58 protein-coding genes and 3 pseudogenes are annotated in these 54,123 nt (G+C 72.7%); 41 read left to right on the top strand and 20 right to left on the bottom strand.

Annotation, left to right across the window (positions count from 1 at the left end; genetic code table 11):
• From ABD353_RS19260 to ABD353_RS19195, 14 genes and pseudogenes are all read left to right on the top strand, one after another.
• A pseudogene (locus ABD353_RS19260) lies at positions 1 to 412 on the top strand (hypothetical protein); the annotation flags it as partial.
• Between the two features lie 54 nt (positions 413 to 466).
• Complete coding sequence (locus ABD353_RS19255; protein ID WP_344624871.1) at positions 467 to 2,254, top strand: thiamine pyrophosphate-requiring protein; 1,788 nt, start codon at positions 467 to 469, stop codon at positions 2,252 to 2,254.
• Between the two features lie 5 nt (positions 2,255 to 2,259).
• On the top strand, positions 2,260 to 2,712 hold the full coding sequence (locus ABD353_RS19250; protein ID WP_344624870.1) for a hypothetical protein: 453 nt from the start codon (positions 2,260 to 2,262) through the stop codon (positions 2,710 to 2,712).
• Between the two features lie 3 nt (positions 2,713 to 2,715).
• On the top strand, positions 2,716 to 3,396 hold the full coding sequence (locus tag ABD353_RS19245; protein ID WP_344624869.1) for a gluconate 2-dehydrogenase subunit 3 family protein: 681 nt from the start codon (positions 2,716 to 2,718) through the stop codon (positions 3,394 to 3,396).
• Positions 3,393 to 5,114 (top strand): GMC family oxidoreductase, encoded by a 1,722-nt coding sequence (locus ABD353_RS19240; protein WP_344624868.1) that lies wholly within the window; start codon positions 3,393 to 3,395, stop codon positions 5,112 to 5,114. Before ABD353_RS19245 ends, ABD353_RS19240 begins: the two co-directional genes overlap by 4 nt.
• Positions 5,111 to 6,214 carry an enolase C-terminal domain-like protein gene (locus ABD353_RS19235; RefSeq protein WP_344624867.1) on the top strand — a complete coding sequence of 368 codons (1,104 nt, stop codon included), beginning with the start codon at positions 5,111 to 5,113 and terminating at the stop codon, positions 6,212 to 6,214. The genes ABD353_RS19240 and ABD353_RS19235 overlap by 4 nt, the downstream gene beginning before the upstream one ends.
• A gap of 17 nt (positions 6,215 to 6,231) precedes the next feature.
• Positions 6,232 to 7,989, top strand: coding sequence for a glycoside hydrolase family 15 protein (locus ABD353_RS19230; RefSeq protein ID WP_344624866.1), 1,758 nt, complete (start codon positions 6,232 to 6,234; stop codon positions 7,987 to 7,989).
• Positions 7,990 to 8,104: 115 nt separating this feature from the next.
• Positions 8,105 to 8,500, top strand: coding sequence for an SsgA family sporulation/cell division regulator (locus ABD353_RS19225; RefSeq protein ID WP_344624865.1), 396 nt, complete (start codon positions 8,105 to 8,107; stop codon positions 8,498 to 8,500).
• A 91-nt stretch (positions 8,501 to 8,591) separates the two neighbouring features.
• The gene (locus ABD353_RS19220) at positions 8,592 to 9,548 is read left to right on the top strand and encodes a TIGR03557 family F420-dependent LLM class oxidoreductase (protein ID WP_344624864.1); all 957 of its coding nucleotides are present in this window, start codon (positions 8,592 to 8,594) and stop codon (positions 9,546 to 9,548) included.
• A gap of 55 nt (positions 9,549 to 9,603) precedes the next feature.
• Positions 9,604 to 10,659: an SDR family oxidoreductase gene (locus ABD353_RS19215; RefSeq protein WP_344624863.1), complete on the top strand. Its 1,056-nt coding sequence runs from the start codon at positions 9,604 to 9,606 to the stop codon at positions 10,657 to 10,659.
• 56 nt (positions 10,660 to 10,715) lie between these two features.
• The gene (locus ABD353_RS19210; protein ID WP_344624862.1) at positions 10,716 to 10,886 is read left to right on the top strand and encodes a hypothetical protein; all 171 of its coding nucleotides are present in this window, start codon (positions 10,716 to 10,718) and stop codon (positions 10,884 to 10,886) included.
• A 67-nt stretch (positions 10,887 to 10,953) separates the two neighbouring features.
• Positions 10,954 to 11,409: a hypothetical protein gene (locus ABD353_RS19205; RefSeq protein ID WP_344624861.1), complete on the top strand. Its 456-nt coding sequence runs from the start codon at positions 10,954 to 10,956 to the stop codon at positions 11,407 to 11,409.
• Positions 11,406 to 11,705 (top strand): MrpF/PhaF family protein, encoded by a 300-nt coding sequence (locus ABD353_RS19200; RefSeq protein ID WP_344624860.1) that lies wholly within the window; start codon positions 11,406 to 11,408, stop codon positions 11,703 to 11,705. The genes ABD353_RS19205 and ABD353_RS19200 overlap by 4 nt, the downstream gene beginning before the upstream one ends.
• A complete protein-coding gene (locus ABD353_RS19195; RefSeq protein WP_344624859.1) occupies positions 11,702 to 11,998 on the top strand; it encodes a monovalent cation/H(+) antiporter subunit G in 297 nt (98 codons plus the stop codon). The genes ABD353_RS19200 and ABD353_RS19195 overlap by 4 nt, the downstream gene beginning before the upstream one ends.
• Positions 11,999 to 12,066: 68 nt before the next feature.
• Here the strand turns inward: ABD353_RS19195 and ABD353_RS19190 are convergent, their stop codons facing one another.
• Together ABD353_RS19190 and ABD353_RS19185 are read right to left on the bottom strand one after the other, a co-directional pair.
• Positions 12,067 to 12,621, bottom strand: a complete 555-nt coding sequence (locus ABD353_RS19190) for a hypothetical protein (RefSeq protein WP_344624858.1) — start codon at positions 12,619 to 12,621, stop codon at positions 12,067 to 12,069.
• A 32-nt stretch (positions 12,622 to 12,653) separates the two neighbouring features.
• Entirely contained in the window at positions 12,654 to 13,805 is a 1,152-nt protein-coding gene (locus ABD353_RS19185; protein WP_344624857.1) for a glutathione-independent formaldehyde dehydrogenase, read from the bottom strand.
• 174 nt (positions 13,806 to 13,979) lie between these two features.
• On the opposite strand from ABD353_RS19185, the gene ABD353_RS19180 reads away from it, so the two are divergent.
• From ABD353_RS19180 to ABD353_RS19155, 6 genes are all read left to right on the top strand, one after another.
• A complete protein-coding gene (locus ABD353_RS19180; protein ID WP_344624856.1) occupies positions 13,980 to 14,939 on the top strand; it encodes an SDR family NAD(P)-dependent oxidoreductase in 960 nt (319 codons plus the stop codon).
• Positions 14,940 to 15,046: 107 nt separating this feature from the next.
• Positions 15,047 to 15,802: a hypothetical protein gene (locus ABD353_RS19175; RefSeq protein ID WP_344624855.1), complete on the top strand. Its 756-nt coding sequence runs from the start codon at positions 15,047 to 15,049 to the stop codon at positions 15,800 to 15,802.
• A 70-nt stretch (positions 15,803 to 15,872) separates the two neighbouring features.
• A complete protein-coding gene (locus ABD353_RS19170; protein ID WP_344624854.1) occupies positions 15,873 to 16,058 on the top strand; it encodes a hypothetical protein in 186 nt (61 codons plus the stop codon).
• Between the two features lie 72 nt (positions 16,059 to 16,130).
• Entirely contained in the window at positions 16,131 to 16,577 is a 447-nt protein-coding gene (locus tag ABD353_RS19165; protein WP_344624853.1) for a hypothetical protein, read from the top strand.
• 597 nt (positions 16,578 to 17,174) lie between these two features.
• On the top strand, positions 17,175 to 17,525 hold the full coding sequence (locus tag ABD353_RS19160) for an acyl-CoA thioester hydrolase/BAAT C-terminal domain-containing protein (protein ID WP_344624852.1): 351 nt from the start codon (positions 17,175 to 17,177) through the stop codon (positions 17,523 to 17,525).
• 1,600 nt (positions 17,526 to 19,125) lie between these two features.
• Positions 19,126 to 20,076 (top strand): RNA-binding protein, encoded by a 951-nt coding sequence (locus ABD353_RS19155; protein WP_344624851.1) that lies wholly within the window; start codon positions 19,126 to 19,128, stop codon positions 20,074 to 20,076.
• 473 nt (positions 20,077 to 20,549) lie between these two features.
• Here the strand turns inward: ABD353_RS19155 and ABD353_RS19150 are convergent, their stop codons facing one another.
• Positions 20,550 to 21,278 carry a class I SAM-dependent methyltransferase gene (locus tag ABD353_RS19150; protein WP_344624850.1) on the bottom strand — a complete coding sequence of 243 codons (729 nt, stop codon included), beginning with the start codon at positions 21,276 to 21,278 and terminating at the stop codon, positions 20,550 to 20,552.
• Positions 21,279 to 21,734: 456 nt separating this feature from the next.
• On the opposite strand from ABD353_RS19150, the gene ABD353_RS19145 reads away from it, so the two are divergent.
• From ABD353_RS19145 to ABD353_RS19130, 4 genes are all read left to right on the top strand, one after another.
• Positions 21,735 to 22,160: a hypothetical protein gene (locus ABD353_RS19145; RefSeq protein ID WP_344624849.1), complete on the top strand. Its 426-nt coding sequence runs from the start codon at positions 21,735 to 21,737 to the stop codon at positions 22,158 to 22,160.
• Positions 22,161 to 22,225: 65 nt separating this feature from the next.
• Entirely contained in the window at positions 22,226 to 22,738 is a 513-nt protein-coding gene (locus ABD353_RS19140; RefSeq protein ID WP_344624848.1) for a hypothetical protein, read from the top strand.
• 615 nt (positions 22,739 to 23,353) lie between these two features.
• Complete coding sequence (locus ABD353_RS19135) at positions 23,354 to 23,797, top strand: ATP-binding protein (protein ID WP_344624847.1); 444 nt, start codon at positions 23,354 to 23,356, stop codon at positions 23,795 to 23,797.
• A gap of 140 nt (positions 23,798 to 23,937) precedes the next feature.
• Entirely contained in the window at positions 23,938 to 24,615 is a 678-nt protein-coding gene (locus ABD353_RS19130; RefSeq protein WP_344624846.1) for a helix-turn-helix domain-containing protein, read from the top strand.
• A gap of 529 nt (positions 24,616 to 25,144) precedes the next feature.
• On the opposite strand, the gene ABD353_RS19125 is transcribed toward ABD353_RS19130, so the two are convergent.
• Positions 25,145 to 26,068 (bottom strand): quinone oxidoreductase family protein, encoded by a 924-nt coding sequence (locus ABD353_RS19125; protein WP_344624845.1) that lies wholly within the window; start codon positions 26,066 to 26,068, stop codon positions 25,145 to 25,147.
• An 89-nt stretch (positions 26,069 to 26,157) separates the two neighbouring features.
• Between ABD353_RS19125 and ABD353_RS19120 the strand changes: the two genes are divergently transcribed.
• Positions 26,158 to 26,601: a MarR family winged helix-turn-helix transcriptional regulator gene (locus ABD353_RS19120; RefSeq protein ID WP_344624844.1), complete on the top strand. Its 444-nt coding sequence runs from the start codon at positions 26,158 to 26,160 to the stop codon at positions 26,599 to 26,601.
• Between the two features lie 538 nt (positions 26,602 to 27,139).
• A complete protein-coding gene (locus tag ABD353_RS19115; protein ID WP_344624843.1) occupies positions 27,140 to 27,364 on the top strand; it encodes a hypothetical protein in 225 nt (74 codons plus the stop codon).
• 535 nt (positions 27,365 to 27,899) lie between these two features.
• Here the strand turns inward: ABD353_RS19115 and ABD353_RS19110 are convergent.
• Both ABD353_RS19110 and ABD353_RS19105 read right to left on the bottom strand, forming a co-directional pair.
• Positions 27,900 to 30,203, bottom strand: a complete 2,304-nt coding sequence (locus tag ABD353_RS19110; protein WP_425555199.1) for a HelD family protein — start codon at positions 30,201 to 30,203, stop codon at positions 27,900 to 27,902.
• Between the two features lie 467 nt (positions 30,204 to 30,670).
• Positions 30,671 to 31,240 (bottom strand): TetR/AcrR family transcriptional regulator, encoded by a 570-nt coding sequence (locus ABD353_RS19105; protein ID WP_344624842.1) that lies wholly within the window; start codon positions 31,238 to 31,240, stop codon positions 30,671 to 30,673.
• Between the two features lie 68 nt (positions 31,241 to 31,308).
• Between ABD353_RS19105 and ABD353_RS19100 the strand changes: the two genes are divergently transcribed.
• The 3 genes from ABD353_RS19100 (at position 31,309) to ABD353_RS19090 (ending at position 33,720) form a co-directional block, all read left to right on the top strand.
• Complete coding sequence (locus ABD353_RS19100) at positions 31,309 to 32,481, top strand: FAD-dependent monooxygenase (RefSeq protein ID WP_344624841.1); 1,173 nt, start codon at positions 31,309 to 31,311, stop codon at positions 32,479 to 32,481.
• A gap of 853 nt (positions 32,482 to 33,334) precedes the next feature.
• Positions 33,335 to 33,499: a hypothetical protein gene (locus ABD353_RS19095; RefSeq protein ID WP_344624840.1), complete on the top strand. Its 165-nt coding sequence runs from the start codon at positions 33,335 to 33,337 to the stop codon at positions 33,497 to 33,499.
• The gene (locus ABD353_RS19090; protein ID WP_344624839.1) at positions 33,496 to 33,720 is read left to right on the top strand and encodes a hypothetical protein; all 225 of its coding nucleotides are present in this window, start codon (positions 33,496 to 33,498) and stop codon (positions 33,718 to 33,720) included. The genes ABD353_RS19095 and ABD353_RS19090 overlap by 4 nt, the downstream gene beginning before the upstream one ends.
• A 71-nt stretch (positions 33,721 to 33,791) precedes the next feature.
• Here the strand turns inward: ABD353_RS19090 and ABD353_RS19085 are convergent, their stop codons facing one another.
• The 3 genes from ABD353_RS19085 to ABD353_RS19075 all read right to left on the bottom strand — a co-directional run bounded on the left by ABD353_RS19085 (position 33,792) and on the right by ABD353_RS19075 (position 36,219).
• Positions 33,792 to 35,132 (bottom strand): MFS transporter, encoded by a 1,341-nt coding sequence (locus tag ABD353_RS19085; protein WP_344624838.1) that lies wholly within the window; start codon positions 35,130 to 35,132, stop codon positions 33,792 to 33,794.
• Complete coding sequence (locus ABD353_RS19080) at positions 35,129 to 35,782, bottom strand: ArsR/SmtB family transcription factor (protein WP_344624897.1); 654 nt, start codon at positions 35,780 to 35,782, stop codon at positions 35,129 to 35,131. Before ABD353_RS19080 ends, ABD353_RS19085 begins: the two co-directional genes overlap by 4 nt.
• A gap of 206 nt (positions 35,783 to 35,988) precedes the next feature.
• Positions 35,989 to 36,219: a helix-turn-helix domain-containing protein gene (locus tag ABD353_RS19075; RefSeq protein WP_344624837.1), complete on the bottom strand. Its 231-nt coding sequence runs from the start codon at positions 36,217 to 36,219 to the stop codon at positions 35,989 to 35,991.
• A 338-nt stretch (positions 36,220 to 36,557) separates the two neighbouring features.
• Here ABD353_RS19075 and ABD353_RS40470 point away from each other — a divergent pair.
• Positions 36,558 to 36,839 (top strand): annotated as a pseudogene (locus ABD353_RS40470) (hypothetical protein); the annotation flags it as partial.
• 93 nt (positions 36,840 to 36,932) lie between these two features.
• On the opposite strand, the gene ABD353_RS19070 reads toward ABD353_RS40470, so the two are convergent.
• Positions 36,933 to 37,328: a cupin domain-containing protein gene (locus tag ABD353_RS19070; protein WP_344624836.1), complete on the bottom strand. Its 396-nt coding sequence runs from the start codon at positions 37,326 to 37,328 to the stop codon at positions 36,933 to 36,935.
• A gap of 52 nt (positions 37,329 to 37,380) precedes the next feature.
• Here ABD353_RS19070 and ABD353_RS19065 point away from each other — a divergent pair, with 52 nt between their 5' ends.
• On the top strand, positions 37,381 to 38,373 hold the full coding sequence (locus ABD353_RS19065; protein WP_344624835.1) for a GlxA family transcriptional regulator: 993 nt from the start codon (positions 37,381 to 37,383) through the stop codon (positions 38,371 to 38,373).
• A gap of 624 nt (positions 38,374 to 38,997) precedes the next feature.
• Here ABD353_RS19065 and ABD353_RS19060 read toward each other — a convergent pair.
• On the bottom strand, positions 38,998 to 39,192 hold the full coding sequence (locus ABD353_RS19060; RefSeq protein WP_344624834.1) for a hypothetical protein: 195 nt from the start codon (positions 39,190 to 39,192) through the stop codon (positions 38,998 to 39,000).
• A gap of 670 nt (positions 39,193 to 39,862) precedes the next feature.
• Between ABD353_RS19060 and ABD353_RS19055 the strand changes: the two genes are divergently transcribed.
• Positions 39,863 to 40,210: a MerR family transcriptional regulator gene (locus ABD353_RS19055; RefSeq protein WP_425555198.1), complete on the top strand. Its 348-nt coding sequence runs from the start codon at positions 39,863 to 39,865 to the stop codon at positions 40,208 to 40,210.
• Positions 40,211 to 40,614: 404 nt separating this feature from the next.
• Here the strand turns inward: ABD353_RS19055 and ABD353_RS19050 are convergent, their stop codons facing one another.
• Positions 40,615 to 40,845, bottom strand: a complete 231-nt coding sequence (locus ABD353_RS19050) for a DUF6296 family protein (RefSeq protein ID WP_344624833.1) — start codon at positions 40,843 to 40,845, stop codon at positions 40,615 to 40,617.
• Positions 40,846 to 41,445: 600 nt separating this feature from the next.
• Between ABD353_RS19050 and ABD353_RS19045 the strand changes: the two genes are divergently transcribed.
• The gene (locus tag ABD353_RS19045) at positions 41,446 to 42,723 is read left to right on the top strand and encodes a hypothetical protein (RefSeq protein WP_344624832.1); all 1,278 of its coding nucleotides are present in this window, start codon (positions 41,446 to 41,448) and stop codon (positions 42,721 to 42,723) included.
• A 17-nt stretch (positions 42,724 to 42,740) separates the two neighbouring features.
• Here ABD353_RS19045 and ABD353_RS19040 read toward each other — a convergent pair whose 3' ends face one another.
• From ABD353_RS19040 to ABD353_RS19005, 8 genes are all read right to left on the bottom strand, one after another.
• Positions 42,741 to 43,175 carry an ATP-binding protein gene (locus ABD353_RS19040; protein WP_344624831.1) on the bottom strand — a complete coding sequence of 145 codons (435 nt, stop codon included), beginning with the start codon at positions 43,173 to 43,175 and terminating at the stop codon, positions 42,741 to 42,743.
• Between the two features lie 134 nt (positions 43,176 to 43,309).
• The gene (locus ABD353_RS19035; RefSeq protein ID WP_344624830.1) at positions 43,310 to 44,104 is read right to left on the bottom strand and encodes an STAS domain-containing protein; all 795 of its coding nucleotides are present in this window, start codon (positions 44,102 to 44,104) and stop codon (positions 43,310 to 43,312) included.
• 148 nt (positions 44,105 to 44,252) lie between these two features.
• Positions 44,253 to 44,438 (bottom strand): hypothetical protein, encoded by a 186-nt coding sequence (locus tag ABD353_RS19030; RefSeq protein WP_344624829.1) that lies wholly within the window; start codon positions 44,436 to 44,438, stop codon positions 44,253 to 44,255.
• A 47-nt stretch (positions 44,439 to 44,485) separates the two neighbouring features.
• The gene (locus tag ABD353_RS19025) at positions 44,486 to 44,854 is read right to left on the bottom strand and encodes a helix-turn-helix transcriptional regulator (RefSeq protein WP_344624828.1); all 369 of its coding nucleotides are present in this window, start codon (positions 44,852 to 44,854) and stop codon (positions 44,486 to 44,488) included.
• A 163-nt stretch (positions 44,855 to 45,017) separates the two neighbouring features.
• Positions 45,018 to 45,971, bottom strand: a complete 954-nt coding sequence (locus ABD353_RS19020) for an NmrA/HSCARG family protein (protein ID WP_344624827.1) — start codon at positions 45,969 to 45,971, stop codon at positions 45,018 to 45,020.
• A 653-nt stretch (positions 45,972 to 46,624) separates the two neighbouring features.
• Positions 46,625 to 46,879: a hypothetical protein gene (locus ABD353_RS19015; RefSeq protein WP_344624826.1), complete on the bottom strand. Its 255-nt coding sequence runs from the start codon at positions 46,877 to 46,879 to the stop codon at positions 46,625 to 46,627.
• Between the two features lie 39 nt (positions 46,880 to 46,918).
• Positions 46,919 to 47,188: a heme oxygenase-like domain-containing protein gene (locus ABD353_RS19010; protein WP_344624825.1), complete on the bottom strand. Its 270-nt coding sequence runs from the start codon at positions 47,186 to 47,188 to the stop codon at positions 46,919 to 46,921.
• Positions 47,163 to 47,861 (bottom strand): HSP18 transcriptional regulator, encoded by a 699-nt coding sequence (locus ABD353_RS19005; RefSeq protein ID WP_344624824.1) that lies wholly within the window; start codon positions 47,859 to 47,861, stop codon positions 47,163 to 47,165. Before ABD353_RS19005 ends, ABD353_RS19010 begins: the two co-directional genes overlap by 26 nt.
• A 109-nt stretch (positions 47,862 to 47,970) precedes the next feature.
• Between ABD353_RS19005 and ABD353_RS19000 the strand changes: the two genes are divergently transcribed.
• The 8 genes and pseudogenes from ABD353_RS19000 to ABD353_RS18965 form a co-directional block, all read left to right on the top strand.
• Positions 47,971 to 48,405 (top strand): Hsp20/alpha crystallin family protein, encoded by a 435-nt coding sequence (locus ABD353_RS19000; RefSeq protein WP_344624823.1) that lies wholly within the window; start codon positions 47,971 to 47,973, stop codon positions 48,403 to 48,405.
• A 240-nt stretch (positions 48,406 to 48,645) separates the two neighbouring features.
• The gene (locus tag ABD353_RS40465) at positions 48,646 to 48,918 is read left to right on the top strand and encodes an STAS domain-containing protein (RefSeq protein ID WP_425555197.1); all 273 of its coding nucleotides are present in this window, start codon (positions 48,646 to 48,648) and stop codon (positions 48,916 to 48,918) included.
• Positions 48,866 to 49,273, top strand: a complete 408-nt coding sequence (locus tag ABD353_RS18990; RefSeq protein WP_425555196.1) for a DUF2267 domain-containing protein — start codon at positions 48,866 to 48,868, stop codon at positions 49,271 to 49,273. Before ABD353_RS40465 ends, ABD353_RS18990 begins: the two co-directional genes overlap by 53 nt.
• Before the next feature lie 60 nt (positions 49,274 to 49,333).
• Positions 49,334 to 49,732 carry a DUF2267 domain-containing protein gene (locus ABD353_RS18985; protein WP_344624821.1) on the top strand — a complete coding sequence of 133 codons (399 nt, stop codon included), beginning with the start codon at positions 49,334 to 49,336 and terminating at the stop codon, positions 49,730 to 49,732.
• Entirely contained in the window at positions 49,729 to 49,869 is a 141-nt protein-coding gene (locus tag ABD353_RS18980) for a hypothetical protein (protein WP_344624820.1), read from the top strand. The genes ABD353_RS18985 and ABD353_RS18980 overlap by 4 nt, the downstream gene beginning before the upstream one ends.
• A gap of 196 nt (positions 49,870 to 50,065) precedes the next feature.
• Entirely contained in the window at positions 50,066 to 52,342 is a 2,277-nt protein-coding gene (locus tag ABD353_RS18975; RefSeq protein ID WP_344624819.1) for a catalase, read from the top strand.
• A gap of 211 nt (positions 52,343 to 52,553) precedes the next feature.
• Positions 52,554 to 53,738: an alcohol dehydrogenase catalytic domain-containing protein gene (locus ABD353_RS18970; RefSeq protein ID WP_344624818.1), complete on the top strand. Its 1,185-nt coding sequence runs from the start codon at positions 52,554 to 52,556 to the stop codon at positions 53,736 to 53,738.
• A 165-nt stretch (positions 53,739 to 53,903) separates the two neighbouring features.
• Positions 53,904 to 54,123 (top strand): annotated as a pseudogene (locus ABD353_RS18965) (hypothetical protein); the annotation flags it as partial.

The raw sequence follows: 54,123 nt of genomic DNA, 5'->3' as shown, positions 1-54,123 counted from the left end.
CGCCGACCAGATGCGCCTGGCCGCCGCGGCCGCCCGCACCGCGCTGGTCGAGCCGCCGCTGCTCCGCGGCCGCGCCTTCCCGGCGGCCCTGGCCACCTCGACGCTGTTCTTCGCCACCATGAACGGCCTCATGATCACCGTGGTGCTGCACCCGGAACTCGGCCTGCCCCGCGGCCCGCTCGCCACCGGGCTGACCCTGCTGCCCCGGTCCGTCGGGCTCGCCGCCGCCTCCCGGGCCGCGGGTGCCCGCCTCGTCCCCCGGGACGGCACCCGGGTGCTGCACGCGGGCCTCGCCACCATCGCCGCCGGGCCGGCGGCCGCGGTGCTCGCCCGCCGCGCCGCACCCGCCGCACCCGCGCCGTGCGGCGGCCGGCGGCGACCGTACGGGTTTTGCCGCCGTCACAGCGGTTAGCCGCCCTCAGAGGGGTGCACCGCTCCTCGCCCGAGCCAGAGGAGGAGCCGGCCGATGAAGGTCTCCGACTACGTACTGCAACGCCTCCGGGAATGGGAGGTGGAGTACGTCTTCGCCTACCCCGGCGACGGAATCAACGGGATCCTCGCCGCCTGGGGCCGGGCCGAGGACCGTCCGCGGTTCGTCCAGGCCCGGCACGAGGAGATGGCCGCCTTCGAGGCCGTCGGCTACGCGAAGTTCTCCGGCCGGACGGGCGTGTGCGCGGCCACCTCCGGGCCCGGCGCCATCCACCTGCTGAACGGCCTGTACGACGCCCGGCTCGACCACGTCCCGGTGGTGGCGATCGTCGGCCAGACCGACCGCAGCGCGATGGGCGGCTCCTACCAGCAGGAGGTCGACCTGCTGAGCCTCTACAAGGACGTGGCCTCCGAGTTCTGCGAGATGGTCACCGTCCCCGGGCAACTGCCGAACGTGCTGGACCGGGCGATGCGGGTGGCAACGGCGCGGCGCACCGTCACCGCCGTGATCATCCCGGCGGACGTGCAGGAGCTGGACTGGGAACCGCCCGCGCACGCCTTCAAGCAGGTGCCCTCCAGCCTCGGTGTCGGCCGCTGGGCGCCGATCCCCGCCGAGGAGGACCTCGCCCGGGCGGCGGAGATCCTCAACGCCGGCGAGAAGGTCGCGATGCTGGTCGGGCAGGGTGCCCGGCACGCCCGCGCCGAGGTCGAGGAGACCGCCGAACTGCTCGGCGCCGGCGTCGCCAAGGCCCTGCTCGGCAAGGACGTGCTGCCGGACACCCTGGTGTACGTCACCGGCTCGATCGGCCTGCTCGGCACCCGCCCGTCCTACGAGCTGATGCGGGACTGCGACACCCTGCTGGTGGTCGGCTCCAGCTTCCCGTACACCCAGTTCCTGCCGGAGTTCGACCAGGCCAGGGCGGTGCAGATCGAAATCGACCCGTCGATGGTCGGCCTGCGCTACCCCTTCGAGGCCAACCTGGTCGGCGACGCCGCCGAGACCCTGCGCCGGCTGATCCCCATGCTGGAGCGCAAGGAGGACCGCAGCTGGCGCAAGACCGTCGAGGAGAACACCGCCCGCTGGTGGGAGGTGATGCAGCGCCGGGCCGAGGTGTCCGCCCACCCGCTCAACCCGGAGCACGTGGTGCACGCCCTCGACGCCCTGCTGCCCGAGGACGCGATCGTCACCGCCGACTCCGGCTCCGCCGCCAACTGGTACGCCCGGCACCTGCGGATGCGCGGCACCATGCGCGGCTCGCTCTCCGGCACCCTCGCCACCATGGGGCCCGGTGTGCCGTACGCGATCGGCGCGAAGTTCGCCCACCCCGACCGGCCGGCGATCGCGATCGTCGGCGACGGCGCCATGCAGATGAACGGCCTCGCCGAGCTGATCACCGCCGCCAAGTACTACCAGGAGTGGTCGGACCCGCGGCTGGTCGTCGCCGTCCTCAACAACCACGACCTCAACCAGGTCACGTGGGAGATGCGCGCCATGCAGGGCGCCCCCCAGTTCGAGGCCTCGCAGAGCATCCCGGACGTCCGCTACGCCGACATCGCGGTGCTGCTCGGCCTGCACGGCGTGCGCGTCGAGCAGCCCGAGGACGTGGAACCGGTGTGGCGTCAGGCCCTCGCCGCCGACCGGCCGTTCGTCATCGACTTCCGCACCGACCCCGCCGTCCCGCCGATCCCGCCGCACGCCAGCTGGGACCAGATCACGTCCGCCGCCTCCGCCGTGCTGCACGGCGACAGCGACCGCGCCGCGGTGGTGAAGCAGGGCGTCAAGGCCAAGATCCAGGAGTTCCTGCCCGGCCGGGGGAAGGGGTGAATCCGGTGCGCACCCGCCGAACGGACCCGCCGTCCGCCCTGGCGCGGCTGGTGGCGAACGTGCGGCACGGCCGCTTCGAACGGTCGCTGTCGCTGCTGACCTCCGCGGGCGCGCTGATCACCGCTGCGGAGATCTACCTGGAGCACGACCGGGCCGGCTTCGGCAACCGGATGATGTGGTGGCCCGTCGCGCTGGGCCCGCTCGGCGCCGCGGCCGGCATCGCCGGCTTCCGCAGCGAACGCGCCGCGCACACCGTGCTGCCGGTGGTCTCCGCGGCCGTCGTCGCCAACGGGCTGCAGGGCACCTGGCTGCACGTCCGCGGCATCGCGCAGAAGCCCGGCGGCTGGTCGATGGCCCGCTTCAACATCGAGACCGGGCCGCCGCTGTTCGCCCCGCTGCTGGTCACCGTGGTCGGCGGCATGGGCCTGCTCGCCTCCGTGCTGCGCCGGGAGAGGTGAGCCGTGGGAGGACAGCACCTGCCGACCGGCCGCCGCGTCCCGTCGGGGGAGAGCGGCCGCCGCTTCCCGGACTTCGACGTCCTCGACCGGGTCCCCGACTGGGACCCGGCCACCGCCGCCACCGTCGTCGGCCGCCTCGCCCGCCAGCCGGACCTGCGGTTCTTCACCCCCGCCGAGGAGGCCGCTGCCGGCGCCCTGTTCGACCGGCTGCTCGCCCAGGACGGCCCGCCCGGCGCCCCGAAGGTGCCCGTGCTGCAGATGGTCGACGCCCGGCTCGCCGAGGCGCAGACCGACGGCTGGCGCTACACCGACATGCCCGAGGACGGCGACGCCTGGCGGGCCACCCTCGCCGCCCTCGACGAGGACGCCGCGGAGCGGCACGGCGCCGCCTCCTTCGCCGACCTCGACACCGGGCAGCAGAAGGAGCTGGTCCAGGCCGTCCAGGACCTGCACGGCAAACCCTGGCACGGCCTGCCCGCCCAGCACGTGTGGAGCCTGTGGACCCGCTACGCCTGCACCGCCTTCTACTCCCACCCCTGGGCCTGGAACGAGATCGGCTTCCCCGGCCCGGCCTACCCGCGCGGCTACCAGCGCCTCGGCATCGGCCTGCGCGAGCCCTTCGAGGCGGCGGACGCGGACCCCGTCGACCCGGCGGACCCTCGTGACGGCAGGAGGACCGGATGAGCGGCGCCGTACGCAGCCGGCTCCGCGAGGCCGCCGGCACCCTGCGCCTCACGGCCTCCTCGCAGAAGGCGATCCGCGAACGCAACGCCTCCGCCTGGCTGCTGCCCGAGGACGGCACCCGCTTCGACCACCGGCTGGTCGAGCACATGCGGCGCTTCGACGACACCGAGGAGGTCGACCTCGTGGTGGTCGGCTGCGGCGCGGGCGGCGCCACCCTCACCCAGCGGATGGCGCACGCCGGCTGGTCCGTGGTCTGCCTGGAGGCCGGGCCGTTCTGGGACCCGGACACCCACTGGGTCAGCGACGAGGCCGGCTCCCACCACCTGTACTGGACCGAACCGCGGGTCATCTCCGGCACCGACCCCGTCCCGATGGGCTCCAACAACTCCGGCCGCGGCGTGGGCGGTTCGACCGTGCACTTCGCCGGCTTCGTGCCGCGCTTCCACCCCTCCGACTTCTCCACCCGCAGCGACGACGGCGTCGGCGCCGACTGGCCGATCCGCTACGAGGACCTGCGGCCCTCCTACGAACGGATCGAGCAGGAGCTGCCGGTCGCCGGCCAGTACTGGCCCTGGGGCGACCCGCACCCCTACCCGCACGCCCCGCACCCGGTCGGCGGCAACGGCGAGATCCTGCTGCGCGGCGCCGACGCCCTCGGGCTGAACGCCCGGGTCGGCCCGGTCGCCATCACCAACGGCCGCTTCGGCAACCGCCCGCACTGCATCTACCGCGGCTTCTGCCTGCAGGGCTGCAAGGTCAACGCCAAGGCCTCCACCCTCATCACCCACGTGCCCGACGCGCTCGCGCACGGCGCCGAGATCCGCACCGAGGCGATGGCCGTCGCCGTCGAGACCGACCCGCAGGGACGCCGCGCCATCGGCGTGCGCTACCTGCGCAACGGCCGCGAACACCTGCAGCGGGCCCGCACGGTGGCGGTGGCCGGCTACTCGGTCGAGACCTCCCGGCTGCTGCTCAACTCCGCCAGCCGCCGCTTCCCCGACGGCCTGTGCAACGACCACGACCAGGTCGGCCGCTACCTGATGGTCCAGGGCGCCCCGCAGAGCGCCGGACGCTTCACCGAGGAGATCCGCTCGTACAAGGCACCCCCGCCGGAGGTCTCCTGCGAGGACTTCTACGAGACCGACCCCGCCGCCGACTTCAAGCGCGGCTACGCGATCCAGACCATCTCGCCCCTGCCGATCACCTGGGCCGAGCACGTCGCCGCCCAGGGCCACTGGGGGCACGACCTGCGCCGCTACATGCAGGACTACATCCACTGGGGCACCCTCGGCGCGCTCTGCGAACTGCTGCCGCTGCCCGGCAACCGGGTCACCCTCTCCGGGGAGAAGGACCGCCACGGCCTGCCGGTCGCCGACTTCGCCTACAGCCAGTGCGACAACGACCGGGCCGTCATCAGGGCCGCCCGCGCCACCATGGAGCGGATCCTGAAGGCGGCCGGCGCCACCGAGGTCATCACCATCGAGCGCTACGCCCACCTGGTCGGCGGCTGCCGGATGGCCGCCCGCCCCGAGGACGGCGTCGTCGACCGCGACCTGCGCAGCTTCGCCGTCCCCAACCTGATGATCACCGACGGCAGCGTGCTGCCCACCCAGGGCTCCGCCAACCCGGCGCTGACCATCATGGCGCTGGTCGACCGCGCCGCGCAGCGGCTGGCCGCCGGGGCGCGCGGCGGCCCGGCGGAGCGGAGCCGGCCGTGAACGGCGGCGGACCGGCGCTGGACGGCCTCGACGTCCAGGTGCTGGAGATCCCGACCGACGGCCCCGAGGCCGACGGCACCCTCGCCTGGGACAGCACCACCATGGTCCTCGTGACGGCCCGGGCGGGGGAGGCCACCGGCCTCGGCTGGACGTACGGCGCCCCCGCCACCGCGCAGGCCGTCACCGGGCTGCTCGCCCCCGCCGTCACCGGCCGCCCGGCGTTGGACGTGCCCGCCGCCAACGAGGCGATGGCCCGGGCCGTCCGCAACGCCGGCCGTCCCGGCCTGGTCGCGGGCGCCGTCTCCGCCGTCGACGTCGCCCTGTGGGACCTCAAGGCCCGGCTGCTCGACCTCCCGCTGGCGCGCCTGCTCGGCGCCGCCCGCGACGAGGTGCCCGTCTACGGCAGCGGCGGCTTCACCACCTACTCCGACCACCGGCTCGCCGAACAGCTCACCGGCTGGTCCCGGCAGGGCCTCACCCGATTCAAGATCAAGATCGGGGAGGGGTGGGGCGGCGACGAGCAACGCGACCTGCGGCGCACCGAACGGGCCCGCACCCTGATCGGCGAGGACGCCGAACTGTACGTCGACGCCAACGGCGCCTACACCCGCAAACAGGCCGTCCGGATCGGCCGCACCCTCGCCGGACCCGGCGTCACCTGGTTCGAGGAACCCGTCTCCTCCGACGACCTCACCGGCCTCGCCCTCGTCCGCGACGCCGTCACCGCCGACGTCGCCGCCGGCGAATACGGCTACGACCTGCCGTACTTCGCCCGGATGGCGCCGACCGTCGACTGCCTGCAGGCCGACGCCACCCGCTGCGGCGGCCTCACCGTCTGGCTGCGCGCCGCCGCCCTCGCCGAGGCGCACGGCCTCCACCTGTCCGGGCACTGCGCGCCGCACGTGCACGCCCACGCCGCCGCCGCGATCCCCAACCTCCGCCACCTGGAGTGGTTCCACGACCACGTCCGGATCGAGCACCTCCTCTTCGACGGCGCCCTCGACCCCGCCGGCGGCGGCATCCACCCCGGCGACGACGGCGCCCCCGGCCTCGGACTGACCCTCAGACCGCAGGAGGCCGAACGCTTCCGCACCCACTGACCCCGCAGAGAGGACCCATGGCCCCGAGCGGCAACGCCCCCGCCCCGCACGCCCTGCGCGACTACGCCCTGCTCGCCGACGGCGAACGCGGCGCCCTCGTCGGCCCGCGCGGCGACGTCGTCTGGATGTGCGCACCCGGCTGGGACAGCGACGCCGTCCTCACCGCCCTGATCGGCGGCACCGGCCACTACACCGTCACCCCCGCCGAACCCTTCGTCTGGGGCGGCTACTACGAGGACGGCGGCCTGATCTGGCGCAGCCGCTGGACGACCACCACCGGCATCGTCGAATGCCGCGAGGCCCTCGCCCACCCCGGCGACCCGCACCGAGCCGTGCTGCTGCGCCGGATCCTCGCCGTCGACGGGGCCGCCCGCGTCGACGTCCACCTGGAGCCGGCGGCCGGCTTCGGCGTCCACCCGATGCACGGCCTGCGCCGCGACGACGCCGGCCGCTGGACGGCCCGGACCGGCGACCTGCACCTGCGCTGGACCGGCGCCCCCGGTGCCCGGCCCGCCGGCCCGGACGGCACCGCCCTCACCGCCGCGGTACGCCTGGACGCCGGCGCCCACCACGACCTGGTGCTGGAGGTCTCCGACCGGCCGCTGCCGCCGCCGGACCCGGCCGACGTGCTCTGGCGCGGCACCGAGGAGTCCTGGGCCGACTGCGTCCCCGACCTGCCGCACGTCCTCGGACGCCGCGACGCCCGGCACGCCGTCGCCGTGCTGCGCGGCCTCACCGGCGCCGGCGGAGGCACCGTCGCCGCCGCCACCACCAGCCTCCCCGAACGGGCCGAACAGGGCCGCAACTACGACTACCGGTACGTCTGGATCCGCGACCAGTGCTACATCGGCCAGGCCGCCGCGGCCGCAGAAACGCACCCGCTGCTCGACGGCTCCGTCCGCTTCGTCACCGCCCGGCTGCTGGCCGACGGGCCGGCCCTCGCCCCCGCCTACACCCCCGCCGGGACGGCCGTCCCCGGCCAGCGCACCCTCGACCTGCCCGGCTACCCCGGCGGCTCCGACGTCGTCGGCAACCACGTCAACCGGCAGTTCCAGCTGGACGCGCTCGGCGAGAGCCTGCTCCTGCTCGCCGCCGCCGCCCGGCACGACCGGCTCGACGCCGACGGCCGGCGGGCCGCCCTGATCGCGGCCGAGGCCGTCGAGGCCCGCCACGGCGAACCGGACGCCGGGATCTGGGAACTCCACGACGACCGCTGGGCGCACAGCCGGCTGATCTGCGCCGCCGGACTGCGCGCCGCCGCGGCCGCCCCCGTCGCCGACACCGGCCGCGCCGCCCACTGGGAGGCGCTGCCCGACCGGATCACCGCCGACACCGCGGCCGACAGCCTGCACCCCACCGGCCGCTGGCAGCGCACCCCCACCGACCCCGCGGTGGACGCCGCGCTGCTGCTGCCCGCCGTCCGCGGCGCCCTGCCCGCCGACGACCCGCGCACCACGGCCACCCTGCGGGCCGTCCGCGCCGACCTCGTCCAGGACCACTACCTCTACCGGTTCCGCCACGACCGCCGCCCGCTGGAGGAGGCGGAGGGCGCCTTCCTGCTGTGCGGCTTCGTGCTCGCCCTCGCCGAGCACCAGCAGGGCGACGCGGTGGAGGCCGTGCGCTGGTTCGAACGCAACCGCGCCGCCTGCGGGCCCGCCGGGCTGTACGCCGAGGAGTTCGACGTCGCCCAGCGCCAGCTGCGCGGCAACCTGCCGCAGGCCTTCGTCCACGCGCTGCTGCTGGAGGCCTCCGTCCGTCTCGCACAACCCGTCTGACGGCGCATCATTCACCGGATCCGCACATCCCGGGCCGTGTGGCCGGCCGGCCTGCGGGCAGACGCGGGGCCCACCACGGTGCGCTGCGCCGGCCCGGCGAAGGGAGTTGCCACAGATGGAAGGCGTCACCGCCCGCATGCCCATGCGGCTGATCACCGGAGCCGACTCGGTCCACGACCTGAGCGTCGTCTGCCACTACCGCACCGACGACCCCTACGCCGTCCACCTGGACTTCCACGGCTTCGACCCCGAGGCCACCTGGGTCGTCGCCCGCGACCTGCTGCTCGCCGGGCTCCGCGGGCCGGCCGGCGGCGGCGACGTCCGCGTCGAACCCTGCTGCGACACCGACGTGTTCATCGCACTGGGCCGGCAGGCCGACGTGGCCCTGCTGCACACCCCGGTGGGCCACCTGACCCGCTTCCTCGCCGTCACCACCGAACTGGTGCCGGTCGGCTCGGAGGCCGCCCGGATCGACTGGGACGGCTGCATCACGGCGCTGCTCTCCGCCTGAGTCCGCAGGGACGGCGGAGGAGGTGTTCCCGGCGCCGCCCCGGGTAGCCGCCGCACCGGAGGGGGGCCGCCACGGAGAGGATCGGCACGCCATGACCGAGTACGGCTACTTCCTGTCCTGCGAGGAGTTCACGCCCGCCGAACTGATCGACCAGGCCCGGCGCGCGCAGCGGGCCGGATTCACCCGGCTGGCGATCTCCGACCACTTCCACCCGTGGAACGACGCCCAGGGCAACAGCCCGTTCGTCTGGTCGATGATCGGCGCACTGTCGCAGGCCGTGGACCTGCCGGTCACCACCCTGGTGACCTGCCCGACCGTCCGGCTGCACCCGGCCGTCACCGCGCAGGCCGCGGCCACCTCCAGCGTGCTGCTGGGCGGACGGTTCACCCTCGGCGTCGGCACCGGCGAGGCGCTGAACGAGCACGTCCTCGGTGACCGCTGGCCGTCCTTCGACGACCGGGCCGCCATGCTGGAGGAGGCCGTCGAGGTGATGCGCGCGCTCTTCACCGGCCGCCAGGTCAGCCACCGCGGCCGCCACTACACGGTCGACAACGCCCGGCTCTACACCGCACCCGACGGACCGCTGCCGGTGTACGTCTCCGGCTTCGGGCCGAACGCCGCCGAACTGGCCGGCCGGATCGGCGACGGCTTCGTCACCATGACCCCGGACGCCGACCTGGTCGCCGCCTTCCGCGAGGGCGGCGGCGCGGGAAAACCCGTCGTCGGCGGGGTGAAGGTCTGCTGGAGCAGCAACCGCGAGAAGGCCGTCGACACCGTCCACCGGCTCTGGCCCACCGAGCTGCTGCCCGGCGAACTCGCCCAGCTGCTGCCCACCCCCGCGCACTTCGAGCAGGCCGGTGAACTCGTCACCCGCGACATGATCGACGACGCGGTGACCTGCGGCGACGATGCCCAGCAGCACATCGACACGGTGCGCGGCTACGCCCGCGCCGGCTTCGACGAGGTGTACGTCGGCCAGGTGGGCCCCGACCAGGAGGTCTTCTTCGACGCCTACCGCGAACTCGTGCTGCCCGCCCTGCGCTCCTGACCGCAGCCCGCGGCCGCCCCCGTTTGTCCCGCCGCCGACCGGGGAGCCGCACGGTATGACAGAGCACCGACCCGCCCCACGGACCGTGGTGATCACCGGCGCGAGCGGAGGCATCGGCCGCGCCTGCGCGGCCGCCTTCGCCGCCCGCGGCGACCGGCTCGCGCTGATCGCCCGCGGCCGCGCCGGCCTCGACGGGGCCGTGCACCAGGCCGAACGGGCCGGCGCCGCGAAGGCGATCGCGATCGAGGCCGACGTCGCCGACCCCGACGCCGTCGAGGCCGCCGCCCGGCGTGCCGAGGAGGAACTCGGACCGATCGACGTCTGGGTCAACGACGCCTTCTCCTCCGTCTTCGCCCCCTTCACCGAGATCACCCCCGAGGAGTTCCGCCGCGTCACCGAGGTCTCCTACCTCGGCTACGTCTACGCCACCGGCGCCGCACTGCGCCGGATGCTGCCCCGCGGCCGCGGCACCGTCGTCCAGGTCGGCTCCGCGATCGCCTACCGCGGCATCCCGCTGCAGACCGCCTACAGCGGCGCCAAGCACGCCATCCAGGGCTGGCACGAGGCACTGCGCTGCGAACTCCTCGCCTCCGGCACCGCCGTGCGGACCACCATGGTGCAGATGCCCGCGGTCAACACCCCGCAGTTCGACTGGGTGCGCTCCCGGCTGCCCCGACGGGCGCAGCCCGTACCCCCGATCTACCAGCCCGAGATCGCCGCCCGCGCGGTGCTGTACGCCGCCGACCACCCCGCCCGCCGCGAGTACTGGGTCGGCGCCAGCACCGTCGCCACCCTGATCGCCAACGCCGTGGCACCCGGCCTGCTGGACCGCTACCTCGCCCGGACGGGCTTCGACTCCCAGCAGACCCACGAACCGCGGCCCGCCGACGGGCCGGACAACCTGTTCGAGCCCGCCGACCGCGACACGGACTTCGGCGCGCACGGCCGCTTCGACCGGAAGGCCCGCGCCCGCAGCCGCCAGCAGCAGGCCGCGCACGCCCTCGGCAGCCTCGACACCGCCGCCGCGCACACCGCCGGACGGGTGATCCCCGGCCTGCGGCCGGCGCTGCCCGGCCCGCACACCGCCGCCGAGCTGGCGGCCGGCGCATGACGGCCGGAACCCGGCCGCGGCGCGCCTCCGACCGCCGTACGACAGGAGTGACCACCATGGGATCCGTCCCGACGCCCCCCGACCCGGACGTCACCCCGGTGCCGCCCGACCCGCCCCCGCCGCCCGGCTCGCCGACCCCGCCGCCCGAGCCGCCCCGCCCGGGGCCGCCCGGCGAGGAGCCGGACACCGAACCCGATCCGGACGAGCCCGTCGAGCCGCCGGACTGACCGCCGCCCAGGCTGCCGCCCGGAGAGCCGCCCCACGGAGGACCCCATCGACGGAAGGACGACGCGGGTGGTCGCGGGCGCGGCCGAGATCGCCGTGCGGTCGGGCGCGCTCACGGGCCTGACGGTGCTGCTGATCAGCACCGTGTCGCCGGACGAACTGCTGGTCGCCGCCACCGCCGCACTCGGCGCCGCCTGTGCCGCCCGAGCCATGCGCCGTGCCGCGGGCGTCCGGTGGCGCGGCGCCCGCGGTGCCGGACGGGCGGTGCTGCTGCTGCCCTGGGCGGTGCTGCGCGGCTGCGGCACGCTACTGGCCGCCGCGGTGCGCCGTCCCGAGGACGCCGTGCTGCGCCGGACGGCCGTCCGGCAGGGCGCCGACCCCGGCTGGGCGGGCATCGTGCTGGCCGCCTCGCCGGACACCTGCGTCCTCGACATGCCGCACGAGGACGACCCCCTGCTGCACACCCTCGACCGGCGCCCGGGACCGGTGGAGAAGACCGTCACCGACCCGGGGGAGCGGCGGTGAGCGCCTGGACGGCCGCGGCCCTGGTGCTGCTGGCCGTCGACGTACCCGCCTGCGTGTGGGCGCTCTCCAGGGGCGGCACCGTGGGCCGGCTGATCGGGTTCTGCCTGCTGTCGAGCGTGGTCGGGGCGGTGTTCCTGCTGCTGCCCCCGGCCTACGACCGGCCGTCCTACCAGGACCTCGCGCTGGTGCTGTCCGTCCTCGCCCCCGCGGGGACGCTGGTCTTCACCCGCTTCGTCGCCGGCCGCAGCGGCGAACCCGACGAGGACGGCCCCGAAACGGACGGAGGATCACCATGACGGCCGGTCATGTCACCGCCCTGGTGCTGCTGTGGACGGGAGTCGCCTTCGTCCTGCTGTCGGCCCTCGCCCTCGTCCGGCTGCGCGGCACCCCGATGCGGCTGCACGCGCTCGCCCCCGCCTCCTGCGCCGGACTGCCGCTGATCGCCGCCGCGGTCGCCGTCGACCAGGGCGCCGGCCGGGCGGCCGCCAAGACGCTCTTCACCGGCCTGCTGTTCACCGCCGGCGGCACCGCCACCACGATCGCCGTCGGCCGGGCCGTCCGGCAGACCGAGGACGGGGAGGACGGGTGAACCACTGGCTGATCGGCCTCGCCCTGCTCTGCACGGCCGTCGCCGCGCAGAGCTGACGGCGGACGCGGTCAGGCGTGCTGCGGCATGCTGTCGTGCACCCGGTCCGGGGGCTTCGCCGCCTGCCACTTCCGGCCGAGGGCGTGCTGCAGCAGTTCGGCGGCCTCGGCCTGCCGGGCGTCGAGAATCTCCGCCTGCCGGTCGGCCCGTGCCGACAGCCGCTGGAGCCGGGCGGTGAGCAGGTCGTCGGAGCACGCCGCCCGCAGCGCCCGCCAGAGCGCGATCTTGCCCTGGACGCCGGAGCGCATCGCCTCCGTCTCCAGCAGGTCGCTCAGCGGCGAGCGGCGCAGCACCCGCCCGTTGAGCTTCAGCCGGCCGGCCAGCTCGGCACCCGCGCCGAGCAGCATCCGGTGCCGCCGGGGCCGGACACCGAGCGCCCGCATCAGGGCGACGAGTTCGTCCCGGTCCTCGGCGATCTCCCGGGCCATGGTCCGCAGATCGGGGGCGTCCGGGCCGGCAGGGTGCGTGCGGGCGATCCGGCGGGCGAGCGCCGTACCGCCGTACGAGCCGGCCAGGTGGTCGTTGAGGTAGATGGCGAGCAGCCGCTCGCCGTCGCGGTCGGTCATGGTGGCACTCCTTGCACGGTGCGGGTCCGCCGTCAGGCGGCGAGGGCCGTCGGCCGCAGCAGGACCTTCGTCCAGCCGTCGTCCCGGTGGTCGAAGCAGCGGTAGCCGCGCGGCGCCTCGGTGAGGGGAAGCTCGTGGGAGACCAGGAAGGACGGCTCGGCCCGTCCGGCGGTGATCAGGTCGCGCAGCCGGGCGTTGTACCGCTTCACCGGGCACTGGCCGGTGCCCATCCGCTGGCCCTTGGTGAAGAAGGTGCCGTAGTCGAAGCCGATCCGGCCCTCCTCGGCGCCGTCGGTGGCGGCCTCCGGGTCCTCGGGGACGTAGACGCCGACCACGCCGATGCCGCCGGCCGTCCGGACGGCCCTGACCAGCTGGTCCAGGACGAGCTCGGGGTGCTCCCGGCCGGTCGGGTCGTGCGCCTGGTAGCCGACCGCCTCGACGCCGCAGTCCGCGCCGGCGCCGTGGGTGGCGTCGGTGATCTGCTCGACCGGGTCGGCCGCGGAGAAGTCGACCGGCTCGGCGCCGATCCGCTCGGCGAGCGCCAGCCGGTCCGGCTCCTCGTCGACGACGAAGACCCGGGCGGCGCCGCGGATCACCGCACTGTGCGCGGCCAGCAGGCCGACCGGGCCCGCGCCGAACACCGCCACGGTGTCGCCCGGCCGCATGCCGGCCAGCTCGGTGCCGTGCCAGCCGGTCGGGAAGATGTCCGACAGCATGGTGAAGTCGTTCTCGTGCTCGGTGCCCGCCGGGAGCTCCAGCAGGTTGAAGTCCGCGTGCGGCACCCGCAGGTACTCGGCCTGCCCGCCGCGGTACGGGCCCATGTTGGCGTAGCCGTACGCCGCGCCGTCGACGCCCTCGGTCGGGTTCGTCCGCAGGCAGAACGCCGTCAGCCCCTCCACGCAGTTGCGGCAGCTGCCGCAGGCGATGTTGAACGGCACGGACACCCGGTCGCCCGGCTCGATCCGGGTGACGCCCGGGCCGGTCTCCTCGACGATGCCCATGTTCTCGTGACCGAGGACCTTGCCCTCCTCCACCGAGGTGCGGCCCTCGTACATGTGCAGGTCGGAACCGCAGATGTTGGTCGTGGTGATACGCACGACCGCGTCCCCCGGGGCCTCCAGCCGCGGATCGGGCACCTCCTCGACCGACACCTCGAACGGCCCCTTGAACACCACTGCCTTCACGTCGACCACCCTCTCCGCGCATCACGTCGTCCGGTGGTCGCGGCTGCCCGTCGCGGGATGGCGGAAACCGCCGAGGCCGGCCGTTTGCCCGGCCGGGGCACGGACAGGCGCCGACGGGGGAGTTCCCGCACGGGCACCGCCCGTGCGGGCCCGACACCGGAGACGGAGAAGCCCATGCACCACCACGACGACCGCTTCCACGGCGCCACCGCACTGGTCACCGGCGGATCCCGCGGGCTGGGCCTGCTGATCGCCGGCGAACTCGCCGACCGCGGCGCCCGGGTGATGATCTGCGCCCGCGATCCGCAGGAACTCGCCACCGCCGAACGCGAGCTGAGCAGCCGCGGCACCGTCGCCTCCACCGTCTGCGACCTCGCGGAACCGGACGCCCCCGAACGGCTGGTCGCCGCCACCGTCGAGCGGTTCGGCCGGCTCGACGTGCTGGTGAACAACGCCGGACTGATCCAGGTCGGCCCGCTGGAGGCCTTCACCGCCGAGGACTTCGACCGTGCACTGGACGTCATGGTGCGGGCGCCCGTCCGGCTGGTGCTCGCCGCCCTGCCCGGCATGCGCGAGCGCCGCAGCGGCACCGTCGTCACCGTCTCCTCGATCGGCGGCCGCATCCCGGCCCCGCACCTGCTGCCCTACGTCACCGCCAAGTTCGCGCTCGCCGGGCTGTCCGCGGGCCTGCGCGCCGAACTCGCCGCCGACGGCATCAGCGTCACCACCGTGCTGCCGGGCCTGATGCGCACCGGCTCGCACCGGGCCGCCGCCTTCGCCGGCCGGCCCGAGCGCGAGTACGCCTGGTTCGGGCCCGCCGCGAGCCTGCCGCTGCTCTCCATGGACGCGTCCCGCGCCGCCCGGGCGATCGTCCGGGCCGCCGAACGGGGCCGCCCCGAGCTGGTGCTCACCCCCGCGGCCAAGCTCGGCAGCCGCGTCTACGGCCTGGCGCCCGCCACCACCACCCGCGCCCTCACCCTGGCGGCCCGGCTGCTGCCCTCCGCCGGCGCCCGGCCGAGCCGCCCGGTCGCGGGCACCGACGCCGCAGCCGAAGCCGAGCGCAGGTACCCGCCGGTCGGTGCACTGACCGGCCTCGGCGACCGCGCGGGACGCGGCACCAACGAGCCGCAATGACCGGCGGCCCGTAGTCGCAGCGGACAGCGCCAGAGCCGTGCGGGGGAGTGGACTGCGCTCACGGGGGAAGCCGCCGGTCAGCCGCACCGATCCGGAGGACCGCCGCGATGAGCACGGACAGCCGAACGTCGAACGCCCGCCGGTCACCGAACCCCCGCCGCACGCGGATGCAGCAGCGCCACCCCCGGCACGAGCGCCGAGGCGAGGCCCGGCTGCCCGCGATGGCGGCCACCCTGGTGGCGATCATGCTCTACCTCGCCCTGCCGGAGCCGCTGCTCGTCGCCCCTCGCTACGTCCTGCCGGCTCTGGAGGTGCTGCTCCTGATCCCGCTGGTCGCGGTGAACCCGCACCGGATGACCCGCGAGAACCGCCTGTCCAGAACCCTGTCACTGGCCCTGGTCGGCCTGATCGGCGTGAGCAACTTGGTGGCGCTGGGCCTGCTCGTCCACGCGTTGGTGGCGGCGGACGTCGAGGACGGCGGATCGCTGCTGGTCGCCGCCCTCCAGGTCTGGGCCACCGACGTCATCGTCTTCGGACTCGCGTTCTGGGAACTCGACCGCGGCGGACCTGTCACGCGCACCCAGGTGCCGCGCACGGACCTCCCCCTCGCGGACTTCCGTTTCTCCCAGGACGAGAACCACGACGCGGTGGAGGAGGTCGCCGACGGTTCCAGCCGCTCCTGCGACTGGGCGCCCACTCTGATCGACTACCTCTACGTCTCGGTGACCAACTCCACCGCTTTCAGCCCGACCGACACCATGCCGCTCTCCGCCCGCGCCAAGATCCTCATGGGCGTCGAGAGCATCGCCGCGCTCATCACCTCCCTCCTCGTCATCGCCCGCGCGGTCAGCGTCCTGCACTGACCCGCCCTCGGCCCGGGGGAGATCCACGTCCGCGGTCGCGGTGGGCCCCGTGCTGCCGTAGACCGGGGGTATGGACGAGGAGAAGACGTCGTGGCATCCCGGTGAGATCGTGCCCGCGAGCGGGATCTACGAGTGCGACTGCGGGGCCGGGCACCACTGGAGCACGGATGTGAAGGGGCACCGGTTCCCGCCGCTTCCGGCCGGCTGTCCGGGCGGGTCGTGGTCGCTGAAGACGGAGGCGCATCCGGGCACGTGACGACGCGCGGGCGCGCCGAACGAGGTCTGGCGCGTGGTGCCCGGACCGTTTCGTTGATCTGGGGTGACGGCGGTGGGTGAGGGTCCGGTGCTGTGGGCGCTGGTGGTGCGGGAGACGGGCGACGGTACCGCGCTGGCCGAGGTCGTCGTCGAGGTCGACGCCGGCCATTGGGGCGGCTTGGCGACGGACGCGTGGGAGAGCGGGTTCGTGGCTGCGGGCGGCGTGCCGGTGTCGACGGGGACGGTGCAGGTCCGATCGGGCCGGTTCGAGCGGCTGGTGCTGGTCGGCGGCCGTGAGGTGTGGGAGCCGACGCCGGTGATGGAGGCGCCGCGGGAGTGGTTGTCGGCCGCGGCGGGGGCCGGCGGCGTTGTGGTGACCGTGGTGGCGCCCGGCACGTGGCCGCCCGATCTCGCCGACGTTGCGGCCGGCCGCCAGGCGCAGGTCTTCGCGGACTGGCTGGACGAGGTGCGGGCGAGCGGGGCGGTGCTGCAGGGCGTGGCGGACCTCGACGCCGGGTGAGCCCTGCGGGGCGTCCGGGCAACCGGAGCATGCGCGAGGTCACGGTCGTCGCCGACGGTGTCGTGGTCGGCCCCGTGGAGGGCGGGCCGGCCGCCGGGGACCTGCTGTGCCTGGGCGATGGCGTCGAGGGCGTGTTCCGCCGGGGAGACGAGTGCGGTGCGGCGGGCCCCGCCGTGTGCCCACCGGGTCAGCCGGACACGGCGTAGCGTCGATGGCGGGGGCCACCGGGCGCCGGGGCGGAACAGCTGCATCGGGTTCGAGCGATCGGAGACCCGTCATGGCCGACACGTCCCACCGGCAGGTGGTGTTCGAGACGGCGGATCCCGATGCCGCTCGGGAGTCGCTGGAGGGCCTGTACGACGGGTCTGCTCGCTCTGGCCATGCGCTGGCACGGCGGACCCGGCCGGTCGGCGGGGATCTGCGAGGTACCGCTGGAGACGTTCGTCGCGGCCGTCGACCTGCTGCGCTCTCGTGGAGCGGAGCGCGTCGGCTTCCCCGGCCGGTCCAAGGGTGCCGAGGCTACGCTGCTCACCGCGGTCCACGAGCCGCGCGTCGACGCGGACCCACGCCCGACGTCCGGACGCAGCCGCGATCCCGGTGGAGAAGGCGTCCGCCGACATCCTGCTCGTCGCCGGCGGCGACGACGCGATGCGGCCCTCCCCGCGGTACGCCGAGCAGCTGGCCGCGCGGCGCCGCGCAGCCGCCGCCCCGGTCCACCTGGTGACCCGCGACGACGCCGGACACCGGCCGCGCTTCCCGGGTGAAGGCCCCGCCGCACCCTCGAAGACCTTTGCCTACGGAGGGACGGCCCGCAGCGACGCCCTGCTCGGCGAAGCAGCCTGGGCATCCATCCTCGGCCTGCTCCATCCGGGGCATACCAACGCCACCGGGACCCTGCAGTGGCGCCATGAGCGCCGCGCGGCTGCGTCGCGCACGTCGATCGATTGAGGACCTGTGTCTGCTCCGCTGCCGAGCAGAATCGACCGTAGGGGGCACCGTGAGCGTGATGCAGCGGTAATGACCGCCGATCTGAGGGCGTGGTCAGATGTTCCACACTGTGCGTGCCGACAGGACGGGAGAGTGGAGAGTCTTCGTGGTCGCCGCAGAGGACGTTGAACGATGCTTCGGCCTGCCCCGGGGCTACTCGGACGTGGAGGCGTGGGGAGCCATCGAGGAGGTGGCCGGGGAACTGCCCACGGAGTACAAGCAGTTCGTCGCCGCGTACGGCCCCGGCGTGGTCGGCGACTTCCTGTCGGTGTTCCACCCGAAGAGCGCCGGGTACACCATGCTGGATCTGATGAACACGACGGGACCGCTGTACCAGGCGCTGGTGCCGCGCAGGATTCCGTACGACCTCCATCCCCGTGAGCGTGGGATGGTGCTGTGGGCCAACACCCAGGAGGGCGACGCCTGCTTCCTGATCCCCCGTGCGGACGGCTCCTGGGGGATCGGCGTCCGGTTCCCGCCAGTGGGGCGCCTGGGAGGAGTACGACCAGGACGTCCCCAGCTGGTTGGTCAGCCAGGTCGACGGGGACCTGCAGATCCCCGGTCTGCCGCTCCGGGTACGTGGAGGCTTCGCTCCAGAGACCTGAGCAGTGGTTCGGGGGGACGGTCCCGGTAGTGGTCACCGGGGTGACCGCAAGGTGATCAGTCCCGTTGGGCTTCGCGGGACGCCGCAGGGCCGGCCCGGCGGGTACATGCGCTTGGCGCAACACGGAGTGGAGCCGCCTGCTGCCGCTGGAGCGGTGTTGCCGCGCGACCCTCTACGGCGCGATGTCACCCTCCCAGCACATCCGCCCCGGATGTGCTGGCGACCAGCGGTACACGGAGAGGCCGCCCGGGTGAGTGCAGCGCTCGCCCGAGTCGAGTGCTACGCCGCCGGTGATTTCCGTGAGGGTGAGCGGGAGGACATCCAGATAGGAACCATCGAGGGGCCCGGCGAACAGTTCCATACGGCCTGCTCCCGGTTCGCTCCACAGTCCGGTGCCCGGTCCTCGTTCCGGCCCGTGCGGCTCGCTCCCGACCGGATCGGGCCACGCAGGCTTCATCGGCTCTCCGCCTTCCGCTCCAGCTGACACCGAGCGTCCTCCCCGTGTGTGCCCGTTGCGCCCGGAGCCGGTGTCCGGCTTCGGCGTCCTGTACAGGTCAAGCGCTGCGGACTTCTGAAGTGTCACGGGGTGGGTGGGTCCGGGCGTAGGTGCAGCGTGGTCAGGACGCGAAGGAGCGGGCGCTGGTGGACGGCGGCACTGCCCGCGCGGACCCGGCCGGGCTGATGCCGCGGCCGGGTGTCTTCGAAGACGCGAGGGCCGTGCGTCCCGAGCCGCACCTGAACAGCGCGACCCGGTGAATCTGGTTCAGCTGCTCGTCGCCGCCCCCGGCAGGGCTGTGAGGACGGCGGCTCCACCGGTACGCGCACCACTCTTCGGCCCAGGGCTCGGCACCGACCCGTCGGTGCCGGGCCGGTGTCGTTTCAGGACCGCGCGCTTCGGGACCAGAACTACGCTGGCACTCCTTTCACCCGTCCGATTTCACCCGTCCGAGGAGCAGCGTGCCGCCGTCCTTCGTGCACCGGATCACCAAATACGACCCCGCTGACCGTGACGAGCACGGCCACTACTGCGGCGCCGAGGACGCGGTCAGCGACCACGGACCTGTTGAAGCGGCCTACCTGGCGGCCGTCGCCGCCTTCGCGGAGGCGTCGGGCGTCGTCCGGTTGCAGATCCGTGAGCCGGGGGTCACCGGCGTCGTCCACTTCGGCGCGGAGCCGCCGGTTGACGGGCACGGCCTCGGCAGGCTCTTCCCGCCCGACCTCACCGGCTACCACGACGGGGCGGAGGTTTCCCTTCCGGTCGCCCTGGAACTGGTCCGGGCCATGCTCCGCGACCAGGGTGCCTGGTGCCGCCTGGAGGCCGGGGACGCCTTCACCGTGCACGTGGGGTGGGACCAGTACGTGTACGTCGGCAGCGCCCTGCCCTGCGCGGACGCCGTGGCCCGTGCCCGGGAGCTCGGCCTCTTTCCGGAACCGCTGACGGCTTCTCCCTACGCCGCCGAGTCCGACGAGGCGGAAGTGGCGGAGCCGGCCGACGAACCCTTCTGGACGCGCGTGCGCACGGCGCTGGCCTCGAGGCGGACGCTGCTCCTCGAGGAGACCTTCGTCCGTAACGCCTCACGCTGGCACCGCCTGACGCCGGAGAACCTCGACGAGGTGCGCACCGGGCTGGGCCCGCGCGCCCTGCTGACCGTTTGGCCCGGCCTGACTCCGGACGTCGGCGCGGTCCTTGCCGCGCTGCCCGAGGAGGGGTCGGTGGAGTTCGTCTGGCAGGCGCAGGACGGGACGATCACCCATGCGATCGTCGACGACAGCGAGTACCGGGAGCTCGCCGCCCACGTGGCCGATGCACGAGCGGCTTCCGCCCTGCCCCTGCACCTCGACGCACGCCACCCGCTGCTGTGTGCTGTCCTGCCGGACAGCGACGGTGTGGTGCGCGCCCGCTGGTGACCCGGTTGCTCCAGGCACCGCTGCTGCAGGTGGATCGCGTCGATCGCGGGCCGGTGGGCGGTGCTGTTGAACGGACCAGGCGGTCCCGCCGTGGCGGCGGACCGTCTTCCAGTCGGCCGAGTCCTGGCCTGCGTGCCCGCCGGAGCAGTTGACCCGCTGGTCGGAGCCGGACGAACCGCACCCCGCCGTGGCCGGCGGGAACCCACCAGAGGCGACCCGGAGACCGCGGGAGTGGGACACCGGCCCATGGCCGTCCAGCGGGCTGTGAGAACGGCCGCCCCCGTGCACCACGCTCCGGCCCGGGGCCCTTCACCGACCCAACGGCGCCCTGCCCTTTGTCGTTTCAGGGCCGCACGCCTTCCGGGCGCTGCACTGCCCTCGCCGTTCGGACATGCCCGAGTTCGGCCGCAGTGTTCTCCACCGGGAGCAACGGATGCAACTGCCATGAGCGTGCCGGGGGCTCTGGCCGGGAATCAGGCCCGCCGCATCCGGTAGACGCAGGTCCGGTAGGGCATCTCGACGCTGTCGCGGCCGGCCAGGGCCGGGTCGGTGGCGGCCAACTCGCCGATCTCCCGGTCCAAGCGGGCCTGCTCGGCGGCGTCGGCGGTCAGGTAGGAGGAGCGGGACCGGACCAGGTCGATCAGCCGGTCCGTCGGGACGGTCACGGTGTGCTCGATCAGGCCGCGTTCGGGTTCGGTGAACCACGGCGTCACCGGCCCGTACTGCCAGGCGCTCTCCAGACCGTACCCCTCGCTGCCGGCGATGCCGGAAAGCGCGGCCACCCACGGGGTCCGGTCGTCACGGATGTTCCACAGCGCGGCGAAGACGCCGCCCTCGCGCAGCACCCGGTGGATCTGCGGCAGCGCGTCCTGCGGGGTGAACCAGTGGTAGGCCTGCCCGACCACGACGGCGTCGACGGACCCGTCCGGCAACGGGATGTCCTCGGCGCTGCCGGCGAGCACCCGCGTGCCCGGGTGGCGTTCGGCGGCCACGGCGCGCATCCGCTCGTCGGGCTCGACCGCGACCACCTCGTGGCCGGCGGCGCGCAACGCGCCGGCCAGTAGCCCCGTGCCCGCCCCCAGATCCAGGACACGCATCGGCGCGGCGCCGACGGCCCAGGCGACCGCCCGCACCGGGTAGGTGGGCCGGATCGAGTCGTAGAGATGGGCAGCGGAACCGAAGGACAGGGCAGAGGCGGACATGCCGGTGTACGTACCCGGATCCGGTCGGCAGCACCCGCGCGGCGCCAGTCCGAGCACGCGCCGATGGCTGCGGGCCGCGTGCCCCGTCACCCGAGCGGTTGGCGTTGGAGTACCGGCACAACCTGCACCCGCCCGGAACGACCCCTCACCCCGACTTCGCCGAAGCCCCGAGCCCCGGGTGGACTGCTTCGCCGGGCAGCTTCGAACAGCGGCGACTTCTTTCTCCGGAACACGAACCCCGCGGGACCACAGGAGTGGACGGTCACCGTCGCATCACGGAGCTCCGTTCGGTGGCACTGCACCGGCGGGGCAATCCAGTTCCTGGCCGACCTGGCCGACCTGGTCACCGGTGCGGTGGAGCCGTGGGCCCTGCCGTCGGTCGGCACCGACGTGGTGACATGGTGAACCACTCGGGTGGCAGCCCCGACTATCGGCGCAGATGTACAGGACGACCTCGTGAGCCTGCGCTTCGAGATGGTCTTCTCCTGCTTTCTGCGGGATGACACGCCGGAGCCAGTCCTGGACATCCTCCGCTGGCACATGGGCCTGTGCACCGACCGCGACCGCACGCCAGCCGGTGAGGCCGGTGAGGCCGATGAGCATCCCCATCCTCTGCTGACGCCGGGCTCGGACGACCACACATATCTGGCCGGCGGCGAGTTCGCCCGCATGCTGCGCCAGTCCCGCGGCTCCCGGCATGCCCGGGGGCTGTTCGTCCTGGTGGTCTGGCTGGACGACCTGGACGACATGCTGGAGGGGCTCGCACCCATCCTCGAACTTCTGGCGCCGCACGTCGACGAGCCGGGTTATGGCGGCTACTTCCGCGAGGAATTCGACGTCATGCCCTCCAGCTTCATGTTCCACGGCGGGTGGGACGTATGACGTGACCGGGCCGGATCGGATACCGACATGAGCTCCGATAGCCTTTGCCCGTGGCTGGTGCTTCGTTGCGATTCCTGATCGATGCCGATCACGGGCAGTTCTACGTCCAAGACCTTGAGCCGTACGACGCCTGGATGGACGAGCACGCCACGGATCCGGACCTGCCGCCGGCAGGCTGGACTCGCGAGGCAGTCCACATCCATCGCATCGGGGTCGAACCCCACTCGATCTCCGTCGGAACAGCCCGCGACGACCTCGTCGAGTCACTGATCACCCTTCACATGTCCGCGCCCGCGGTGGAGTCGACGGCGGAACACGTCGTCGAGGCCGACCTCCACGTATTGTCGGGCGTCCTCACGGTGTCCAGCCCGGGAGTTGACCCGGCCGACGGACCGAGCCTGGCCGTGCCGACCGGGCTACTACGCGCCCGGGTCTCCTACGTCCCGTCCCGGCCGCCGGTCGTCGACACCAACGGCGGCCCCGGTGACCACTTCCTCTACCGGATCGACCTCTGGCCGACAGACCGGGCCTCCGACCTTCTCGTCATGAGGCAGGGGCCCAGTCCATGGGCAGGGTAGGTCTTCTGCTGCCATCCGGACGCCCGTCGTTCCCGTGACAAGACGCGCACACTGCGGGTGCCCTCGGCGAGCATCCGGCGAGGCTGTTCGTCCTGGATTCGTGAGTGGTGCAGGGCGCCGGCGAGAGCCTCGTTGCTTTCCTCGGCTGCCTGATCTCTTTCGCATCACCGCCCCAGCCCCGGTGGCCGTTGCCGGTGGACCGGCGGCGTATGCGGCGGCCCCTCGCTCTGTCTCGCCCTCCGCTGCCGGATGGATGGAGCAACCGCCGATTTGCGGAGGGAGTGGACGTTCCACACATTGTGCCCGCTGCTCGCCGTGCCTGGAGGCCTTTATGTGCGAGGTGCAGCAGGTAGTGGACGAAGGATTCCGAAGCATCCGTAGGCCTCACGCGGGGATGCCAAGGATTCACCGCGAACCGCAACCGTGGTCCGGCGCCGTACGTCCTTCGCGGTACAGCGATATGCGTGACCAGTGCCAGCCACTCCCCGGCCGTTGAGGCGTCGGGCCCGACCGGCCCGCCGATTCTCCGGACATCCGAGCCGGCCCCTGACGGGAAGCGGTTGTCCCTGCCTCACCTCGCGGAACACCGACTCGTGCGTTCACCGCGAACGGGAGATGGCCGACATGACTTCCACACGATCAACCGCGGCTGTAACCCGTAGCGGTCAGGCGAGCGCAATCGGCGAAAAGGCGGTCTGCACGCTGGCCGCTTCCGCGGAGGCCGCGCCGAAGTTCCGCAGCTTCGTCCGGGCAGCGGGCACCCGCTGGAACCTCCCCGGAGAGGCCGAGGACGCACTGATGGTCATCGCCAGCGAACTGGCGACCAATTCCTATCTGCACAGCGGCAGTGCCGATGTGTGGTTGATGCTCCGCAACGGGCCGGAATTCATCGAAATCGAAGTCGCGGACCAGGGCAGCTGGAAGCGTTCCGGTTGCGGGAGCCGGTCCCGATTCGCCACCCACGGCCGCGGCCTGGGGATCATCGACGCCTACGCTGCGAGTGTCAGCATCCAACGCGGCCTGGCGGGCACCCGTACGGTGGCGCGTGTCACGAAGTAGCTCGTCCCCACGGCGGGAACAGCGCCCGGTCGGATGCGCGTGTCTGTCGAGGCATGGGGGGCGCCTGCTCTGCCGGACAGGGATCGCCGCTCGGCTGGCATGCGGTACGCCGTCGCCGTCGGCAGCACACCGCCGGGCCGATGGCGCTTGCCGAGGTCACCACGGAGCCCGAGCTGCTGCCCGCCTCCCTGGTCGCCGAGACCGCCGGCCTGACGCCGGAAGACGCGGAGAAGCCATGGCGTCTCCTGGCCCGCGGGCCGGTCGACGAGGCGGCGGCGGACGTGTGGCGGAACACCTCCGACTGCGTCGACCGTCTCCTCGACAACCCGCCCTCCGCGGCCGGCCCCCTGCCGGCCGGTACCGCCGCCCGCCTGGTGGCCACCACCGCCCTCACCGTCTTCCCGACCACCCTCATGACCGGCGACGACGCACCCACCGACGGCGCGGACGCCACCCCCGACACCGTGCACCGCGCCGTGGCGTTCATCGAGGCCAACGCCGACCGGGACATCGGCCTGGCGCAGATCGTCGCGGCCGCGTGTGTCACGCCACGGGCGCTGCAGTACGCGTTCCGCCGACATCTGGACACCACCCCGCTCGCCTACCTGCGCCGGGTGCGCCTGGATGCCGCGCACGCCGAGTTGCCGGCCGCCGACCCGCGCACCGCCACGGTCACGGAGATCGCGATGCGGTGGGGGTTCGCCCACCCCGGCCACTTCGCCGCGCACTACCGCGGCGCCTACCGGAGCTTGCCCAGCACCACCCTCAACCAGCACCCTGACCGCTCATGGGCTCTGCCGGGTGCGGTCGCGCCCTGATGCTGACGGGCTTCCGGAGGCCAGCCACGCCCGCGGTCACCACCCCGGATTCCCGCATCGGTGTGGCCCGGCCGCGCGGGGGACGGCCGGGTCGCCCGACATCCTGGCCCGCGCTGTGCAGCGCTGCGGAGCGTCGTCCGAGGCCCGTCGCGTCGTGAGCGGATTCGGCGCGGGCCGGGGGACACGGATTCGAACCGACGGGGCAGGCGGGGCCGCGAACGTTGACCCGCGCCCGGAGGTTCATGGGCTTGGCGATGGTGCTGCTGGGGGTTCAAGTGGGCATCTCGGCGGACTCCACCATCGTGCGTGCTCATCGGCACGCGGACGGCGCTCGAACCGACCCGCCGCCGGTACCGGCCGCGTCAAAGGGGGACAGGCGCCGAAACGCCAGGACGAACCGCCGTGGCGGAGTCCGGTCCGCCGCTCGGCGGAAGTGGTGCACGAGGCGAGGGGCTGGGCCGGCCATCCGGCTCGCCAGATCACCCCGCCCATGCCCTGAACCAACATCACATGATCGGCCGGGCGGCTACTACGGGACAAGGACCACCTTGCCGAGGTTGCGGCGCTGCTCGACGAGCGTGTGGGCTCGGGCGGCGTCGACGAGGGGGATCTCCTCGTGCACGGTGGTGCGCAAGATGCCCGCGTCGCGCATCTGCCAGAGCTCGCGCAGCCAGCGGTCGTAGAGTTCGGGCTTGCCGACGGCGATGGCGCGCATCTGGAAGCCGATCATCGAGGCGCCGCGGACCAGGAGTTCGTACGCCTCGACCGTGCCGCCGCCGGAGCTGTAGGCGACCAGTCGGCCGCCCGTCGCGAGGGCCCGCACAGCGGGGCCGAGAAGGTCACCGCCGACACCGTCGAGGATCACGTCGTACGGGGCGCCCCAGTCGGCGTCCTCGTAGAGCACGACCTCGTCGGCGCCCAGCCCTCGGACGAAGTCGGCCTTGTCGGCGCTGCTGACGGCGGCGACCACGCGTGCCGCCCCGCCGGCCTTGGCGTACTGGAGGGCCAGCGTGCCCACACCGCTGGCCGCCGCCGTGACCAGCACCGACTCGCCGGGCCCTGTGCGCGCGGCCTCGTAGGCACCGCGCGCCACCAGTCCGCTGCGGACCAGCGCGACCGCCTCCACGGCAGTCGCGCCGTCCGGAATCGGGGAAGCCATGGCGGTGTCCAGGACCGCGAACTCGGCGTAGGCGTCCGCGAAGCACAGCCCGGTGACGCGGTCCCCCACGCTGAAGGGGGTGACTCCGGCACCCAGGGCGACGACCTTCCCGGCGACCTCGCCTCCGAACGGGACCGGCTTGCCGCCCTCCCGAACCTTGCGCACGGTGGGCAGGGTCACCCCGACCGCCTCGACCCGGATCAGAACCTCCCCGACACCTGCCTCGGGTCGGTCGACCTTCTCGACGAACAGCACTTCCGGCCCGCCGTTGACCTCATGGCGAATGCGCAGCACAGGACCTCCCCCGATCCGAACTCATTGGGCATCCCAACGATAGGGCGCATGTCATTGGGAAGTCCAACGACTTTGGATAGGGTGAGCCCATGACCACGGACCTCCAGCGCATCCAGGGCCTGCCCACGTGGCTCATCGGCCGTGTCGCGGCCCGAGGCCGGGGCATGGTCGCCGACGCGATCGCGGCGGAAGGGCTGAAGCTGATGCACCATGCGGTGCTGGCCGCCACCGCCGAGTACGGACCCGTCACCCAGGCCGACCTGGGCCGCCGACTGGCCGTCGATCCCAAGGACATGGTCGGCATCCTCAACCACCTCCAGAAGCAGGGCCTCGTCCTGCGTTCCCCCGACCTCTCCGACCGCCGCAAGAACGCCGTCACCGTCACCCCGGAGGGCGCAGCCGTCCTCTCCCGCTGCGGCACCCTGGCCGAAGCCGCCAACGCCGAACTGCTGGCACCACTCACCCAGGACGAGCAGGAACAACTGGTCGCCCTGCTGAACCGGCTCCACACAGCAACGGAGAGCCTGGACTGATCCCACATGATCGACGGGCAGCCCCTGGTGACGTGAGGCGGAGATTCGCCGGTAGTGGAGCTTCTCGGCAGTCAGTCCGCGAACCACCGCTCGACACCGCGACCGTTCCCTCACCTGCCCGTCACCGCGGTCCGAGGGCCTCCGCTGTCCGCGGAGAGAGGGCGACGAGGGCGCCGGCGACCCACCCGATCATCCGCGCCCCGGAGGAAGGCGCGGACACCGTCGTGCGGCTCGGCGCCGCACCCGAGGCCATGCACTCCACCGGCCTGCTGTGGCACGACCGCCGCCCCCGCCCCCCACCTACGCGCTCGGCGCCGGATCCGACAGCGACGCCGCCCGCCAGGAGCTGCGGGGCCACCTCACCGACCTGGCACCGGCGTCGGATCGTGACCGGCCGGCTCCACGGCCCTGTACGGGGAACCGATCGTGGTTACGTACCGGCCGACCTCGGCCAGAAGCAGCGTGTACCCGGCCGGGCAGGTGTCTCACCTTCCGCACGGCACTGCCATGGAGACGGGCACGAGCGAAGGGAGTACCTGTGAAGATCACTGCCAGGATTGCCCTCGGGCTGGCGGTTGTCGTCGGGTACGTCCTCGGACGACTGAAGAAGGGGCGGTGGGCGCTCGCCGTTGCGGGGTACCTGGCCGGACGGCGTCTCGATCCGCGGGAGCTCGTCTGCGAAGGCTTGCAGAAGTCGGGGGAGACGCTGCCCCAGCTCGCCTGGCTCGCTGGGCAGCGCCTGTCCGATGAGAGCACGTGCTGAACCTCAACGGCGTGCGGCACCCGATCGCTCTGCTCAGAGCGGTGACTCGCCGATCGTCCGCACGCTGCTGTCGAGTACGGGCGTGCCAGGCCGCTGCCCGTGTGCTCGGCCGCCACCGCCGTACGGCAACAGGGGCTACCACGCACCAAGGGGAGGCCCGGCGTTGTCCCGGGCGCACGGCAGTCCCCGATCCCTGACCGTCTCCCCGCCGTTCGGGCCGGGTCCGAGCTGCGTGACGGTCGCGGGGCGGCGGAGGGAAGCGTGACCTCACCGACGCCCCACGCCGAACCGTTGCGTCGCAGACTCCGGGGGAGGGTTCACGAACCGTCCGGCCGGGTGGTCATGCTGCCCCGGAACGTCCGGGTCGAGCAGCGCCCCGACCGTCCGCCAGGTGGCGGGGCGGGGCGTACCCCACCCGCCCCGCCACCCACCCCCGGTGCCGTGGCCCGAGCGTCATTCCGCTGCAGCAGCTCGGGTCCCGAGGCATGAACGACGGCCGAGCACCCGAGTGGTGTTCGGCGACACCCCCGTTCCGTCAGGTCGTGGTCGGCGCCTGCTCCTCCAGCTCCAGGCCTTCCGGCAGGGCCGCACTGTGCACCACGCCCAGCCGCTGCGTGGCGCGGGTCAGGGCGACGTAGAGCTCCGCGCGGCCGAAGTCGGCCGGTTCGACCACCAGCACGCTGTCGAACTCCAGGCCCTTCGCCTGCGTCGGCGAGAGCAGGACCAGCGGGCGGGCGAGGTCCGGCTCGGGCCCGGAGTCGGCGCCCGGCAGTGCTGCCGCCAGGTCGCCGAGCAGATGCTTCGGCGCCACCACGGCCAGCCGCCCGCCCGCGCCGTCCGCCGGGACGGGCTCCGCCGCCACGCACGCCGCCACCGCGTCGGCCAGCTCCGCCGCGTCCGCCACCCTCCGCGCCCACGGGCGGACCCCCGTGGACCGCACCGAGCGCGGCGGCCGGAAGCCCGGGTCCGTCGCCCGGACCACGCCCGCCGCGACCTCCATGATCTCGGCCGGGGTGCGGTAGTTGACGTCCAGCAGCACCCGCTCGAAGCGCTCGCCCACGTGCGGGCCCAGCGCGGCCGACCAGGTGCCGCAGCTGCCCGGCTCGGAGCTCTGCGCCGGGTCGCCGACCAGGGTCATCGAACGGGTCGGGCAGCGCCGCATCAGCAGCCGCCACAGCATCGGTGTCAGCTCCTGTGCCTCGTCGACGATGACGTGGCCGAAGGCCCAGGTCCGGTCCGCGGCCGCACGCTCCGCGGCGCTGCGCCCGTCCGCCTCCTCCTGACGGTCCGCCAGCCGTTCGGCGTCGATGAGGTCGTGGGCGGCCAGCTGCTCGGAGTCCTCGTCCTCGCGGTCGGCGAACTCGTGGCTGCGCGAGCCGTACGAGAGGTCCAGCACGCCCTGGGCGTAGGCGATGGCCTCCTGCCGCTGTGCCTCCTCCGCGGCGAGGCGGGCGGAGTCGTCCTCGCCGAGCAGTTCCGCCGCCTCGTCCAGCAGCGGCACGTCCGCGGGGGTCCACGGCCAGGCCGTGAAGGGACCGCACGGGGCGCGGCGGACGGCCGCGGCGTCGGCGTCCGGGAGGTGGGTGGGCTCCTCCAGGTAGTCGGCGACCAGTCGCTCCGGCGTCAGCAGTGGCCACAGCTCGTCGATCGCGGCGTGGACCTGTGCGCTGGCGGCGACGCCCTTGCCGATCAGTGCCCGGTCGTCGGCGCCGAGCAGGTTCGGGCCGCCGTAGGGGTCGGCGCCGATCCGCTCCACCAGTTGGTCGGTGAGCCCGTCGATGACGGCGAAGGCGAAGTGCGGCCTGGCGAGGTTGTGCGGCAGATGCGTCCTACGGGCGCGGTCGCGAGCGGCGGCGACCAGCTCGCGGTCCAGTACCAGCACGCCGTCCTCGTGGTCGATCCGCAGCTCCGGCCAGCCCGTGGCCTGCCGGTCGCGGAGGTGGGCGGCGAGGGCGTCCGCCATGGCGGCACCGCCCTTGACGGCCGCCGCCTCGGGCGTGTCCGTGCCGGTGGCGCGCACGCCGGGGAAGAGCTCGCCCGGGGTGGCCAGCAGCACCCCGGTCTCGCCCAGTGCGGGCAGTACCTGGCCGATGTAGCCGAGGAAGGTCGGGTTGGGCCCGACGATCAGCACCGCGCGCCGGGCCAGCAGCTCGCGGTGGGCGTAGAGCAGATAGGCGGCGCGGTGCAGGGCCACCGCCGTCTTCCCGGTGCCGGGACCGCCCTCGACGACCAGCACGCCGCGGTGCGGGGCGCGGATGATCCGGTCCTGCTCGGCCTGGATGGTCTGCACGATGTCGTGCATCCGGCCGGTGCGGGCGGCGTCCAGCGCGGCGAGCAGCACGGCGTCGGCGGTCGCGCCCTCGTGGCCGGTGCGTTCCGCGTCGTCGAGGTCGAGGATCTCGTCGTGCAGGGCGGTGACCCGGTTCCGCTCGGTGGTGATGTGACGCCGCCGGCGCAGGCCCATCGGCTCGTGTCCGGTGGCGAGGTAGAACGGGCGGGCGACGTCGGCGCGCCAGTCGACGACCAGCGGCGTCCGCTCCTCGTCGTCGGCGCGGATCCCGATCCGGCCGATGTGGTGGTCGGCCCCGTCCCGGAAGGCCAGCCGGCCGAAGCAGAGCCCGTGTTCCCCGGAGGAGTAGAGGGCCAGCAGTCCGCTCTGCTCGGCCACCAGCACGTCCCGCTCCAGCAGCATCTGGGCGTTGGTCGCGCCCTGTGCCAGTGCGGCGTCGACCCCGGCGGCGGCCCGTGCCTCCAGTTCGGCGAGGCGCCCGCAGAGCAGATCGATGAATTCCTGTTCCCGGAGAATTTCGCCGTTTGACAATTCCGCTCCCGCTCGCATATACTGACGCCATAAGGTTTCCGAGTTCATGTTTTCGGGTCGCTCCGAATGAACTCATGGAATCCACTAATCTACGAGGTAAATGTCCGGGACGCCAGTGCGCCCCGGTTTTTTTGTTGTGCGGGTGGCCGACCTTCATGTCGTGGCGGTCGTGGCGGTCGTGGCGGTCGTGGCGGTCGTGGCGCCCGGCGGCAGGCCTCGATCCGCCCGCCCGGCGGCACGGCCCGCAGTCGGCCGTGATCATGGTGGCGATGCCGATCTTCCGCTCGGAGCGTGCCGCAGCAGGGTGTTGAGCCAGGTGGGGTTCGCGCCCGGCGGCATGCCGATGGTGGCCGTGCCCGTGGCGGTGAAACGCGTGGCCACCGCGTCGGGGGGCTCTGGACGTGCTGCCGTTCGGGTGGGCCTGGGAATGCCGGGCCGTGGGGCGGGCGCGTCGTGCGTCCTCGCCTCGCAGCTGGACGGCTTCGTCAGGTGGGGGGACGGAGGCCTTGCAGCAGGACGGCGAGGTGGGCATCGATGAGCTCTTGGGAGAGGGGCCGGGTGCGGGCGATCGCGAAAGTGGTTCGGCCGATCAGACTGGTCGTGACAGCGGGAGCGATGTCGGACCGGATCGCGCCCTCGCGCTGAGCTCGTTCGACCATCTCCTCCATCACCCGGGCGAGGTCGCCGCGCAGGGCGGTGGTAGCGGGCATGTTCAGCTCCCCCAACTGGTCGCCGACGGCGTGGTGTGCGGCCTGGAAGGTGATCAGCTCGCGGAGGAAGAGGCCCAGGGCCTGTCTGGGTGCCGTCTCGGCGAGCAGGTCGCGGCCCCGTCGGACGACCGGGGCGAGCAGGCCGGAGACGGCTGCGTCGAGGAGGGCGTCCTTGCCGCCGAACGTGCGCACGACGGTGGCTGCTCCCAGCCCTGCTTGCTTGGCGATGGTCTCGACGGTGAGGGGTGTGCCGGGCTCGGCCAGCAGCGCGGTTGCCGCGTCGAGTGCGAGCCGGCGGTTGCGCAGGGCGTCGGCCCGGCGCGGAGTTCCGGAGGACGTTGACAAGTGAAACGCACCTTCCACATAATCTAATGGAACGTCAATTCCACTTAGCTTAGCGGGAGGGGCTGCGGATGAACGAGCGGATCCTGATCTGCGGAGGGAGCATCGCCGGGCTGGCCCTGGCGCACTGGCTGACCCGGTACGGCTTCCGCACCACGGTGGTCGAGCGCGCTCCCGCGCTGCGCACCGGCGGCAACGGGGTGGACGTGCGCGCCCAGGCCGTCGAGGTCGCCGAGCGGATGGGGATCATGTCCCGGGTCCGTGAGCTGGCCACCGATGTCCGAGGAATGAAGTTCGTCGACTCCTCGGACCGGGCCGTCGCCCGGGTCGACACACTGGATCCCGCCTCCGTGGAGATCATGCGAGGCGACCTCGTCGCGTTGCTGGACGAAGTGACCGACACCGAGTACCTCTTCAACGACTCCGTCCGTCGTCTGGAGCAGGACGACGACGGGGTGCTCGTCACCTTCGAACAGGCGCCCGCCCGCCGCTTCCACCTGGTCGTCGGCGCCGACGGGATGCACTCCACCGTCCGCCGGCTCGCCTTCGGGCCGGAGGAACGGTTCGTCCGCTTCAAAGACCACTACTTCGCCTTCGCGAACGCCGACGCCTCCCTCGGCGAGGACCGGTGGGTGACGATGTTCAACACTCCGGGCCGCATGACCGGGATCTACCGCTCCGGGAATCATGCCCAGGCCAAGGCCTACTTCATGTTCCGCTCCGTACCGCTGAAGTACGACCACCGAGATGTCGCGGAGCACAAGCGCCTGATCGGCGAACGCTTCGCCGGAGACGGGGCGTGGCGGATCCGGGAACTCCTCGACTCGGCTCTCGCCGACCCGGAGTTCTACTTCGACGCCCTCGGGCAGGTCAGGATGACGTCCTGGCACAACGGCCGAATCGCGCTCGTCGGGGACGCCGCCTGGTGCGCGTCCCCCGCGTCGGGCGCCGGCGCGGAACTGGCACTGGTCGGCGCCTACCGCCTGGCCGGCGAGCTGGCCGCCGCGGACGGCGACCACCGCACGGCTTTTCGCCGCTATCACACCGTCCACCGCCCGCTGGTCGACCGGAAGCAGCAGATCGGGCCCAACGTCCGCATCATGATCCCCAAGACCGCCGGCGGCCGGTTCGTCCGCGACGCCGTCGCCCGCCTCCCACTCATGAACGCGATCGGCGGACTGGACCGTCGCCTGCAGGCGAGGAACACCGCTTCCCTTCCGGACTACCGGCACCCGCGGCCGTAGCCCACCCGCCGCCACATCCCGCGACCGGCACGCCATCGGGTCCGGGCCGGCGAAGCCGACGCCTGCTGCTGAAGAATTCCCGGTTCCTCGCGTGCTGCCCACCAGCGCCATCCAGGCCACGCGGTGCGCGGCCGATCACCACAGACGGACGACTCGCGCCGCACACGGAAGGTTCAACGGTGACGTCCCAGCCGTCACCCGAGGGTGACGGCCCATCAAGACCCCACAGAGACGAGCTGCGCGCCCGTTGGCGACCCGCTTGCTTTCGGGTCCGCTGCAGCAGATGCCCACTTTCTCGATCTCCGGTCCGTTCCCGCGAACAGGGCCACCCCGGGCGCCCGGCGGCGACGAGCGGCCCGCGGCAGCTTGCGCCCGCCGTGCCCGGCTGCTCCTCCGGCAGGAGCCGGACGAACCGCGCACCGCCGTGCCGGCCGGCGCCCACGCGCACCTCCGCGATCGGCAACGGTTCGGCCGCCATCCGCACGCGGGCCTGCCCGGCAGGTGCCGGGCGGATCCGGCCGGCGACCGCGGCGGCGACCCGGTGGGCCTGCGCGGTGGTGAGCCGCGGCGGGGTGACCTCCTGCCGGCCGTCCGGCAGCCCCACGAGCACCGCCTCCGGCCGGGCGAGCGTGCCGGTGACACCGGCGACGTGGCAGTCGACCGTCTCCGCGTGCCGCACCTTGACCCACGCCCCCGGCGCCGTCCCGCGGGACGTGCGGTACACGGTGTCCGGCCGCTTCGCGCACACCCCCCCTCGACGCCGAGCGGCTCCGGGTCGCGGTACCACTGCTGCGCCTCGGCGAGGGAGCGGGTCTCCACGGTCTGCTGGATCCGGGGGCGGGGGAGAGGTCTCATGTCCGTCGACAACCGGCCACCCGCCTGGCCCAGACCCGAAGCTGCCCGCCGGTCCATCGGGATCGCCCATGGCAAGGGCGGGGAGATCGCCTCGAACCGGCGCGACGAGCAGGAGATGTTCATGCTGTGCCTGCGCATCCTCCAGTCCGCCTGGTCTACGTGAACACCCTCATGCTTCAGGACATCCTCGGCGAACCGGAGTGGGCCGGACTCCTCACGCCTGCCGATCGGCGTGGCCTGACCCCGCTGTTCTGGTCGCACGTGCGTCCGTACGGGGAGGCCAACCTCGACATGGACACCCGCCTCGACCTTGCTGCGGTCAAGCTTCCGGGGCACCGAGTTGAGACGGATGCCGCCGACCAACAGTCATCTGAACCTGCGTGAATTGTGATGAGGTCGGAAGGAGGGGTGGGAGGGAGAAGCAAGCCAGATGGTCCACCTCCCTCCCGTCGACGTCATGTCGCTACACTCGCACTGCCTTGTGAGGCGCCTTCCTCGGAATGCGGCATGAGGACGTCCCGCCCGCGCGCATGGTCCATCTCACGCCATTCCGGCCGCAGGCCGGCCAGATTCGTGGTGAGGAAGTACGCGGTGCCGCAGGCGAGCAGCACCGGCACGAGTCCGGCGGCGGTCACCGCCGCCCCGGCGAGCAGCCCGCCGAGAGGGATGCCGGCGCAGGACAGCGAGTCGCCGAGGGCGTTGACCCGGCCCAGCATCCGGCGCGGCACCCGCTCGACGAGGACGGCCCCCAGCACCGGGTTGACGAAGCCGGCGCCGAATCCACTGACCGCGAAGACGGCCAGTACCACCCCCGGCGGGGCGTCGAAGGCGAGGACCAGGAACCTCGGCGCCCCGGCCAGCAGGAACCCGGCGAGAACCACCAGCCGCCGCCGCAGCCGGTGCGCGACCACCGCGGCGATCAGGCTCCCGCCGACCGCCGCGGCCCCCATCACGCTGCCCATCAGGCCGATCGCGGTCGGCCCGTTGCCGGACTCCTTGGCCCAGACGGGTACGAGCACCGAGGTGATCGCCGCGTCCAGCAGGTTGGTGATGCCGCACATGACGATGACGGTGAGCAGCAGCGGCTCGCCGCGCAGGAAGGTGAAGCCTTCGCCGAACCGCCGCCAGTAGCCGGGTCCCGTTTCCCCGGCCTGGGAGGGGGCTTCCTCGACCGCGTGCCCCATGCCTCGAGGCAGTGCGAGTTTGATGATCACCGATCCGAGGGCGAAGCAGCCCGCGTTGACGGCGAGGCCGGTGAGGGGGCCGAGCAGCGCCACCAGGGCTCCGCCGGCCGCCAGGCCGACGGTGGATGCGAGCCGTTCGATCACACCGGCCAGACCAGTGGCCCGCTCCAGCGGTACCCGGCCGCGCTCGGCCGCTTCCGGGACCATCACCTCCTTGGCGAGGTCGCCGGGCCCCCGGGCCGCGCCGATCAGCGCGACCAGAACCAGCAGAAGGGGAAAGGTCAGCAGGTCCAGGGCGTGGAGCAGGGGGACCGCGGCGGCGGCGGTCGCGCTGGCCAGATCGGTGGTCCAGGAAACGGCCCGCGGGCCGATCCGGTCCACCAGCGGCCCGGTGAACGCCTTGACCACCACGTAGGGCGCCATCTCGCAGAAGGCGACCAGTCCGGTCCGGGTGGCACTGCCGGTCGTGACGAGGACGAACCAGGGCAGTGCCACAACGGAGATCCGCGTGCCGGTCAGCGACACGACCATGGCTGCCAGCACCCCGCTCAGCGGGCGTAAGGACCTCCTGCCGGATGTGATGCCGCCGGTCTTCGAGGCGTCGTCGGTCATGACGTCGGGCTTCCTTCCTCTTCCTGAGCGCCGGAAGGGAGCGGCGACGCGGCAGGCGCATCCGGTTCGGGCAGGATCTGCGTGATGACGCCGACCCGCTCGGCACCCTCCGGGGCACTTGTCGCCGCCTCGGGCGTGTCCCTGCGGTACCGGGAGACGACGGCCCTCAACTCCCGCTGCAGGGCGACGGCCTCTGCGGGCGTGAGCCGCAAGGCCCAGTCGCTCATGTCGAAGGTGTCCCGCCACGCACGGGGCATCGTCTGCAACTCGTTCAGCGTCTGCTGAGTGCGCAGGGTGTAGGTGGTGGCGACGGATTGCAGGAAGGCCAAGGTGGCCTCGGGCTCTCGATCGGCCAGCTCCCGGTCGTTGAGCTCCGTCATCCGATGGACCGAGCGCCACCAGCGCTCTCGCGCGTTGCCGCGCTCGGCGTCCTCCTCGACGAAACCGGCCGCGCCGAGCTGGCGCAGGTGATAGCTGGCCGTCCCGGAATTCACGCCCAGCCGCTCCGCGAGACGGGTGGCTGTCGATGGGCCGTACTTCCGCAGCAGCCCCACCAGCTGCACACGCACCGGATGCGCCATGGCACGCAGCCCCTTGGCATCCAGGACAACGGAGTTCTCTTCAGGGTCCGGGCCCTCTGGCCCCTTCATCGCGTCGGTCACACCGCACAGACTAAACCGCAAAGAGTTCTTCGCAAAGAGTTCTTCGCGAAGAAGTCTTTGTGATCTGCTGCGTGCGCGAGATCCCCGTGCTCATCCATCGACCGAGCAGTGCACCGCCCCGGACGGCCCCGCGCCAACGCGGATCGGCCCCGCCCGCGGGCAGCGCGGGCGGGGCCGACCGGGGCGGGGTGCGCTCAGGCGGCCCGGTGGCCGGCGTCGCGGCCGACGAACTCCAGCCGCAGCAGCGGCTCGTTTGTGACGACCAGGACGTTTACGTCGAAGGCGTGGCCGAGGCGCTGCAGGATGTCGGGCGTCGGGTGGACGGCGGAGTTCTCGATCTCCTCGACCTGGTCCTCGGTGATGCCGACCGCCTCGGCGAGCTGCTCGTGCCGCCACCCGCGCTTCACGCGCTCCTGGTAGACCACGCCGGCCAGCGCCGCGCAGCAGGGTCCGCAGCCCGCCCGACGTGGAGAACGGCGGTTCGGTGTCCATGAGGGCGGGATCGGTGAAACCCCGCGGAAGGTGCTGCGACGCGCTGAGCAGTTGGCCGGCCAGGCCGGCCAACCGGGATCCGGGGCCCGGTCGGGGAGGGCTGCGGACCGGCGGAGCAGGAGTTCGTCCGCGCCCGGGGCGCTCGGGCCGAGGCTCTCGAAGTGCGCGGTGAGCGGCTTGAGCAGGCCGCGGAAGTCCTCGCCGGTCTCGACGGTGTTCGGTGACCGCGTTCACCTCGTGAGGCCAGGACTGCGGTGGCCACCACGCGTTCGCCCTGGAAGTCATCCACGGGAGGCGGGGCAGCTACCGCCAACGCCACCGGGACGACACGGAGGACCAGATCGGGTTGCCCGGTCTGGTCCTCAACGCGCTCGTGCTGATCGACACCCGCTACGTGGCCACCTCACCCAACTCCGCACCGCGGGCGCCGAGGTGTACGACGCGTCTCCCGGCATTCCCCGTTCGTGCGCCACCCCCAGCCGGTGCTGCTTCCAGCTTCCCGCCCTGCCTGGCGGAACGGGCCCCTGCACGTCCGGACACCGCCGAGGGTTGAGTCCCGCGCCGCTCTCGCCGGGCAGTCGGTGAACGAAACCAACACGGCGGCAGACTGACGCCAGGGGCGGTGACGGGTCCGAAGCCCGTCAGGTCAGGTGCCGAGTGCATGTCCGGTCGTTGAGTCGACGTGCTCTGGGATCTCGTCGTGGTGATCGCCCACGGTCGGCGTCCCGGTGGGCTCGAACATGAGGATTGCGGCGCCGGACGGAGCATACGGCTTGTGCTCCGTACCTCGGGGGACGGTGAAGACCGCCCCCTGGGGGAGCAGGACCGTGCGCTCCCCGGCGGGCTCGCGCAGGGAGATGTGCAGCTCGCCGTCGAGTACCAGGAAGAACTCGTCGGTGTCGTCGTGCACGTGCCAGATGTGTTCGCCCTCGACCTTGGCGATGCGAACGTCGTAGTCGTTGACGCGCGTGACGATGCGGGGGCTCCACAAGGCATCGAAGGAGGCCAGAGCCTTGCCGAGGGGGATGGGTTCGCTGCTCATGGGCTCATCCTGAGCCGTTTCGCTCGACCGCCGTGAGTGCTAGGAATCGCACATGTCGAAAGAATCCTCGCACGCAGCTCACGCGGCGGGCGCACACCGGGTGGTCGTGATCGTGGACGAGAACTCGAACCCGTTCGAGCTCGGCTGCGCGACCGAGGTCTTCGGTTTGCGCAGACCGGAGATCGGCCGTGATCTCTACGACTTCAAGCTCTGTTCCCCTGAGCCCCGCACCCTGATGCGAGACGGATTCTTCACGCTCACGGGAGTCGCCGACCTGGAAGCGGCCGACGCTGCGGACACCTTGATCGTCCCCAACCGCCCGGACACCGAGGTGCCCCGCCGTCCCGCCGTGCTGGATGCCGTCCGGCGCGCGCACGCCCGCGGTGCGCGCCTGGTCGGCTTTTGCAGCGGCGCCTTCACACTGGCCGAGGCCGGAGTCCTCGATGGGCGCCGGGCCACCGCGCACTGGCAGTGGGCGGATTCCTTCCGCGCCCGTTTCCCCTCTGTCCAGCTCGAAGCGGACGTGCTGTTCGTGGATGACGGTGACATCCTCACCGCGGCAGGAAGTTCAGCTGCGCTCGATCTTGGGCTGCATGTGGTCCGCCGCGACTACGGCGCGGAGGTCGCCAACTCCGTGAGCCGGCGGTTGGTCTTCGCGGCGCACCGGGATGGTGGGCAGCGGCAGTTCGTGGAGCGCCCCATGCCCAACCTGCCGGAGGAGTCCTTGGCGCCTGTTCTGGCCTGGGCCCAGGAGCGGCTGGACTCACCGCTCACCGTGTCCGGCCTTGCGGCGCGTGCGGCGGTCAGTCCGGCGACCCTGCATCGCCGCTTCCGGGCGCAACTGGGCACGACGCCGCTGGCGTGGCTGACGGGGGAACGGCTTGCTCTGGCGTGCCGGTTGATCGAGCGAGGTGAGTCCCACTTCGAGGCGGTCGCGCGGCGCAGCGGGCTTGGCACCGCTGCCAATCTGCGCACGCTGATGCGCCGAGAGACCGGCATCACGCCGTCGGCGTACAAGCGCCGGTTCGGTCCGGAGGCGAGTTGAGGGCAGACATCCTGGTCGACGGGCTACGTGTGCTTCGTCGTCCGCTCCCGCCACGGGCGAGCGGGCTTGTCGGCTTCGAGAATGCCCCGGGAGAGGGCTTGAAGAGCGGCGGAGGCTCTCCGTCTTCTCTTGCTGCAACCTCGCCATCAGCGCGGATGTCCCGAGGCGAGTGCCAGTCGGCGACTGCGACGGCGGCACCGCCGGTCGGCGCTCGCCGACTCCAACGGACGCGCCAACGCGCCGTCAGCCGGTCGGGGCGCCCGGGAGCAGGGATGCCGGTGACCCGTAGGCGTCCAAGGCATCGCGACCGGCAGCCGCTTCCCAGGGGCCGTTGGCCGACGTTCCCATGAATCGCCGGGGCGTGCGGGTGAGGACGGAGTGCCGACCGCAGGAACAGCAGCAGATCGTTGCCGAAGGCCTCGGCCAGGCCGACCTCGTCACCGTGGCGTGACCCGGGACCGGGTGCGGGCCGAGACCGTCGTGCCGGATCTCACCATCGGGCGGGCATCCGCGCCGTCGCCGCGGCCGGCCAGGACGAGTGCGCATCCGCAGCGGCCACGACGCCAGGCGCAGGATCGACCTGAACACCTGGCCGCGCAGGTCCGCGAGCCCGGTCGGCGAGGGTCAGCTCTGCGTGCGGTTGCCGGACGGGCGGGCGGTGTCGAGGGCGTCGCGCAGGGCGTACAGGTCGGTGATGGTGGCGAGTTCGGCGAAGCGGGCCAGCAGGCGGCGGACGGTGCGGTCGTCGCCGTCGCGTACGGCCTCGGTGATCGCCTCGATCAGGGCCGTCTGTCCGTCCCGGGCCGTCTCCGGTGCCACGGGTGCCGGGTGTTCCACTGCCGCCTCCCCGCGCGGTGTCGCTCGTTTCTCCCGCGGCGCGGTGGCGGCTCGGGGGTTGCCGCCGCAGCGCAGCGGGAGAGTACCTCACTCGCGGGCGCGGCAAAATCTATGCGCGCCGGAGTAGACATTGCTCGTGGGTGGGTCTAACGTTTCTCTCGTAGACAGCAGTCGGCGATACCGGCCAGACACGAACTGGCCGGGGTTGTTGGACAGAAGTTCGCAGTTCGGTCCGGCGGCGGAGTTCCGAAGCCAGGCAGATGCAGGACGGCGACGGGGCTGGCTGCCGGACCGGGTGGCCCGCAGGTATCAGGGGCTGCCACCAGCGGTACTCGCAGTACGCAGTTCAGCAGGTGCAGTACCAGCAGTACGACAGTGACAGGTCAGTACAGAGGATGAACGGAGGGCGCAAGCGCCATCAGGATCGCCCGGCCCGTGAACACTCGCCGGGCGGACACCGCAGACCCCAACGCAAGGACGGTGGTTTCCGGTCACGCATACGCGATCCCCGCACACCCCCTCCCCCGGGGCAGTGCGGAAGTAACAGGACCGGCCTCAGGCCGGTAGATGGTGTTGTTCCCCTTCGGGGCCCCGGAGCCGACACGGCCCCGGGGCCCCTCGACGCGTTCTCCCCGAGAACCAGAGAGGTGCAGTGACTACAACGGCCAGCCCCGACACACCCGACAAACTCGACGACGACGACTACCCCGCCTACACCATGGGCCGCGCCGCCGAGATGACCGGCACCACCCCGGGCTTCCTGCGGGCCCTCGGCGAACACCGCCTCATCACCCCACTACGCTCCGACGGCGGCCACCGCCGCTACTCCCGCTACCAACTGCGCATCGCCATGCGCGCCCGCGACCTCGTCGACCAGGGCACCCCCATCGAAGCCGCCTGCCGCATCGTCATCCTCGAAGACCAACTCGAGGAAGCCCTGCGCCTCAACGAACAACTCCGCCGCTCCCGGCACGACCAGGAGCCCACTGCGGACACCTGACCGGACCGGCAACCTCGCCTACAGCCGCGGGCGGAGCCTATGGACAGGCGCTGCAGGCTCCGTCGCGCGCGCCGTGTCCGTTTCGTCAACGCGGTGCCCTGGACGAAACCGCCCGGCCAGAGCGGACTCCAGCTGGTCGAGCAACTGCCTTCCGTAACTGGCGCTGCGCCTCCAGGACGGTCTGCTCGACGGGAACATGCCCATACGGGGCAGCCTGGCGGCGGTCCGCCGCGGGGCTCCGGTGCGGCTGGGCGCGTGCGGTGGGTGCGGTCGCGGAGGGGGCGGGCGGGGTTGGCGTCAGCGGGAGGCCAGGAGTGCAGGGCCGCCGGAAGCCGCCGGCGGCCCCTGTCCGTTCGGGCTGGCCGAGTGTGGGGCCTTTGGTCGAGGGGGCGACGGGCCCCGGTTCAAGGGAGCGGTTCGGCGTGGAGGGGGCCGTGGTGGAGCGGCGTGGGGGTGAGGAGTCGGGCGGTGCCGTGCTCGGTGATCTCCATCTGGAGGCGGCCGGTTTCGTCGGTGTAGATCATGTGGCCGCCGGGTCCGGTGCGGCCGGTGGTGGTGACGACGATGCCGGTCTGCGGGGCGTGGCTGCCGGGGCGGCCGGGCAGGACCACCAGGTAGCGATGCACGAGCGCCATCAGGACGGCCCTTCTTCTCCTGTGTCCTCGTGGACGCCGGTGATGCCACGACCCTACGCCCGCCGGCGGTATGGACGGGCGGGGGCGGCTCTTCTCGCTTTCGCGGTCCGCCCTGCTTTCACCCGTGCGGGTCAGGCCAGGACGCACTCGAGGCGCAGCGAGAGCGATGCACCGCAGTTGTGCTGCTGCCCCCGGCCGATGCGGAAGACCTCCCCCTGCCCAGCGGCCCGAAGTCTGGAGAGTCGAGGGGCTCAGTGATCGTCGCCCGGCAGAAGCTCTGTTAGGGATCGGGTCCGTTCCGCGGGCAAGCCCGCGACGGCCGTGCCCAGCGGTTGGCGAGGACCGGCCACGTGATCGACAAAGGCCGCAGCGGTTGGGGCCGATGCGAAGGGCGACGATGCCGAGTCGCCAACGGACAAGACCCACCGTGGGAGAACCGGGTGCGCGGTCATGACCCGGTTGTAGATCGAGCTGCCGCTCGGGCCGGGACCGGTGTCATTGAAGTTTGACTGTCTGCCACTGAACTTTGACGGCCGGCATCAAGGCCTTGCGTCGATATCCGATGGCTACATGCCTGTGGGCCGGGCAGGGTTTGCAATGATGAGCGATGAAGACGAGATGCGCTACGCCCCTTTCGACTCGGTCGAGGGGCTGCTGCAACGAGGCCGCGGCCTGGGAGCCGTGCTTGCGGCGACGGACCCGGCTGTGGCCACCCCGCATGTGGACGACGTGCTCCGACGTGACTGGCGATGGGACGAAGTCGACGACCGCTCCCGCTATCTGGCGCGGCTGATCCGGGACCTGGAACTGTCACCCGCCCCGGCCATCGATCTGCTGACCGGCTCCGAGCGGGACTGCGAGCGCGCCACCGGTGTGCTGGAACTTCTCGCGCTCGCCGGATCGGACGAGAGCCGGGACGCGCTGCGGTCCTACATCCGCAAGGGCGCGCACTGGGTCCGCGTACTGGAGTCGGTGTCGGACCTGTGGCCGGTCGAGTGGTGGGAGGACCTGGGTGACGTTGCCCGCGCCCGGATCGGCGCGGAGGAGGAATCGCCGTGGTTCTTCGAGCCGTGGACCCGCTTCGGGATCGAGATACAGCGTCCTGTGTCTCGGCCGTCCCGGTCGGACCTGTCCACCTGGGGCGAGGCTGAGCTGCTCGCCGTCCTGGCCGATGCCCGCGTCGGCGACGGCCGCAAGAGCGCCGTACTCGGCGAACTGGCCCGGCGGGCGCCGACCGAAGGACTGATCCCGCTTGTGCCCTCGCTCGGCACCAATGACGGCAGGTCCCCGCTGCCGCTGCTCCGGCAGGCAGTGCAGGACCTCGGCGGCCTCGCCCTACCGGCAGCACGCCGCTGGGCGGCGGACGAGCAGGAGTGGCTAGCCGCACTCGGCGCAGAGATACTGGCCGACCACATGGGCCCGGAGATCATCCCGGAACTCGTGGCCGAACTCGCCAACCAGTGGCGCACCCGCGCCTGGTGCGGACCCGACCGCACGGCGAAGCGACTGACCCGCTTCGGTCCCGCAGCCGCCGAGGCGGCACCACTGCTCCAGCGGTTCTGGCTGCGCACCCCGCACTCGTACGAGCGACCCGCTTATCTCAAGGCGCTGGCCGCCATCGCACCGGCTGGCCTGGAAAAGGCCCATGCCGAGTCGCTCTGGGACTGCGAAGACCAGGCACGGCTGCTGGCGATCGCCCACGCTCCCGGCTCCACGCCGGTCCTTGAGCAGATCGCGGCACTGCGCGACGACCCGATGGAGGATCCGGAGGTCAAGGCCGCCGCCACAGAGCGACTGACGACGGGCCAGACCTTTATCGGTGAAGAATCCCGTCGATCACCTGCCGGTGGTCACGCCACCGCCTGCACTGACACATGATCTGTGCCGGACAGTGCCTAGTTGTCCAGGAGCGGGTCGGGGTCCGCCAGCGCGGCGCGGCGCGCTCGTTGAGGATCCGGTGCAGCTGCGCAACGGGAGCTCCGGGACGGTAGGGAGAGGTCGGCCCAGACGGTCTTGCCGCCATTGCCGTCGAGGGTGCAGCCCCAGTCGGTGGTGATCCGGTCGACGACGACCAGGCCGTGCCCGTGTGGCACGTGCGGCCGGTGCGGTTCCACCCGGTGCGGTGGGGTGGGGCTGGGGTCGGTGACGGCGATGCGCAGCCGTTCGGGAGTGCGGTGGAGCTGGAGGACCAGCGGGCGACCGGCGTGCTGGGCGGCGTTGGTGAGGAGTTCGGCGGCGACGAGGACGGTGTCGGCGGCCACTTGACCGGCGGTGGTGGGCAGGTGCCAGTCGGCGAGGGCGGTGCGGGTGAAGTCCAGGCCCTGGCTCACGCACGCTGCTTTGTCGCCGGGCAGGAAGTCCAGTCGACGCCGGTCCGACACGACGGGATAGGGGGAGGGGCACATGGCGGTTCCCGGTAGAGGGACGAATCTCCGACCTTGACGTCTGCCCCGACCCGTGCGCTCTACGCGCCGGAGGCGGGCGGTTCCTCGCGGTGCCGGGCGGCTTGTCCGGCTGTGGCGTAGACGGGGAACAGCCCTACGGTGTCGGTGATCTCCAGCACGCGGCGCACCGCGGCGGTGGGCGCCACCAGGACCGTCGGTACTGCCAGGTCGGCTGCCGCGATCCGGGCTCGTAGCAGGGTGTTGAGGCCGCCGGAGGCGAGGAGGTCCACGCCGCTGAGGTCGACCGCGAGCACGGTCGGGAGGTCGCCGAGCGCCGTGTCGAGGGTTCGTTGCGCTTCGTCGGCGGTGCCCTGGTGCAGGTCTCCGGCGAACACGCACACCACCGCGGGGCCGATGCGTCTCGTGCTGGTCTTCAACTCGCTCGACATGGCTGCGCGCTTTCCAGCGGGAGGGGACGGCCTGTCGGGGCCGTACAGGGCGGCGCGGACGCTGCGGCGGGCCGTGAAGAGGTGGTCGGTGCCCGTGATCTTCAGCAGCCTTTCGACGTGGGCGGGAGGTGCGGCGATCACGAGCTCGACGTCGGCTGCCTGCGCGGCGAGGCGGGTTTTGAGCAGGGCGTTGAGGCCGGTGGAGTCGCAGAAGGCGAGGCCGGACAGGTCGACGATGAGCCGCGGCGGGCGGGCTTCGACGGCCGTGCCGAGCGCGTCCTCCAACGCGGTGCGCTGGTCCTGGTCGATCTCGCCGGCGAGGTGGAGGATCAACGCCGTGCTCGCAACGTCCGTCGAGGTGATCCGCAGTGTGCGTGTGGTGCCGCGGCGGGTGGGGGCGGGCGGCGGGAGGTGCAGGGTGGTCATGGCGCGCTCCCTTCCGGTCGAGTCGGCTGTCGTTTCGGAGGGTTCGGCCCGTCCAGCGGTCGGCGGGTGCCGGTGCGGCTGGTTCGGGGCCGGGTCGGTCGCTGCGGGAAGGCCGGGGTCGTGCGGTCGGGTCACCGGGTGCCGGTTCTCATCCCCACCACCTGGTGACGCCGTCGTGGGGCCGGTACTCGGCGGCCCGGTCCTGTTCGACCGCGCGATCGAGTTGGAGCAGGAGGTTCAGGGCGGCGCAGGCCAGGTCCTTCAGCTCGGCGAGCTTGGTGATGGCCGCTGCCGGCAGGGTGTCGTCGCTGGTGATCGTGTGGTCGTCTGTCATCGGTGGTCTCCCTCCCCGCGGTCTGAGGGATGCGGTCGGTGGCTGGTTCAGGAGCGGCCGTCGTGGTCGCGCCGGTCACCCGGGTGGGTGTCGCGTCCGCGGTCGGTGCCGGTGGGCGGCGAGAGGTCGGCGAACAGCTCCAGGAAGCCGGCGATCTCGTGCTGGGCCTCGGCGGGATGGCGGAAGTGTGTGTGGTGGGTGACCTGGTAGTGGTTGCGGCGGCCGTGTCGGCTGCGGGTGAGGTAGCCGGCGCTCTCCAGGTCGGTGATGACCGCCTGCACGGCCCGCTCCGTCACTCCGCACGCGGCGGCGAGATCCCGTACGCGCACCTGCGGGTCGCGCGAGATCATCAGCAGCACCCGGGCGTGCTGGGTCAGGAACGTCCAGCTCGTGCGGGGCTCGTGCTCGTCCGCCACAAAACAAGTATGAACCCGAATGCCGGTTTTGCCGGACATGGATTCTTGGTGACCATGAGGCCGGCGGGCCACCGGTGCCGGGAAGACGCCGTTCTCGTGGCTGAGATGCCGGTTGGCGGTGCGTGTTCGCGCTCCGAAAGCATGGCGATGGTGGACTGCCCGGTCACGTCCAGGCGGCACGGAGCCGGTCGGTGTGGGCGGTGAGCCAGGTGGCGAAGGACTGCAGGTCGGGGTTGAGTTCGCGCACGGCGTCGAGGTCGCGGGCCGAGGTGAAGCGCTGCTCGCAGTCCGCGTAGTACTGGAACATGTTTCCGGCCTCGTCCGCGCCGGGAAAGCCGAGCGCGCGGAACTCGTCCGGGCTCAGCGGCTCGTACCGTACCGGCACGCCGACGGCCTCGGTGAGCTTCGTGGCCATGTCGGCGAGCGGGACGTGCTCGCCGGCGATGCTGACGGTGGCACCGATGAGGTCGCTGCCGCGCTTCAGGACGGCGAGCGCCGTCTTGCCGATGTCGTCGACGGCGATGCCGGACAGGCGGCTGCTGCCCATCGGGAAGACGAGCCGGAGCGAGCCGTCGTCCTCTCGGTGGGGGCTGAAGGCGCCGTAGAGGTTCTCCCAGTAGAACGTGGTGCGCAGGAAGGTGGTGGGCACGCCGGCGTCGGTGAAGTACCGGTCGGCCTCGGCCTTCGCGTCGAAGTGCGGCACGTTGTACGAACCCTGCAGGACCGGCATGCGCGGGTCGTCGAGCGGGATGCACTCGCGCGTGTCCTCCAGCGTGGACCAGACGGCGTGCTGCACCCCGGCGTGCCCGGCGGCGTCCGCCAACGCCCGGGCCTGGTCCTGTTCCCGTTCGGCGGACATGTGCTCCCAGAAGTTGGTCACCAGGTAGGCGCCGTACGCGCCCTCGAAGGCCGCTCCGAGAGTGCCGGGTTCGTCCATGTCGGCCCGGACCACGTGGGCGCCGAGCCGCTCCAGTTCCCGCGCGCCGTCGGAGTCGGGATGGCGGGTGACGGCTCGGACGGTGAACCCGCCGGCCTCGTCCGCGAGGACCGCCCGGGCGAACCCGCCGCCCTGCTGTCCGGTCGCTCCGAACACTGTGATGATCTTCTTGCTGCTCACGGCATCCTCCTGACCCGCACCCTGGTGCGGGCGCAACAGTCCCAGCGCACCCCAGGTCGTCGTTCACGGCAAACCGAGCACCGCTGTTCAATCACGAGGCGCTGCGCAACGCCGGGTTCCGGCGTGGACGGCCTGCGCGGGCGGGCGCCCCGTGCAGGCCCCCGATGCACTGTGCCGGTCAGGCTGTGCCCGGTCGCGGAAGGCGGAGGATCTGTTCCGCGAGGGCGAGGCCCGGGTTGTGCCGGGCAGCAGCCGACCGGGCCGCACCGGTCACGGCGCCTCGGTGCCCGCCGCCGGGGGCCCGGGTTCCTCTCGTCGTCCGCTTCGGCCCCGACGTCCGCCGGTGTGGGAGCTGTGACCGACCGCTCCTCCGCGGACCGCTTCCGCGTCTCCTCGTCGGGCTCGACGGGGTCGTCGTCGGAGGTGGTCATCGAGCCGTCTCCGTCGGAATGCAGACCTGCACGCCACACGCGACAGCCACCAGGCGGCTTCCCCCGTCGGCTGCGGCCGGCGTCCGGGCGATCGGCGACATCGTCACGGGCGCGCCGCTCAAGCACGTGGCCAATCGGGAGGGTGGGGCCCCGACCCGGCCGGCAGTCGTTCCGGATGTCGGGCGCGGCTTGTCCGCAGCTTCGCCGAGGCAAGTGGCATGGTCAGGACGCCGGGCTCGCTTCGGAGGTGAGCAGCGCGAGGAGCTGAGGGCGGTGGAGGGCGGCAACGGGCTCGAGAGGGTCGGGGTGGCGCAGCAGGGGTGTGGCGTGGGTGTCGCGTTGGGAGGGGAGGATCGGGCGCCGAGGGTCGCCGGCGATCCCGGTGTGGTCGGTGGCTGTGAGGGCCTGGTGGGTGCGGGCGGCGAGTGCGGGGTCGGCGAGGAGGCAGGCGGCCCAGCTGACGACGGTCTCATCCATACGGTGTTGTCCCGCTGACCGGTGGTGCGGTCTCTCCCGTCATGCCGGTACGGCGGCTTGGTGGCTGCCGACCGGTTGCTGCGGCGGGGAGGTCGGAGGGTCCGCGGGCGTGGGGGAGGCCTGCGGGGGCCAGGGCCGGTGGGCGAGGTCGTGGCGGAGGGCGTCGAGTCTGGCCAGGCAGGTGTCGATGGTGGCGATGGCCGCGCTGCTGTGCTCGTGGATGCGGCGTTCGATGGCGGCGAGCCGGTCTTCGATGTGCTGCCAGCGGGCTTCGGTGGTGGTTTCAGGTGCGTCGTCGGTCGCTGTCATGGCGGAGGCGGTCGGTGCGGTGGGCGAGGGTGTCGAGGCGGTCGGTGAGGTCGGGGTGGGCGGCGCCGAGGTGGGGTCGCAAGTCGGTGAGGGGCGCTATCAGGTCGGCCGGGTCGGGTGCGGCGAGGGCGGTGGTGAGTGCGGTCAGCGCCGGGCGGGCTGTGGGCGGGAGGCCGGGTGCCGCGATGACCTGGGCGGCAAGTACGCGCAGGTCGGCGGCGTTGTCCCGGGCCCAGGCGGTGACGGCGCGGTCGGCGGCCCGGCGGTCGCGTACCGCCTTGACGCGTTCGGCGCCTGTCACCTCGGTGGCGCCGGCTCTCGTGCTGGGGCGCAGGCGCAGGTAGCGGTTCTCGGCGGCCTGGCGGCTGGCGACGCCCATGGGCCGGGCGAGGTCGGCCCAGGTGGCTCCGCCGGCGCGGGCGGTCTCCACCAGGCCTGCTTCCCAGCCGGCGAGTTCGGTGCGCAGTTCACGCAGCAGTACCAGCGCGGCCAGGGCGGGCTGCGGTCCCTCGTCCGGTGCGCCGGGGCCGGGCCCTGTGGGGGGACCGGGGTTCTGGGCGGTGCGGACGGCGTCCTCGATGGCGGCGAGCGCGGCGGCGGCGGCGAGGAACGACGCCGGTCCCGTCGGTTCGCCGCCGCCGCCGGTGGCGGGCGGGCCGGGCCGTCTACCCATCCGTGTCACTCCTTCGGCGACTCAGGGGTTTGTCATCGGATGGATGACATGTTAGAACAGATTCAGGTGAAGCGCACTGGCACCCATCGATCAGTGGAGGTGTTTCGCGATGCTGATGCGCACTGACCCGTTCCGCGAGCTGGACCGTCTGACCCAGCAGTTCCTGGGCACGAACGGCACCTGGTCGCGGCCGGCCCCGATGCCGCTGGACGCCTGCCGTGTGGGCGACGAGTACGTGATCTGTTTCGACCTGCCGGGGGTGGACCCGGAGGCGATCGACATCGACGTCGAGCGGAACATGCTCACCGTGAAGGCCGAGCGCCGCCCGCGCCACCAGGGCGAGGACGTGAAGTGGGAGCTGTCCGAGCGTCCGCTCGGTGTGTTCTCCCGACAGGTCATGCTCTCCGACACCCTCGACCCCGCCGGGATCAGCGCCGACTACGACGCCGGCGTGCTGACGCTGAAGATCCCGGTCGCGGAGAAGGCCAAGCCGCGGAAGATCGCGATCAGCCACGGCGGCGGCCGCAAGCAGATCCAGGCCTGACCCACCCGAACCGCCCCGGACGCCGGTGTCCCGCAAGGTCTCTCCCCCCGCCGACGCGGGGCACCGGCACCCACGGCCCACACCCGGCCCGCACCGGTGGGCTCAGGGCGGGCCGTAGAGGTGGGACACGCCCAGCTCGACCGCGCCGCCGTTGTGACGGTGAAGGACGACATCGACGATGCCACCGCCCCGCAGTAGCGCCGCATCCCGGCGCGGACACTGCAGGCCGATCGGGACGTCGTGCTCGACCTCTCGGAGGCTACGTTCATCGACTGCACAGCCCTGGGCGCGCTCGTGGCGTCCCGCGACCCGGCCGGCCGACAAGGTCGCCGACTCGTCCTGCGGGGAGCCGGGCCGTGCGTGGTCGGGCTGCTCCGTCTCACCGGCCTCGACGGCTACTTCGCCGTGGAACACAGACCCGCCGTCGGTACGGCCGCTTGCACGCAACGAGGAGAGACCCATGGTGACTCTTCGATGGGAAGCGTTCCTGGACCGCGTCCGGGAGCGCGGTGAATACGACACCACCGACGACGCCGAGCGGGCGGCGCGTGTCGTGCTGGCCCTGCTCGGCGCGCACCTGGTCGGCGACGTGCGCGCAGAGCTGGCCGCCCGCCTGCCCGAGACCCTCGCCCTGATCCTGCTCAACCCGCTGCAGGCCGCCGAACCGCTCGACCCGGACCGCTTCGTGCGCGCCACGGCCGCCTGGATCGACGGCGCCACCGAGACCACCGCGCTGTGGGACATCGGCGCCGTCCTGAGCACCGCGGCCGACGCCGCCGGCGACGACCTCACCGAACGCGTCCTGCTGCAACTGCCGCCCGGCTACGACATCCTCTTCGGCCGCCCCCAGCCCGGCCAACGCCCCTGAACAAGCCGAGTGCCCGCCGCCCACCGCTCGCAGGCACCCACTCCCGGAAGGCCACCGCCCATGACCCGGCACCGCCTCCTCCTCCAGCAGGTCCGTACCCTCGGCCGCTACAGCGACGACGAGGAAGCCCAGCGCGTCCTCGACACCGTCCTGGCCGTCCTCGGCTCCCAGCTCACCGGTGAGGAGCGCTGCGACCTCGCCGCCCTCCTTCCGGAGCGGGACCGAGCCGTCCTCGCCTCGCAGATCCCGCTGCCCGAACCGGCCACCGCCCCGGCCTTCGTCGAGGCCGTCGCCCGCGCCCTGCACACCAGTCTCGCCTGTGCCCGCTGGGACACCTCCGCCGTCCTGGCCGCCCTCACCGACGTGGCGGGCGAGGAGCTGACCGACCGACTGCTCGCCCGGCTGCCCCGCGGCTACGCGCTGCTGTTCGGTCGGGCCGACCTCACCGTTGCGGCTTGACCCGGGACGGCACCACCAGCGTCGGCCACCCGGCCGCACGGCGTGGCAAGGGCCGGCACCGGCACCGGGCCGCGACATCCGGGTCCGAGCCCGGAGCCACGGTGGTGCGCCGCGACATCCACGAGGGCAAGGTGTAGTCGGCCCGGCCCTACCCGGCGCTCGCAGACACCGGCACCTGCGCCGGAGCTCACCTGCGGGCCGGGGCGGGCAGGAGACGCCATGGTGCGCGCTCGGGTGCGGGGCTCCGGACCACTCGTTTGCGCGGCGAGTCGTTTGGCGGCGGGGATCCGGGGTTACCCGGCATGGGTTAGAGGAGCCCCCGAGGAGGACGACGTGGCGGAGCCCGGACCGATGAAGAAGATCGTGGACAGAGTGGTGGAGGCCGCGGAAGGCATTCCGTCCGGCCAGCGACCGCGGATGCCCGGCGCGCCGAGCACCGAGCCGCCGCAGGTGGCGGAGCCCACCGAACCGAGGGCGCCGTTGCCCCCGAAGCCGGATCAGTTGGCGCCCGCCCCGCTGTCCGCCGCCGGACGGGACACCGGCGCGCCCGCGGACGCGGCCTCGCAGAACGGCGGCTACCTGACGACCGCCCAGGGCGTTCGGCTGCCGGACTCGGACCACTCGCTGAAGGCCGGCCCGCGCGGTCCGGTGCTGCTGCAGGACCACCACCTGCGCGAGAAGATCATGCACTTCGACCACGAGCGGATCCCCGAGCGTGTCGTACACGCCCGGGGCGCGGCCGCCCACGGCGTGTTCCGCGGCTACGGCACCGCCACCGGCGTCAGCAAAGCCGCCTTCCTCCAAGAAGGGGTCGAGACGCCGGTGTTCGTCCGGTTCTCCACCGTTCTCGGCTCGCGCGGCTCCGCCGACACGGTCCGGGACACCCGCGGCTTCGCCACGAAGTTCTACACCGGCGAGGGCGTGTTCGACCTGGTCGGCAACAACATCCCGGTGTTCTTCATCCAGGACGCGATCAAGTTCCCCGACGTCGTCCACGCCGCCAAGCCGCACCCCGATCGGGAGATCCCGCAGGCGCAGTCCGCCCATGACACGTTCTGGGACTTCGTGTCCCTCCACACCGAGGCCACCCACCACACGTTGTGGAACATGTCCGACCGGGGGATTCCCCGCTCCTACCGCATGATGGAGGGCTTCGGCGTCCACACGTTCCGCCTCGTCAACGCGGAGGGCGCAAGCACGCTGGTGAAGTTCCACTGGAAGCCGAAGGCCGGCGTGCACTCCCTGGTCTGGGAGGAGGCACAGCTGATCGCGGGCATGGACCCGGACTTCCACCGCCGCGACCTCGCGGACGCCATCGAGGCCGGCAGCTTCCCCGAGTGGGAGCTCGGCATCCAGACCTTCCCCGACACCCCGGAGCAGACGTTCGCAGGCATCGACCTGCTCGACCCCACGAAGATCGTCCCCGAGGAGCTCGCCCCGGTTCAGCCGATCGGCGTGCTCACCCTGAACGCCAACCCGACGAACTTCTTCGCCGAGACCGAACAGGTCGCCTTCCACCCCGGCCATCTCGTCCCGGGCATCGACGTCACCGACGACGCGCTGCTCGCCGGCCGGCTGTTCTCCTACCTTGACACGCAGATCACCCGGCTCGGCGGCCCGAACTTCGCGCAGATCCCGATCAACCGCCCCCACGCCCCCGTCAACGACATGCTGCGCGACGGCTTCCACCAGGACGCCGTGCACTCCGGCGTCGCCCCCTACAAGCCGAACTCGCTGGACGGCGGCTGCCCGTTCTTCGCCGGGCCGGGCGAGCACGCCTTCATCGAACACCCGGTTCCGATCGCCGCCGCGGCCAAGGTCCGCGAGGCGCCCGCGACGTTCGCCGACCACTTCAGCCAGCCGCGCCTGTTCTGGCTCAGCCTGAGCCCCGTCGAGCGCGAACACGTCATCGCCGCCTACACCTTCGAACTGTCCAAGGTCTACGAGCAGGCCATCAAGGAGCGGGTCCTGACCGTCCTGGCCAGGGTCGACGAGGTGCTCTGCCGCGAGGTCGCCCAGGGGCTCGGCCTGCCTGCTCCCCAGGCGCCGGCCGGCGCCCAGGTCGAGGTGGCGCCGAGCCCTGCCCTGTCCCAGGTCGGGCAGCGGTGGCCGGCCACCGGCCGGGTGCTCGGCATCCTCACCGCCACCACCAGCGACGTGGGCGTGGTGCGGCAGCTGCGGGAAGCCGCACGCGACGCCGGGCTGATGCCGTTGATCATCGCACCCACCGGGGCGCCGCTGGCGGACGACCTCGCCGTGCAGCGGACCTATGCCGCGGCCCGGTCCGTCGAGTTCGACGCCCTCCTGGTGGCCGGCGCGCCCACGCGCGGCGCCGACGACCACGGCGCCCGGGACGCCAAATCCGGCGCCGTCGCCGGCGGCCAACCGGCCCTCGACTCCCGCGCCGTTCTCTTGGCCAACGAGGCCTACCGGCACGCCAAACCTCTCGCCGGCCTTGCGGATGCCCGGGCCCTGTGGGCAGCGGCGGGGGTCGACCCGCAAGCGCCCGGCGTGTTCACCGGGACCGACGCGGCACGGGCCGTCTCGGCCCTGGTGGAGCAGCTCGGCACGCACCGGGTCTGGGAACGTTTCCCGGCAACGGCGCACTGAGCCCTCGGCTGCTCATGGCCACGCGCGTTCACGTCTGCGGCCGGCGCCGGAGCCGTCCCTCCGGCCCCGGCCGCAGACTCTCGCGGCGATCCGCCCCCGGGGGCCTGCCCGGACCCTCTGCCGTCGCGGCGCCGGAGTTGCCCGTTTCGCGGACCGGGCCGTGGAGAGACGCGGGGACGGTGAGATCCGTACGGCCCCGCGAGGAGTGACGATGAAGGCCTTGACCTGGCACGGCAGGCGGGATGTCCGTGTCGACACCGTTCCCGATCCGGCCATCAAGGATCCGACCGATGTGATCATCAAGGTGACCACCAGCGGACTGTGCGGATCCGACCTCCACCTCTACGAGGTCCTCGGTCCCTTCCTCGACGTCGGTGACATCCTCGGCCACGAGCCCATGGGCATCGTCCAGGAAGTCGGGCCCGAGGTCACCGCCGTACGCGCAGGCGACCGGGTGGTGATCCCGTTCAACGTGTCCTGCGGGACTTGCCACACCTGCGAGCAGGGCCTGCACTCGCAGTGCGAGACCACCCAGGTACGCGCGTACGGCAGCGGGGCCTCGCTGTTCGGCTACACCAAGCTCTACGGCCAGGTTCCCGGTGGGCAGGCCGAGCTGCTGCGCGTCCCGTTCGGGAACAACCTGCCGATCATGGTGCCGCACGGGCCCGAGGACGACCGCTTCGTCTTCCTCTCCGACGTGCTGCCCACCGCGTGGCAGGCCGTCGAGTACGCGGCCGTGCCCGAGGGCGGCAGCCTCGTCGTCCTGGGCCTGGGACCGATCGGCGACATGAGCTGCCGGATCGCCCTGCACCGCGGCGCAGGGCGAGTGATCGGCGTCGACCTGGTCGGCGAACGCCTCACGCGGGCGCGACGCCGGGGCGTGCACGTCCTGGACCTGGCCGGACACGGCAAACACCTCGCCGACGTCATCCGTGACCTCACCGACGGCCGCGGACCGGACGCGGTCATCGACGCGGTCGGGATGGAAGCCCACGGCTCGCCCGGAGCGAAACTCGCCGCCCGGGCCACCAACCTGCTGCCGAGCACCCTCGCCGCCAAGATGATGGAACACGTCGGCATCGACCGCCTCCACGCCCTGCACCTCGCCATCGACATCGTGCGCCGCGGCGGCACCGTCTCCCTCTCCGGCGTCTACGGGGGCCAGACCGACCCACTGCCCCTGCTCACCATGTTCGACAAGCAGATCCAGCTGCGCATGGGCCAGGCCAACGTGCACCGCTGGGTCGACGACATCCTCCCGCTGCTCACCGACGACGACCCGCTCGGCGTCGACACCTTCGCCACCCACCACGTCCCGCTCACCGAGGCGCCGGGAGCGTACGAGATGTTCCAGAAGAAGCAGGACGGTGCCGTGAAGGTGCTCTTCAAGCCCTGAGCACCCGCCTCGCTCGACTGCGACCCCACCGACCCCGAGACCCCGCCGGCTCCTCGACGCAGTGCACGACCGGTTCGGCCCGCTCGACATCCTCGTCAACAGCGCCGGAACCGTCCAGGTCGGCCCCCTGGAAGCGCTGCGCGGACAGGACTTCCGCCCCAGGCCGTGGAGACCGTGTACTTCGCGCCGCTGCGCCTCACCCCGGCCGCGCTGCCCGATCTGAGGGCCGGCAGCGCCGGCACCGTGCTGCCCGTCCCGTCGGTCGGCGGCCGGCCCCCCGCCGGCACACCTGAACGACCGCTGGGTCTACCGGCCGGAGGCGGTCGGTCTCTCGCGGTGCCGGGCGGCTTCCTCGGCGGTGGCGTAGACGGGGAACAGCTCTGCG

The sequence above is a fragment of the Kitasatospora arboriphila genome (assembly GCF_039528095.1).
Classification (GTDB): domain Bacteria; phylum Actinomycetota; class Actinomycetes; order Streptomycetales; family Streptomycetaceae; genus Kitasatospora; species Kitasatospora arboriphila.
This window is presented reverse-complemented; position numbering and strand designations above follow the sequence as displayed.

Excerpts from the sequence above, each read along its gene's own strand:
- ABD353_RS19220 (WP_344624864.1), top strand. The coding sequence starts at position 8,592 with ATGACCGAGTACGGCTACTTCCTGTCCTGCGAGGAGTTCACGCCCGCC.
- ABD353_RS19005 (WP_344624824.1), bottom strand. The coding sequence starts at position 47,861 with ATGGGTAGACGGCCCGGCCCGCCCGCCACCGGCGGCGGCGGCGAACCG.
- ABD353_RS19010 (WP_344624825.1), bottom strand. The coding sequence starts at position 47,188 with ATGACAGCGACCGACGACGCACCTGAAACCACCACCGAAGCCCGCTGG.
- ABD353_RS19095 (WP_344624840.1), top strand. The coding sequence starts at position 33,335 with ATGTCCGTCGACAACCGGCCACCCGCCTGGCCCAGACCCGAAGCTGCC.
- ABD353_RS19045 (WP_344624832.1), top strand. The coding sequence starts at position 41,446 with ATGAGCGATGAAGACGAGATGCGCTACGCCCCTTTCGACTCGGTCGAG.
- ABD353_RS19180 (WP_344624856.1), top strand. The coding sequence starts at position 13,980 with ATGCACCACCACGACGACCGCTTCCACGGCGCCACCGCACTGGTCACC.
- ABD353_RS19050 (WP_344624833.1), bottom strand. The coding sequence starts at position 40,845 with ATGGCGCTCGTGCATCGCTACCTGGTGGTCCTGCCCGGCCGCCCCGGC.
- ABD353_RS19070 (WP_344624836.1), bottom strand. The coding sequence starts at position 37,328 with ATGAGCAGCGAACCCATCCCCCTCGGCAAGGCTCTGGCCTCCTTCGAT.
- ABD353_RS19170 (WP_344624854.1), top strand. The coding sequence starts at position 15,873 with ATGGACGAGGAGAAGACGTCGTGGCATCCCGGTGAGATCGTGCCCGCG.
- ABD353_RS19085 (WP_344624838.1), bottom strand. The coding sequence starts at position 35,132 with ATGACCGACGACGCCTCGAAGACCGGCGGCATCACATCCGGCAGGAGG.
- ABD353_RS18970 (WP_344624818.1), top strand. The coding sequence starts at position 52,554 with ATGAAGGCCTTGACCTGGCACGGCAGGCGGGATGTCCGTGTCGACACC.
- ABD353_RS19210 (WP_344624862.1), top strand. The coding sequence starts at position 10,716 with ATGGGATCCGTCCCGACGCCCCCCGACCCGGACGTCACCCCGGTGCCG.
- ABD353_RS18990 (WP_425555196.1), top strand. The coding sequence starts at position 48,866 with ATGGTGACTCTTCGATGGGAAGCGTTCCTGGACCGCGTCCGGGAGCGC.
- ABD353_RS19175 (WP_344624855.1), top strand. The coding sequence starts at position 15,047 with ATGAGCACGGACAGCCGAACGTCGAACGCCCGCCGGTCACCGAACCCC.
- ABD353_RS18985 (WP_344624821.1), top strand. The coding sequence starts at position 49,334 with ATGACCCGGCACCGCCTCCTCCTCCAGCAGGTCCGTACCCTCGGCCGC.
- ABD353_RS19030 (WP_344624829.1), bottom strand. The coding sequence starts at position 44,438 with ATGACAGACGACCACACGATCACCAGCGACGACACCCTGCCGGCAGCG.
- ABD353_RS19150 (WP_344624850.1), bottom strand. The coding sequence starts at position 21,278 with ATGTCCGCCTCTGCCCTGTCCTTCGGTTCCGCTGCCCATCTCTACGAC.
- ABD353_RS19240 (WP_344624868.1), top strand. The coding sequence starts at position 3,393 with ATGAGCGGCGCCGTACGCAGCCGGCTCCGCGAGGCCGCCGGCACCCTG.
- ABD353_RS19195 (WP_344624859.1), top strand. The coding sequence starts at position 11,702 with ATGACGGCCGGTCATGTCACCGCCCTGGTGCTGCTGTGGACGGGAGTC.
- ABD353_RS19065 (WP_344624835.1), top strand. The coding sequence starts at position 37,381 with ATGTCGAAAGAATCCTCGCACGCAGCTCACGCGGCGGGCGCACACCGG.
- ABD353_RS19135 (WP_344624847.1), top strand. The coding sequence starts at position 23,354 with ATGGCCGACATGACTTCCACACGATCAACCGCGGCTGTAACCCGTAGC.
- ABD353_RS19255 (WP_344624871.1), top strand. The coding sequence starts at position 467 with ATGAAGGTCTCCGACTACGTACTGCAACGCCTCCGGGAATGGGAGGTG.
- ABD353_RS19225 (WP_344624865.1), top strand. The coding sequence starts at position 8,105 with ATGGAAGGCGTCACCGCCCGCATGCCCATGCGGCTGATCACCGGAGCC.
- ABD353_RS19120 (WP_344624844.1), top strand. The coding sequence starts at position 26,158 with ATGACCACGGACCTCCAGCGCATCCAGGGCCTGCCCACGTGGCTCATC.
- ABD353_RS19190 (WP_344624858.1), bottom strand. The coding sequence starts at position 12,621 with ATGACCGACCGCGACGGCGAGCGGCTGCTCGCCATCTACCTCAACGAC.
- ABD353_RS19215 (WP_344624863.1), top strand. The coding sequence starts at position 9,604 with ATGACAGAGCACCGACCCGCCCCACGGACCGTGGTGATCACCGGCGCG.
- ABD353_RS19230 (WP_344624866.1), top strand. The coding sequence starts at position 6,232 with ATGGCCCCGAGCGGCAACGCCCCCGCCCCGCACGCCCTGCGCGACTAC.
- ABD353_RS19100 (WP_344624841.1), top strand. The coding sequence starts at position 31,309 with ATGAACGAGCGGATCCTGATCTGCGGAGGGAGCATCGCCGGGCTGGCC.
- ABD353_RS19035 (WP_344624830.1), bottom strand. The coding sequence starts at position 44,104 with ATGACCACCCTGCACCTCCCGCCGCCCGCCCCCACCCGCCGCGGCACC.
- ABD353_RS19015 (WP_344624826.1), bottom strand. The coding sequence starts at position 46,879 with ATGGATGAGACCGTCGTCAGCTGGGCCGCCTGCCTCCTCGCCGACCCC.
- ABD353_RS19130 (WP_344624846.1), top strand. The coding sequence starts at position 23,938 with ATGGCGCTTGCCGAGGTCACCACGGAGCCCGAGCTGCTGCCCGCCTCC.
- ABD353_RS19000 (WP_344624823.1), top strand. The coding sequence starts at position 47,971 with ATGCTGATGCGCACTGACCCGTTCCGCGAGCTGGACCGTCTGACCCAG.
- ABD353_RS19080 (WP_344624897.1), bottom strand. The coding sequence starts at position 35,782 with ATGAAGGGGCCAGAGGGCCCGGACCCTGAAGAGAACTCCGTTGTCCTG.
- ABD353_RS19110 (WP_425555199.1), bottom strand. The coding sequence starts at position 30,203 with ATGCGAGCGGGAGCGGAATTGTCAAACGGCGAAATTCTCCGGGAACAG.